This is a genomic window from Porcincola intestinalis, assembly GCF_009696445.1.
GTDB lineage: Bacteria > Bacillota > Clostridia > Lachnospirales > Lachnospiraceae > Porcincola > Porcincola intestinalis.
In genome coordinates, this window is the sequence record NZ_VULZ01000017.1 from 1 (window position 1) to 57,671 (window position 57,671).

The window sequence follows — 57,671 nt, forward strand, 5'->3', positions numbered from 1 at the left end:
AGTACAGTAATGTATGGAGCTGACTGTTACTAATCGGTCGCAGGCTTATCCAAAAGGCACAATGGTAAGTGAGTTTGGAAACGGATAGAAAAGGGAATGTCAGGATAAAGATTTTGTGTGCGGTTTTCAAGGTACGGTGTGATTCACAATTACAAAACTGATTGACATAGTCTCAATGATTTGGTAAGATGTAATTCGTGAGTTGCAAAATTCATATCTGCAGAAGTGGCGGAATTGGCAGACGCGCAGGCTTCAGGTGCCTGTGATCGTTTAGGTCATGTGGGTTCAAGTCCCATCTTCTGCACTGTATAAGATTCCAGAAAGTGGTTTACTTTCTGGGATCCTTTTTGTTGTCAATTATAAATACAGCAAACAAGAACCATGATGCAAGCTTGCTTTCACATCATGGTTCCTGGAGAATAGGGATATTTCACCGGAATAGGGACATTTCACCATGGTTCCAGATTCCGGCTGGTCGGGCGGTACATTTTTCGAAACTCTGAAGGTGTGCATCCTTTCAAAATTTTGAACATCCGGATGAAGGAGGACATGCTGGAAAAGCCGCAGGACATAGCAACCGCTGCGACCGATTGTGTCGGATCGGCAAGATATTTTTCGGCCTTGGCAATTCGTTTCTGATTCATATAGTGAGAAAAGGTTGTGCCCGCAAACTGCCGAAACAGTCTTGTGAAGTGATACTTAGAGAAACCCGCATATGCCGCAGCCTCATCCAGTGTCAGATCCTCCGTACAGTGTTCGTCGATGAACCGGCAGACAGCCATAAACTTTTCGACGTACTGCCGCTGCCGGGTATCGTCATAGATCAAACGGTTGACCATCTCAGCCTGGGTCCTTCCGATCAGGACAAGAATGCGGGTCAGCATGGCATAGATGGAGGCTTCGAAAAAGGGGGCTCCACTGCTGTATTCCTTCATGATACCTGTAACAAGGTCTGCGATCTTTGGGTAGATGTCAGGAAACTGTTCCGGAGTAACCAGGAGAGCAGGGTAGAAAAGCGTCAGAATTGAGTCAACTTCCCGGAGATTTAATGCGGGGTTTATTTCAGCCTGAATGATGTAGCGTCTGCCCTCTGCCGGGAAGAGATGGTGCAGAACACCCGGGCAGAGGATCATGACATCCCCCTCGCGAAGAGAGAGCGTCTGGTCACAGTATTCAATCCTGTAGTTGTTCTGAACAGGCATGATGATTTCAATCGGGGAATGCCAGTGAGTCGGATAATCCTCGAACTGCGTATTGTCATAGATTCTAAGATTTGTATTTTCTCTGTAATTGACGGTTTCATGCGTACCGTTGAGTGTCTCGATCATAGCAGCATCTCTCCTGACATCCCACCAAAAGAATTCCGAAATAATAGTCCGGCTATCAATCACATGTAAGTATGTGTGATGGCTAACTTTTGATACGGTAATCATACAAACGGCTCAATCAATGCATTTCAAAAATTCTCTAACATGGAAGGTATAAGAATAGGATAGAAAAATTGCGCACACCTGTCAAGAAAGATGAATGTTAATGAAGATTAAGAAATGAAAATATTAAAATATATAGATGTAATGCCAAACTAGAACTACAAATAGCCAAATAACATGTGATTGTATCGTATATAATCAACAAAACCACAAAATTAAGAAATATGAATGCGCAATAATTAGAAAGTCTTTGTCAACAATTCGGATGATTTTCCTATGCTTGTTTGATACAGTTGAGACAACAGCAATATACAGAAGCGCGGCTTCGGAAGGCCGCGCTGACAGCCAGAAGATTCATTGATCAAAAGGAGGAAAGTATGAAGAAAAGAGCTATGTCGGTATTGTTGTCAGCTACGATGACATTCGGAATGCTTGCAGCGGTTCCGATGACTGCGTCAGCCGACGATGTACAGAATATTTCCTGGATGTTCTGGGATGATCTGGATGCATCCGAGGATCCGATCACGAAGGGCTTCAAGAATGTGATTGACCGTTTCAACAAAGACTATGAAGGAAAGTACCATGTCGATCCGATCACCACAACGCTCGAGGAATATTATACGCAGCTGAATGCACTGGTCGATGCGGATCAGACACCGGACGTATTCATCGTCAGCCCGGGTCCGAATCTGACAGACTATGTAAAGCCGGGAGTTGCTGCTCCACTCGACGATTATCTGGCTGCGGATGGATGGAAGGATACGTTTTCGAGCGACGCGGTCTTTACCCAGCAGACCTATGATGGAAAGATTTATGCGGTACCGCTGAATATCGCGGCTGCGTGCTGCTATTACAACAAGGATATATTCAAGGAGGCAGGGGTTGAGGTTCCGACAACCTACGATGAGCTTCTGGATGCCTGCAAGAAGATCAAGGATGCTGGCTATACGCCGATTACGATCAGCGCCGGCACCGCATGGTGTCTCTCCATGCTGGCCGGATATCTCTGCGACAGAGAAGGCGTTGATCTGGACGCTGTGAATACCGGCAAGGAAAGCTGGGTGCAGGACAAGACGATTGATGCAGGCAAGAAGCTTCTTGAGCTTTCCCAGTATTTCCAGGAGACAGCAGCCGGAGATTCGAACGATGATGCGACGATGGCATTTGCCATGGGCGAAGCTGCGATCCTGATCCAGGGTTCCTGGGCAATCGGACAGATGAATGCGTACAATCCGGACATTGAAAAATCATGCGGTGTCTTCCAGTTCCCGGCAATTGAGGGCGGAAATGATCCGGCCAGAGTGATTGCAAAGTCCGATTCGCTTGCGATGAATGCAAAGACGAAGTCTCCGGAAGCATGTGTCGCGCTGATGAAGTATTTTACCGACGATGAGGCACAGCGCTGGACGGCAGAGCAGGGCGGAAAGATTCCGGTCACGAATGTCAAGTATGACGCGGACAAGGCACCGGCTCAGATGGCAGATGTGATGAAGATCTTCACAGGTGCATCCAGCACCTTCGGGTTCTACAATGAGTCCCTGGTTTCTTCTGATGCAGGTTCCTACTTTGATAACCAGATGGTTTCCATCTACAAGCAGGAAAAGACACCAGAGGAAGCATTCCAGGCTGTGGAAGACTGGTATGCGGAGAACGGATACAGAAAGTAAGGGATGTAGCAAGCCCGCAGCTTGATATCGGCAGATCAAAGGCGGAGCTGTTCTCGGGCAGCTCCGCTTGTTTTTTAAAGGTTTGCCGGTCGCGTTATGGAATTGTATCTGAATGGAGATGAGTATCCGTGGATAAACTGCTGAGAAATAAAAAGGCGATTTTTATCTTTGTCGCTCCTGCCTTGATCCTGTTTACACTGGTTTTGTTCATACCGATCGGGACATCATTCTACTATGCCCTGTGCAACTACGATAAGGCCACAAGAAGCTACCATTTTATCGGTCTCGGAAACTTCACCAAGCTGGCCAAGGATCCGACAATGCGGATCGCGCTCAAGAATTCGCTGTTTTTCCTGTTCTTCTCGTGCATTTCCCAGCTTGTCATGGGACTTCTGCTCGCAGCGCTTCTGACCAATATCACAAAAGGCAGGAACCTGTTTAAGAACGTTATCTATCTGCCCTGCGTCCTGTCCTCTGCGGCACTCGGTCTTCTGTGGGCCTTTCTGTTTCATGCAAAGGTCGGGATCAACAACCTGCTTCTTCAGATCGGAATCAAGGGACCCGGGTGGTTGTTTGAGACCAAAGGTTTCATCACGCTTCCGATGTGGGTGATTGCATTTGTCGCTCTGTGGCAGTATGTCGGCCAGTCGATGATGCTCTATATGGCGCAGATCTCGGGGATCAGCAAGTCTCTTTATGAAGCCTCCTATATTGATGGGGCGAGCAAGATGAAGGCATTCCGCTACATTACACTTCCGCTTGTGAAGCCAATGATCGGAACGGCGATGAGTCTGAACGCGATCGGCTCGCTGAAATTCTTTGATCTGATCTATGCAATGCTCGGGGACAAGACAGAGAATCTGAAAATGGATGTGCTTGCGACATACCTGTACCGGACGGGATTCTCCAGCAAGGGCGGCAACCATTACGGAAAGGCCAGCGCGATCGGCGTCGTGCTAGTGGTTCTGTGCTTGCTTGCAACCTGGATCATCAACAAACTGTTCAAGACTGAAAACTATGAGATGTGAGGACACAGGAGGATGCATGCAATGAATAAAAAGAAAAAAATCAAGGCTCCCACCATTGTGATCTATGTGTTCCTCAGCCTGATGCTGGTCCTTTACCTGGCCCCGCTGGTCTGGATCGGGCTGACATCCTTCAAGTCGAGACCGGAGATCTACAAAGCCCCGTTCGGATGGCCGAAAGCGTTCCATTTTGAAAATTACGCCATGGCGTGGAAAGCAGGGAGACTTGGCATCGCCATGATGAATTCGCTGTTTGTGTGCGTCATCACGCTCATCCTGACCATGGTCATCGGCTCCATGGCGGCATTTGCGATCGCAAGAATGCGCTGGAAGCTGGCAGGCGCCGCGATGGTCTATATCCTGATCGGCATGATGATTCCGGTGCACTGCGTTCTGATTCCGCTCTTTGTCCGTTTCGCGAAAATCGGCCTGAGCAACAACCTGTGGGGACTGATTCTTCCGTATCTGACCTTTTCCCTTCCAACCTGTGTCTTTATCATGGCCGGGTTTTTCAGGAGCATACCGAATGAGCTGCTGGAATCTGCCTGCATGGACGGCTGTTCGATCTTTCAGATGTTCTTTAAAATCTGTTTCCCGCTGGCACGCACAGGTCTGTTTGTCACGGGACTGATGACATTCATTGGAAACTGGAATGAGCTGCTGCTGGCGCTGGTTTTTGTCTCAGATGATACCAAGAAGACCCTTCCGGTCGCACTGACAAAGTTTGTTACACCTTATCAGACGAACTATGACAAGATGTTCCCGGCTATCATGATCGCGATCATTCCGACCATTGTGGTATACTGCATGTTCAGCAACCAGATCGTGGACGGACTGACAACAGGTGCCGTAAAGGGATGACAGACAGTATGTGCTACCGTGAAGAGTCGGACACTTGCAGGATCGGGCAGTCAAACAGGAATGAGTGACCTGTGCATCCGTGAATGGCGGACAGAAGGCCTGAGGGGTGTATGACGACAGGAGGATGGAATGGACAGAAGTGAGGCAAAGTGGCGGGCACAGCAGCTTGTAGCCCGGATGACGGTCTCCGAGAAGATGACGCAGCTTAGATATGATTCTCCGGCGATTGAGCGGCTCGGGGTTCCGGCCTATAACTGGTGGAACGAGGCACTTCACGGGGTTGCGAGGGCAGGAACAGCGACAAGCTTTCCGCAGGCAATCGGCATGGGCGCGACATTTGATGAGGCGCTGATGAAGCGGGTTGGAGATGTCATCGCCACAGAGGGCAGAGCCAAGTATAATGCCTATGCTGCGATGGGGGACAGGGACATCTACAAGGGCCTGACTTTCTGGTCCCCGAATGTGAATATCTTCCGGGATCCAAGGTGGGGAAGAGGACAGGAGACCTACGGGGAAGATCCGTATCTGACAGGGACGCTTGGCTGTGCGTTTGTCAGAGGCCTTCAGGGAGACGGCGAATACATGAAGGCAGCTGCCTGCGCCAAGCATTTCGCGGTGCACTCGGGGCCTGAGGCGATCCGTCACAGCTTCGATGCCAGGGCGACAAAGAAGGACATGGCGGAGACCTACCTTCCGGCATTCAGAAGGCTTGTGGAGGAGGCTGGTGTGGAGGCGGTCATGGGCAGCTACAACCGCGTCAACGGGGAGCCTGCCTGCGGGAGCCGGACCCTTCTTGAAGATATTCTTCGGGGAACCTGGAAGTTTCAGGGACATGTCGTGTCAGACTGCTGGGCGATCCGCGATTTCCATGAGCATCATCATGTCACCGACGATGCAGAGCACAGTGCAGCCATGGCGATCAACAATGGCTGCGATCTGAACTGCGGAGATACCTACCAGTACCTTCCCAGGGCATATGCGGATGGGCTGATTTCAGAGGAGCGGATCACAGAGGCGGCTGTCAGACTGTTCACGACCCGTTTTCTGCTGGGACTGTTCGATGATACGGAGTTTGACGATATTCCGTACACTGCAGTCGAATGTCCGGAGCATCTTGCGCTCGCCCTGAGGGCAGCGGAGGAGTCGACCGTGCTTCTGAAAAACGATGGTGTGCTTCCACTGGATCTTCGAAGGATCCAAACGCTGGGGGTTGTCGGCCCCAATGCAGACTCCCGCGCAGCGCTGATCGGGAACTACCACGGAACCAGCTCAGAGTACATCACTGTGCTGGAAGGACTCCGGAGGCTGGCGCCCGAGGGCTTACGCATTCTGTACTCGGAAGGCTGCGCCATCAATGCGGACCGGGTGGAGCATCTGGCAGCTGAGAATGATCGTCTCAGCGAGGCCATGATCGTGACAAGTGAGAGCGATGTGACGGTCGTGGTGGTCGGCCTGAACGAGTCGCTGGAAGGGGAAGAGGGAGACACAGGCAACAGCGCGGCATCCGGAGACAAGGCGGATCTATCTCTTCCAGGGTCACAGGAGGCGCTGCTTCACGCGGTTGCCGAGACGGCGAAGGAAGAGGGAAAGAAGACCATTCTCTGCCTGATGGCCGGAAGTGACATGGACCTCTCATTTGCACAGGAACACTTCGATGCGGTTCTGATGCTCTGGTATCCGGGGGCGAGAGGGGGGCTGGCGGCAGCCAGAATCCTGACAGGGCAGGTCTCGCCCTCCGGCAAGCTGAATGTCACCTTTTATGATCCGGACAGACCGCTTCCACCATTTACAGACTATTCCATGGAAGACCGCACGTACCGTTATCTTGGCGGCAGGCCCCAGTATCCGTTCGGATACGGGCTGACCTACGGGGACGTTCAGATAGCGGGCGCAGAATTCTGCCCTCCGGCAGAGGGGAAATCCGCATCTGTACGCGTGACATATGAAAACAGAGGAAAGGCTGATACGAAGGATGTGGTGGAGGTCTACATAGATCCGGTGGATTCTCCGTACCGCACGCCGAATCCAAGACTGTGCGGGTTCCTGAAGATAGATGCGCCGGCAGGCATGCGAAAGACGTGTGAAGTACGGCTGGACGCTGATACATTCTTCGTTGTCAATGACGATGGGGAAAGAGTCGGGGGCGGCATGTCCTATCATCTGTTTGTCGGGACCTCGATGCCGGACGAGAGGAGCAGGGTGCTGACGGGGAAAGCGCCGGTGATGCTGGACATCCAGCTGAGCTGAGGCTGCGCGACCTTGGTAGAATTCTGAAGGAATCTGAAGGCTTATTTCAGCTTGACATTTTCACACTGGTGGAGTATGGTTTTAAGGCTAATGTCTGAAAACAAAGCAGTCCTGCCGATGAACTCGAGGGACAGCCATCAATCTGATTCAGGAGCGTTCAGATGTCGAGAAATGAGAATGGAAACCCGCTGATGACAGAGCCAAAGGGCCCCAGATGGGGCAGGATTCTGGGAATTGTCCTGGTCGTCCTGCTTGCGATGGTTGTTCTTGGAGGGGTAGGAATTTATTTTTACGGCCACAGCCTGATCGGCCGGGCAAACTTCGTGTCCGATGATCAGGTCAAACAGCTTGAGACGCTTCCGGCTGAAGCGTATGAAGAGAAAACGACGGAGCAGGATGGGCTGAAGGGCGCTTCTCTGAATCAGTCTGAGCTGGGGAATATCCAGAAGAAGATGAACCAGGAGAATTCCAAGGTGGACACGATCATGGATTCGGATGTCTACAACGTCCTGCTCTGCGGGGTTGACCGCAGGGATAAGACCTGGAACGGGAATTCCGACAGCATGATGCTGGTCTCACTCAACAATGAGAAAAAGAGAGTCAGCGTGATTTCTCTGATGCGGGATACCTATGTTGCAATTCCGGGACATGACTATGATAAGCTGAATGCCGCGTATGCCTACGGCGGCGGTCCGCTGCTGCTTGAGACGGTCAGAAACAACTACAAGATCGACGTCAACCGGTATGCGGCTGTTGATTTTATGGACATGGTCGATGTTATTGACGACATGGGCGGTGTGGAGCTGACCTGGACCGACCAGGAGGTAGAAGTCGCAAACGGATATATGATCGATATGTGCCAGAACGTGCTGAATATCCCGTATGAGGAGCATCTTCTTCCGGGGGGAGGCACGTACAACTGTGATGGTGTTCAGGCGGTCGCGTATTCGAGAAACCGTTTTGTCGGCAATTCGGATTACACCAGAACGCAGAGACAGCGTTATGTTGTCTCTCAGATGGTCGAGAAACTCAAGAGCATGTCAGCGACTGATATGATGGCATTCGTTACGAAGGTTCTTCCGCTGATCACGCACAACATTCCGGAGACGGAAATCTGGAATCTTGTCAGCGATGCGCCGCAGCTTCTGAAGTATGATTATGTTCAGGATCGTGTTCCATATGACGGACTTTACGATACGATTGATGTAGACGGACAGGGCATGCTTGTTCCGGACTGGGACGATACCATCTCGCAGATGCAGCGTACGATTTACGGTGATGGTTCTATCAGCAAAAATGAGGACAACCAGAAGTCGAATGTCGGAAGTGACAAGAGTGGAGAGACAGAATTTACAGATGAATACCTGCAGCTGACGGGCGGAACTGGGACACTGTTCAAGGATGGTTATCCGACGAAGGAGACGGAAGGAGCAGTGTCTGATTCCTGAGCCTTGCTTATGATATGCTGCACCGGGACAATGTCTCGGCCTGAAATTGCAGATATAGCAAAAAGGACTGCCGGTGTGGCAGTCCTTTTTTAACAGGAAGTTTCATCAAAGAAGCGGAATACCGGCGCGCTGGCAGGCGCTGCGGGTCGCTTCATCCCAGACGGAGACCTGAACCTCGCCGATATGAGCGGAGCCCAGGATCAGCATGCACAGGCGGCTCTGCCCGATTCCGCCGCCGATTGTGTAGGGAAGCTCTCCGGCAAGAAGTGCCTTGTGGAAGGGGAGGGAGCGGCGGTCATCGCAGCCGGCTTCCGTCAGCTGCCGGGACAGGCTTTCCGGGCTGACGCGGATGCCCATAGAGGAAAGTTCGTAGCTGATGCCGAGGGTACTGTTCCAGAACAGGATGTCGCCGTTCAGATCCCAGTCGTCATAGTCGGGGGCTCTTCCATCGTGCGGCTTCCCGGAGCGGAGCTTCTTGCCGATCTGCATCAGGAAGGTTGTTCCATTCTCCTGTACAAAAGCGTTCTCACGCTGCTTCGGCGTCAGGTCCGGATAGAGGTCTTCCAGCTCCTGAGATGTGATGAAGGTCACATCCGGGGTGTGAAGCGGGAGCTCGTAGAGCTCCGGAAACTGTGCATGCAGATTCATTTCCGTGGCGCAGACTGCAGAGACAATCGCACGGACCGTCTGCTTCAGATAGTCTGTATTCCGGTCTTCCTTGCGGATGACCTTTTCCCAGTCCCACTGGTCGACGTAGATGGAATGGAGATTGTCGAGTTCCTCGTCTCTGCGGATGGCGTTCATGTCGGTGTAAAGCCCTTTTCCGACGCGGAATCCATAGTCCCGGAGCGCCATGCGCTTCCACTTGGCGAGGGACTGGACGACCTGCGCCTCCGTTCCTGTGTCCTTGATGTCGAAGGTGACCTTGCGCTCATAGCCGTTCAGGTCGTCATTCAAGCCGGTGGACGCCTCCAGAAACAGCGGCGCGGAAACACGGTGAAGCTGAAGGGTGGCGGCCAGCGTGTCAGCGAACTGGCGCTTGATGACGCCGATTGCCTTCTGGGTATCATATTGCGAAAGAAGCGGATGATATCCGTCCGGAATAATGATATGACTCATAGGGAGAACCTCTTTCTGTAAGAATCAGTCCATGGTAAAATGTTCATAAACATGTTCATCATACAAGACGTTCATACGAAAGTAAAGAAGGAAACGCCGGGCAAAGAGGCTGGTATAGCCGGCAGATCGTGTGCATTGATTGGAGACTAACGGATGGCTGGAAAACAAGTGAAACAGAAGAATGAGGGGATGGCCCGGCTTCAGTCTGAGCTGAAGGAGGGAACCTTTCACAGCGTGTACCTGTTTTTCGGCGAGGAGCGCTACCTGGTTCTGAAGATGCGTGACAATCTAGTCAGGGCGGCCGTGTCACCGGATGACACAATGAACCTGAATATTCACAAAACAGCCTGGCCGGATGTATCGAAGATCATGGATGAGTGCCTGGCGATGCCCTTTTTTGCGGACAGACGTGTCGTGCTGGTGCAGGACAGCGGTTATTTCACCGCGGGAAAGGGAAAGGATGAGGCGGAGAAGCTGACCGGACTTCTGGGGGAGCTCCCGGAAACGACCATCCTTCTGTTTGTTGAGACAGACGTGGACAAGCGGAGCCGGCTTTACAAGGCCGTCTCGAAGGCGGGCCTTTCGGTTGAATTTGAACACCCGGATGAAATGGAGCTAGCCAGATGGGTTGTCTCACAGCTTTCAGAATACAGGATCCGGATTACAAAGGGTGCCCTGCAGATGCTGCTGGAGAGGACTGACGCCGATATGACGATGCTCAGGGCTCAGCTTGACAAGCTGGCAGCCTGCGCCGGTGAAGGCGGAACGCTGTCAGAGACGGAGGTAGGAGGACTGGTCGCGGAGCGGCTGGAAACGAAGGTCTTTGACCTTGTGGACGCGGTCGGACACCGGGACCGGAGAGGAGCGATCAGCCGGTATGATGAGCTGCTCCGGATGCAGGAGGAACCGAACCGGATTCTCTATTTCCTCGGCAGGCAGTTCAACCTGCTCTACCTGATGAAGGTCCTTTCCCAGAAGGGGAAGGGGACGGTGGAGATGATGAAGGTGATGGATCTGAGGTACTCATTTCAGATTCGCAAGCTGTCGGACCAGGCGCGTTTCTTTACGACAGAACAGCTTCGGCGTGCAGTTGCGGACTGTACAGCCATGGAACAGCGCTTCAAAACGGGAAAAATCGATGTCCGGCTGGGCGTGGAGCTTCTGCTTGTGAAGTACAGCAGGCCGGGTGCATCTGCCCGGTGAGAAACAGTGGTTTTTCAGGATGCCGGAGCCCGGAGCAATCATAACAGATATGTTGCCGGCTGCCACACGGAACTGTCGGACACTGCAGTGCCTGGTGCAGTCAGAAAAGGCGTTGCTGTTTGCCGTACGCGGACCTGCCTGGCCTGCGAAGGCAGGCGCAGCGAAGAGGGCAGAAGCGGACTTTCAGTCGAGCAGAAATTCGGCCAGGACCACGTTCGAGATCGAGATGCCCCGGTCCGTCAGCCGTACGGCACTCCCATCGTCTGAAAGCAGGTGGAGTTCTGTCAGGTTGGACAGAACACGGCCGTATACCTCATCCATCGATACACCGAACTGCTCCTGAAAGTGCTGCCTTGTGACGCCTTTCATCTCCCGGAGACCGAGAAACATGGTTTCCTCCATTTCATTGCTGCGGGACAGGTGCGTGCTCTCCTTCCTTGCAAAGCTGCAGGACAGATATTCGTTCAGATCGGAGGTGTTTTTCCACCGCATGTGATCCGCCTGACTGGAGGCACCCAGTCCGAAGCCAAGATAAGGTCTTCTTTCCCAGTATCCCTTGTTGTGCACACTTTCAAAACCGTTCAGCGTCCAGTTGGATATTTCATAGCGGTGAAAGCTTGTCCCGGAGAGGATGGACTTCAGATCGCTCAGCATGCCGGCTTCCTCATCCTCAGAAGGAAGAAACAGCGGGCAGTCACCAAGTGCCTTGCGCTCGGCATCCTCGTGGTAGCGTTCCCAGAAGGGAGTGCCGGGCTCGATGATCAGACTGTATGCGGAAAGGTGCTGAGGAGGATCCGGAAGGGAGAGAACCTGCCTGAGCGTATCGCGAAACTGCACGCGGCTCTGACCGGGAAGGTCATACATCAGATCAACGCTGATATTCTGAAAGCCGGCATCCCGGGCAGCAGTGTATTCCCTCCTGAAGGTTTCAAAATCGTGGATGCGGCCGAGCGATTTCAGAAGTTTGTTGTCTGCAGACTGCAGACCGATTGAGAGGCGGTTGATACCGGCCTTGCGGTACATATGAAGCTTTTCGTCATTCAGCGTGCCGGGATTGCATTCCAGGGTGATTTCCGCATCCGGGGCAAGCTCAAAGCAGGAACGGATGGTATCCAGGATATCTGCAATCAGCATGGCATCGGGAAGGGAAGGCGTTCCGCCGCCGAAAAAAACGGAGAGGATGCGGTATTTTTTCCCAAAGCCAAGAGAGGCGGCATGAAGTATTTCTCTTCGGAGGACGGAAAAATAACGGCTCTGCATCTCTGAGCCAAGTGTAGTCGAGAGAAAGTCGCAGTACAGACATCTGGAGACGCAGAATGGGATGTGAAGATAGAGACCGGCGGATATGCGCGATGGCTGAGTCATGAAAATCTCCATTCCGCCGCCTTCGGCCGGCGGCACAAATATTCCTTCTGGGACTAAGCTGAAGGCAGTAAAAAAGGAGCATCGGCGATGACGTTCCGATGCTCCTTGACCTTCCTGTTACCAGATCAGAAACCTGCAGCATCCGGTTCCCGGGATCTGCGGATTGCTGAACGAATTACTGGACGGTGTTGACCAGCTTTGCAAGGCGGGAAACCTTGTTGGAAGCAGTGTTCTTGTGGAAGACACCCTTCTTCTCAGCTTTGTCGATCAGAGAGGTTGCATTCAGAAGTTCCTTCTGTGCATTCTCCTTGTCGCCAGCTGCAACAGCAGCCTCAACCTTCTTGACTGCGGTCTTGACACCGGACTTGATGGCCTTGTTTCTTGCGTTTCTGACCTCAGCAATCAGAACGCGTTTTTTTGCGGACTTGATGTTTGCCAAAACGTACACCTCCAGACAAATGTCTACATTGTAATTGTAATAGATATAAGAAATGAAACCACGTGTGCGCGAGAGAACGGACACGGACGTATCGGCACACATTCGAAGTTATTCTAATCCGCAGGGATTGCCTTGTCAACAGATAGGCTGGCTTTTGATTGCATTTTCATGCCCTTTAGGCTACTATTAACCGGATAAGAAATAAAGAACTGTGTCCGGCAACTGGTTTGCATCTCCATGCAGAGCCATTCTGAAGAAGAGCCGGGCAGATTACGATCTTGCAGATGGTTAACCGGGGGGATCAATTTGGCTGAAATCAATATGAATCAGATTCGTAATTTCTGTATCATCGCGCACATCGATCACGGAAAAAGCACGCTCGCAGACCGGATCATTGAAAAGACGGGGGTACTGACGAAGCGTGAGATGCAGGATCAGGTTCTGGACAATATGGACATTGAGCGGGAGCGGGGCATCACGATCAAGTCCCAGACCGTTCGTGCGGTCTACCATGCGAAGGACGGGAAGGAATATGTCTTTAATCTGATCGATACACCGGGTCATGTGGATTTCAACTACGAGGTCTCCAGGGCGCTTGCTGCATGTGACGGAGCGGTACTTGTGGTGGACAGTACGCAGGGAATCGAAGCGCAGACGCTCGGCAATGTCTATCTAGCCCTTGACCATGATCTCGAGATCCTCCCGGTGATCAACAAGATTGACCTGCCAAGTGCGGACCCGGAGGGGACTGCGAAGGAAATCGAGGATGTCATCGGGCTTGACTGTTCCGACTGCCCGCGGATATCGGCTAAAACAGGCCTGAACGTGGAGGAGGTCCTAGAGCAGATCGTTCAGAAGCTCCCTGCGCCGACGGGCGACAGGGAGGCAGCGCTCAAGGCGCTGATCTTCGACTCCCTGTACGATGCCTACAGAGGCGTCATTGTCTTCTGCCGGATTCGGGACGGAAGGCTGAAAAAGGGCATGAGGGTCCGGATGATGGGGACAAAGACGGAGGCGGAGGTGGTCGAGGTCGGCTATTTCGGTCCGGGGCAGTTTATCCCATGCGATGAGCTGCAGGCCGGGATGGTCGGTTACTTCACGGCATTTCTGAAGAATGTTGGCGATACGCGGGTTGGCGACACGGTGACGGATGCAGAGCACCCGACCGCCGAAGCGTATCCGGGCTATCGCAGGCCGCTCCCGATGGTTTACTGCGGCGTCTATCCGGCGGACAGTGCGAGGTATGGCGACCTCAGGGACGCGCTTGAAAAGCTTCAGCTGAATGATGCGTCTCTCGAGTTTGAGCCGGAGACCAGTGCTGCTCTCGGCTTCGGCTTCCGCTGCGGGTTCCTCGGACTTCTGCATCTGGAGGTCGTTACCGAGCGGCTGGAGAGGGAATACAACCTTGACCTGGTGACGACGGCTCCTGGCGTCGTCTACAAGGTTCACAAGACGGACGGTGAGGTCTTTGACCTGACCAATCCGGCAAATCTCCCGGATCCTTCCGCGATTGAATACATGGAAGAGCCGATTGTCTCGGCGGAGATCATCGTGACGACCGAGTTCATCGGTCCGATCATGCAGCTTTGCCAGGAGAGAAGAGGGGTTTACAAGGAGACAGAGTATCTGGAGGCAAACCGTGCCGTGCTCCGCTACGATATGCCCCTCAACGAAATCATCTACGACTTCTTCGATGCCCTGAAGTCCAGGTCAAGAGGCTACGCTTCATTTGACTATGAGATGAAGGGGTATGTACAGTCAAAATTGTGCAGGCTGGACATTCTGGTCAACAAGGAGCCGGTCGATGCGCTTTCCTTCATTGTGTTTGAGGAAAACGCGTATGACAGAGGGCGCCGGATGTGCGAGAAGCTGAAGAATGAAATCCCGAGGCAGCTGTTTGATATTCCGATCCAGGCCGCGGTGAATGGCCGCGTGATCGCCAGGGAGACTGTCAGGGCGCTTCGGAAGGATGTCCTGGCGAAGTGTTATGGAGGCGATATCTCCAGAAAGAAGAAACTGCTCGAAAAGCAGAAGGAAGGAAAGAAAAAAATGCGCCAGATCGGATCGGTCGAGATTCCGCAGAAGGCGTTTCTGAATGTACTGAAACTGGATGACCAGAGCTGAAATAAAAGAGAAGGCCGGGTGCAGGGGCACTCAGCCTTCTTTTTTGTGAAGGCGACGATCCGGAAGTTATGATGCTGGCTTGCCTGCAGGGCATGGCTCCCGGAGACGCCGCCTCCTGCCTTCCATACCGGCTTCAGAGCCATATACGGATCATGAGCCGAACAGCTCGTCGACAACGAACCGATGGATTCGAAGATAGGTCTGACCCGTAAAGTGCAGGCCGTCGACCGTCCGGAAGCCTTCGAGCTTCAGAATGGTGGAGGAGTCCAGGTAATGGCCCGGGAAGGCCTGTTGGACCGCCAGGTTCAGCTTTGTGATGTTCGTGTTTGTCACAAGATCGAGTGCATCCTCGCTTGCTCCATATTCAATCATCCTGGCGCGCTGCACGGGATTGACGGATAAAAACCAGAAGGTTGTATCAGGATATTCTGCCACCATATCCCTGTAGGCGGCGAGATACTCATCAATCTGGTCCGGATCATTGACGCCGAAGTTCAGGACAACCGGGGCATCCGGATTCTGACTGATTGCGTCCGCCATCAGGCTCTTTCCCTCTGACAGAAACCAGCTGCAGCCTTCCCCGACCTTCCCGACGAACACGCAGTCGTCATCCGGCAGGTATTTCTTCAGCGCGTTCTGCATGCCAATGGTTCTGGAATCTCCCACGAATATGATTTTATGGACTGGCAGAGATCTTTCCTGTTCGGGCATCTCTGTTTCCGTTTCTGCTTCAGACACTTCCGGGAGGACAGACTTGTCAGATTCTTTCTGAAGGCTGATGCCGGCTTCCTGTGCAGTGCTTAAACCGGATTTTTCACCGGATGAACTGGAGGATGCAGACGGGTACGGGCTTTCGGAGGAAGCGGAGTCCGTATTTTGCCGGATGATCCCTGAGGCATCTGACTCAAGCGGGTTGCTGAGATGGGGATGGCGGCTGTCAAACTCGTCGGTCGCCTTTCTCATATAGAAAGCCAGAAGAACAAGTGCTGCAAGGGCGGCTGCCGCGCTCAGCAGCAGGATCAGAAGTCGTCTCTTCATATTCAAAGCTCCTTCTATGGTTCAGATTCAATCGCGCTGCGGTCATGCATGTTCGGCCTGTGAATTGCGAACGAACCCTGTGCGTTCGCAGTCGGGAATGGCTGTGCCCAGGCACATTTGAGCTGTGCAGGAAGCCGGCAGGCGCGCAGTAAAGCCATTTTATCACAGTTCAAAAAGTTTTTTGAAAGGTATTGACAAAGGTATCCGGCAGAACTATTATAGTGCCATGGATGTTAGCACTCCACAACAACGAGTGCTAACAAGAAAAGGAAAGGAGGATTCAGATGCAGCTTGATGACAGAAAGTGGACCATTCTGAAAGCGATCATCAAGACCTATCTGGAGACAGGCGAGCCGGTTGGATCGAGAACCATCTCAAAGTTTCCGGATCTGAATCTCAGTTCCGCCACGATCCGCAACGAGATGTCCGATCTGGAAGATATGGGGCTGATCATTCAACCTCATACATCGTCCGGACGTATTCCTTCGGACGCTGGATACCGGCTTTATGTAGACCGGCTGATGGATGAGAAGGAGGCGGAGGTCTCTCAGATGAAGAACATGATGATCCAGAGGCAGGATAAGCTTGAGATGCTTCTGAAACAACTTGTTCGTTATCTGGCGGTGAATACCAATTACGCCACGATGATCACCAGCCCGCAGTACCACAGAACCAGGCTGAAGTTCATTCAGCTTTCGATCATAGATGAAGGACAGATCCTGGCAACGGTGGTGACAGAGGGCAACGTGGTAAAGAACCGTGTGATCCATATTCAGCATGGTCTCACTCATGATGAAGTGCTGCAGCTTAATATTCAGCTGAACAGCAGGCTGAACGGGCTGACGATCGAGCAGATTAATCTGGATACGATCCAGAAGCTCAAACAGGAGGCTGGCATTCATTCAAACCTGATCTCGGAAGTACTCGATGCGGTTGCGGACGCCATCTCAAAGGAGGAGGATCTGGAGGTTTACACCTCAGGGGCTACGAATATTTTCAAGTATCCGGAGCTTTCCTCCGATACGGACAAGGCGAGCGGTCTGATCGAGGCGTTTGAGGAAAAAAAGCCGCTTCTGTCCCTGCTCAGCCAGAATGGCTGTGATGAGCAGGAGCATGGCATCCAGATCTCGATCGGACGGGAGCTGAAGAACGAGAATATGGAGGACTGCAGCGTGGTCACGGCCAGCTACGATCTGGGGGACGGTGTCTTCGGAAAGATCGGGATTGTAGGCCCCAAGCGGATGGATTACGACAAGGTGGTCGGGATCCTGAAGAGCGTGACAGCTCAGCTGGATGAGACATATGGCAGGAAGGAAAGCCCCGCAGATGAGAATGGGCTTTCTTCCGGGTCAAAAACCAATGACAGAGGCCCGGAGCAGGATGAGTAGCAGAGCGATGCGGAGGCGATAGGATGACAGACAGAGATAAACAGGAAAACAGCCCCGGAGGAGAAGACAGGGGCGTCCGGATTGAGATACATGGCGAAGAGCCGGACGTAACGGAGAAAAAGGGCGAAGACAGCAGAAGACCGGAGCAGAACCCGGGGAAAGAACAGGCGGCGGAAGGTTCCGATGGACAGGAAGACGCCGCTAAGACAGATCAGAACCGGGAGCCGGACGAGGAGCCGGATAAGGCGGATGCATCTGACGCCGGAGAGGATACTCCCTCAGGCAGCGGCACTGGTACCGGAAAAGGGTTCTTCGGTTTCAAAGGAAGGAAAGAGAAGGATCAGAGAGATCAGAAGATCGAGGAGCTGACCGATCAGGTCAGGCGCCAGATGGCGGAATTCGACAATTTCCGTAAGCGGACAGACCGCGAGAAGGCGACGATGTTCGATATGGGGAAGAGAGATGTGATTGAGCAGATTCTTCCGGTTGTGGACAGCTTCGAGCGAGGTCTCGGAGACATGAAGGAAGAGAGCGAGGATCCGTTCCGCCAGGGCATGCAGAAGATCTACAGGCAGCTGACAAAGGCGCTTGAGGAACTGGGTGTCAAGCCAATTGAAGCGGTCGGAAAGCCATTTGATCCGAACTTTCACAATGCGGTCATGCATTGCGAGGATGAGTCAGCCGGTGAGGACATCATCGTGCAGGAGTTCCAGAAGGGCTACATGCTGAACGATGTGGTCATCCGGCACAGCATGGTGAAGGTTGCCAACTGATCCTTATTACAAAAACCGGGACGGAAGCGTTATTCTTCCCCAATCCCGTTGACAATATCGGAACATATAGACATATGCCGCGGTTCCTCTGAGAAGAAGCGGCAGGAGAACAACAAGACCGAACAGCAGAACACCAGGAGGTTTCATTATGGGAAAGATTATAGGAATTGACCTTGGTACAACAAACAGCTGCGTGGCAGTCATGGAAGGCGGCAAGCCGACTGTCATCGCAAACAGTGAAGGAGAGCGCACAACACCGTCCATCGTTGCGTTTACAAAGAACGGCGACCGTCTGGTCGGCGAGCCGGCAAAGCGCCAGGCTGTGACGAACTCAGACAGAACCATTTCCTCGATTAAAAGACACATGGGTTCTGACTACAGAGTCACAATCGACGATAAGAAGTATTCTCCGCAGGAGATTTCCGCGATGATCCTTCAGAAGCTGAAGGCAGATGCGGAGGGATACCTGGGAGAGAAGGTGACAGAGGCTGTCATTACCTGCCCGGCATACTTCAATGACGCACAGAGACAGGCAACAAAGGATGCCGGAAAGATCGCCGGCCTTGATGTCAAGCGTATTATCAACGAGCCGACTGCAGCCGCACTGGCATATGGCCTTGATAACGAGAAAGAGCAGAAGATCATGGTGTATGACCTCGGCGGCGGCACGTTTGATGTGTCTGTCATCGAGATCGGTGACGGTGTCATCGAGGTTCTTGCGACGAACGGCAACAACCATCTTGGCGGCGATGACTTCGACAAGAGAATCGTCGACTACATGCTGAAGGACTTCAAGGCAAAGGAAGGTATTGATCTCTCTGGCGACAAGATGGCCATGCAGAGACTGAAGGAGGCTGCCGAGAAGGCAAAGAAGGAGCTGTCCTCCTCCACGACAACCAATATCAACCTGCCATTCATTACGGCCAATGAGACCGGACCGAAGCACTTCGAGATGGATCTCACAAAGGCTAAGTTTGACGAGCTGACCGCAGATCTGGTTGATGCGACAGCAGAGCCTGTCAGAAAGGCTCTTGCGGATGCAGGTATTACGGCAGCAGATCTTGGAAAGGTGCTGCTGGTCGGCGGTTCAACCCGTATCCCGGCTGTGCAGGACAAGGTCAAGGAGCTGACCGGCAAGGAGCCGAGCAAGAATTTGAACCCGGATGAGTGCGTGGCAATCGGTGCAGCCATTCAGGGCGGCAAGCTGGCAGGAGATGCCGGCGCAGGCGATATCCTTCTGCTGGATGTCACGCCGCTGTCCCTTGCAATCGAGACGCTGGGCGGCGTATCCACCGTTCTGATTCCGAGAAACACGACCATTCCGACCAGAAAGAGCCAGGTCTTCTCAACTGCTGAGGACAATCAGACCGCTGTCGATATCCATGTTGTACAGGGCGAGCGCCAGTTTGCCCGCGACAACAAGACACTCGGACAGTTCCGTCTCGATGGAATCCCGCCGGCAAGAAGAGGTGTACCGCAGATTGAGGTCACGTTTGATATCGATGCGAATGGTATCGTGAACGTTTCCGCAAAGGATCTGGGCACAGGGAAAGAGCAGCACATCACGATTACTTCCGGCTCCAACATGTCCGACGACGAGATCAACAAGGCTGTCAAAGAGGCGGCTGAGTATGAGGCTCAGGACAAGAAGAAGAAGGAAGCAATCGACACGAAGAACGACGCAGATGCCATGGTCTTCCAGACGGAGAAGGCAATGCAGGAGGTCGGCGACAAGATTGATGCAGCAGACAAGGCTGCAGTTGAGGCGGACCTCAAGTCTCTGAAGGACACCATCGCAAAGTGCGGGGATGATATCACGGATGAGCAGGTCAATGAGCTGAAGGCCGGAAGAGAGAAGCTGATGAACAGTGCGCAGAAGCTTTTCGAGAAGGTATATCAGCAGACGCAGACGCAGGCAGGACCTGGTGCAGGCGCAGGTCCGCAGGCGGGCCCGCAGAATGCAGGCGGCAGCCAGGGCGGCAAGGATGACGATGTCGTCGATGGCGACTACCGTGAGGTCTGACCGGGATAACAGATATCTGAAACAGGAAGCTGCCGTCACGAAGTGTGTGACGGCGGCTTAAACCATGTCCGGATACGGCGGAACAGGAAAGAGTGTTCTGCAGGCAGCCGGATCAATCGGGAGAATATATGGCAGAGAAGAGAGATTACTACGAAGTGCTGGGCGTCAGCAGGAGTGCCAGTGAAGAGGAGATCAAGAAGGCATACCGTCAGCTGGCGAAGAAATATCATCCGGATATGAATCCCGGCAATGCCGAAGCAGCGGACAAGTTCAAGGAAGCCTCGGAGGCGTATGCAGTTCTCGGCAATGAAGAGAAGAGAAGACAGTATGACCAGTTCGGCATGTCAGCATTCGACGGCTCCGCCGGCGGAGGTGGGTTTGATTTTAACTCTGCTGATTTCCAGGATATCTTCAGTGACCTGGGGCTTGGAGGAATCTTCGGCGATTTGTTCGGGGGCGGAAGACGGAGTGCAAATCCGAACCGCCCGATGCAGGGCGCAAATGTCCGGACGCACGTCAGCATCACGTTCATGGAGTCCATCGAAGGCTGTTCCAAGACGATTGATGTGATGATCAAGGATGAGTGCCCGAATTGTCACGGGACGGGTGCAAAGCCCGGGACAGCTCCGAAGATCTGCCCGAAGTGCAAGGGCAGAGGGCAGGTTGTGTATACGCAGCAGACCATGTTCGGGATGATGCAGAATGTTCAGCCCTGTCCGGACTGCCGCGGAACCGGCAAGGTGATCGAGGATAAGTGCCCGAACTGCCACGGAACCGGCTATGTCATGAACAAAAAAACCATCGAGGTTCGGATACCGGCGGGAATTGACGACGGGCAGGCAATCCGTATCCGGGAGAAGGGGGAGCCGGGTGTCAACGGCGGACCGAGAGGAGACCTTCTGGTGGAGGTATCCGTTGCGCGTGATCCGCAGTTTGTACGCCAGGATCTCGATCTGTTCTCGAATAAGGATATCACGTTCGCGCAGGCGGCGCTGGGGGCGGATATTGTGATCCGTACGGTGGACGGAGATATTTCATACAGTGTCAAGCCGGGAACGCAGTCCGGCACGAGGGTCCGCCTGAAAGGGAAGGGGGTCCCGGATGTGCGCGGGAGAGCCGGCCGTGGGGACCAGTATGTGACGCTGATTGTCCGTACACCGGTGAAGCTCAGCAGTGAGGCAAAGGAGCTGCTGGAGCAGTTTGATGCAGCATCGGACAGAAGCCTTTCCGCCGGAGAGTATACGGCGAAGGGAGCTTCGCCTGAGACCGGGAAGAAGAAAAAGAAAAAAAGCTTTGTTGATCGGATGAAGGATGCGCTGGATGGCTGAGCCATCCGGAAGCAGAGACAGACCCCTCCCTGTGGCGGAGCGGGTCTGTTTTTTTGCCCGGAAACAACAGAGCAAAAACAGGAATATTTCACAAAAACGGGTGCGGCACCCGTCTGTTCATGCTATAATGACGGCAACTGCGGGAACGATGGGATGAGGTGCCTGCGAGGCACATCATCAGGCTGATAGCTGGAAAGGAAAAGAACATGTACTGTTACAGAAAAGTGATGGACGACCTGTACTGGGTAGGAGCGAACGACAGGCGCCTGGCAATGTTCGAGGGAGTGTACTCTGTTCCGGATGGCGTTTCTTATAATTCTTATCTGCTCCTGGATGAGAAGACGGTTCTGTGTGACACGGTTGATGCCGCTGTCGGAACCGTGTTCTTTGAGAATGTGGAGAAGGTGCTGGACGGAAGGCATCTTGATTATGTGATTGTCCACCATATGGAACCGGATCACTCTGCAACGCTTGAAGAGCTGATCAGAAGATACCCGGATGTCCGGATCCTCTGCAACAGCAAGACGAAGACGCTGATGAAGCAGTTTTTCACGTTTGATGTAGAGAGCAGAGTTCAGCTTGTAAAGGAGGGGGATGTCTTCTCCGCCGGCAGGCATGAGCTTACGTTTGTCAATGCTCCGATGGTTCACTGGCCGGAGGTCATGATGACCTACGACAAGACGAGCGGGGCACTGTTCTCAGCGGATGCATTCGGAACCTTCGGCGCGCTGAACGGCGCTCTGTTTGCGGATGAAGTGGACTTCATGCGGGATTATCTGGATGAAGCCAGAAGATACTACAGCAACATTGTCGGGAAATACGGAACACAGGTGACGGCCGCGCTGAAGAAGGCGTCTGGTCTTGACATCAAGTACCTGTGTCCGCTGCACGGCTTCGTATGGCGGAAGAACATCGGAGACTATATTGACAAGTATCAGCACTGGGCAGCCTACAAGCCGGAGGAGACAGGTGTCGTCATCGCCTATGCCTCCGTCTATCATCACACCGAGAATGCTGCAGAGTGCCTGGCAATCCGCCTGCGTGAGAAGGGGATCAAGACGGTGATGTTTGACACCTCCGTGACGCCGCCGTCGGAGATTATTTCTGCCGTCTTCAAGTACAGCCACCTTGTGCTGGCTTCGACAACGTATAATGCGGGCATCTTTGTTCAGATGGAAGCCTTTCTTTATGATCTTGTTGAGCATAACATTCAGAACCGCACGGTTGCTGTCATCGAGAATGGTTCCTGGGCACCGACCAGTGGCAAGCTGATGCGGGAACTTCTTGAAAAGTGCAAGAATCTCAACGTGCTCAACGAGACGCTGACGATCAAGTCCTCCCTGAAGGAAGATCAGCTGTCGCAGCTGGATGTGATCGCAGATGCCATCGACGCAACCGTCCCGAAGAAGACAGATGTCACGAAAACAGACGGAAAGGGTGGAGATACAGACACCGGCGCGCCGGTGCTGGATCTCAAGGCGATGTTCAAGCTCAGCTACGGTCTTTTTGTCCTGACAGCGAAGGATGGGGAGAAGGATAACGGCTGCATCGTCAATACGGTAATCCAGGTTACAGAGAAGCCGAACCGGATCCAGGTGGCGGTCAACCGGAACGGCCACACGCATGACATGATCAAGAAGACCGGGGTGTTCAATGTCTCGATTCTGGCACAGGATGCAACCTTCGATCTGTTCAAACAATTCGGATTCCAGAGCGGGAAGTCCGCGGATAAGTTTGCTGACTTTGCGGATTACAGCCGTTCGGCGAATGGACTGACTTATGTGACAAGGGGAACGAATGCGCTGATTTCCGCGAAGGTTGTTCAGGAAGTCGAATTTGAGACGCATACCGTCTTCATCGCGGAGGTCACGGAGTGCAGGGTTCTGTCGGATGTCCCGTCTGTGACGTATGAGTATTACTTTGCTCACATCAAGCCGAAGCCACAGCCGGTAGAAGAGAAGAAGGTGGGCTGGGTCTGCAGAATCTGCGGATATGTCTATGAGGGGGAGGTCCTTCCGCCAGATTTTATCTGCCCGATCTGCAAGCATCCGGCGAGCGATTTTGAAAAACTGCAGTGACGCTCCGGAATTGTTTTACTTGACAAATGTTGCACTTTAGGCAACTATACCATTATCTGGAAACAAACATGATCCAGCGTCATTCATGATCTGGAAACCAAAGATGGAACAGGAGGATCACAACATGAAAAAGGTTTGCGATGTCTGCGGCTGGGAGTATGACGAGGCAGAAGGATATCCGGAGGGCGGAATCGCTCCTGGAACAAAGTGGGAGGACATCCCGGATGATTTTGTCTGCCCGATCTGCGGCGCAGGCAAGGATGAGTTCAGCGACGCTGACTGAGCGGCGCACAAGATGCAAGAGATGAAGGACCGCCGGAATTCATTTCCGGCGGCCTTTCTTGGAATTGGAGGAGAAACAGAAAAATATGGATATACCCACCCGATTGCAGACGCTAGACTGGGAACGTTATACAAAGTGTGCGCGGCAGGCTGCGGCAGACGGCATCGTTCTGCTTCGCAATGAAAAGGCAGTCCTTCCGCTTCCGGAAGGGGAGACGGTGGCGCTGTTCGGTGCCAGCCAGCTGTGCTATTACAAGAGCGGGACAGGCTCAGGCGGAATGGTGAATGTCTCCCATGTGGTATCCATTCGTGAGGCACTTGAGGATGAGCCTTCGATCAGGCTGAATCGTTCTGTTCTGCATCTGTATGACCGATACGTGGATGAACATCCATTTGCGGCAGGGGAAGGATGGGGAAAGGACCCGTGGTCTCAGGCAGAGATGCCGCTTGACAAGGAGACTGCAAAACAGGCTGGCAGGGACAGCCGCACGGCGATCGTCGTGATTGGAAGAACAGCGGGGGAGGACAGAGACAACAAGGCAGAGCCCGGTTCATTTCTGCTCACAGAGACGGAGCTGGACATGCTGAGAACGGTCCGTGGAGCATTTTCAAGGATGGTCGTTCTGCTGAATACCGGAAATGTTATCGATATGCGGTTTGCGGATGAAATCAAGCCGGATGCGGTTCTTTATGTCTGGCAGGGCGGCATGGTCGGCGGCCTTGGCGTCGTGGATGTTCTGACTGGCCGCGTCAATCCTTCCGGTCACCTGACCGATACGATTGCGGAACGGATTGAGGACTATCCGTCCTCCGGCAATTTCGGGACAGGTGTGAGAGATGTCTATCAGGAAGATATCTACGTGGGATATCGCTTTTTTGAAACGGTCGCAAGGGACAAGGTGCTGTATCCGTTCGGATACGGGCTTTCCTATACAACGTTCAGGATCAGCGCCCGGAAGAAGCAGAGTGAGCCGCTCGCAAGACTGTCTGTCGATCTGGAAGCAGAGGTGACGAATACAGGCCATGCCGCGGGGCGGGAAGTCGTGCAGGTGTATGCGCAGGCACCCCAGGGAGTGCTTGGAAAACCGGCAAGAGTGCTGGTCGGGTTTGAAAAGACACGGCTGCTGATGCCGGGGGAGAGCCAGACGCTTCAGATCCAGATCCCGGTCAGAAGCTTCGCCTCCTTTGATGAAAGCGGAAAAACTGCCGAGATCTCAGCCTGGGTGCTGGAGGAAGGGCGTTACGATCTGTATGTGGGCGAGAATGTCCGGGATGCGGTGATCCTGGATTCCGAGGATGGCGCCTTTACGCTGTCAGAAGACTGGATGGTTCTTCAGGAGGAGGAAGCGCTGGCGCCTGCCTGCAGGTTTGACCGTATGGCGATGAGCGAAGAGAACGGGGAAGTCCACCTCGTGTATGAGGAGACGCCGCTTCGAACCATCGATGTGGAGAAGCGGATCTACGAAAATCTTCCGGGAGAGGCTGCCCAGACGGGAGACCGGGGGCTGAAGCTGTCGGATGTAGAGAAAGGCTCCTGCAGGCTTGAAGACTTCGTTGCACAGCTCTCGGATGAGGACTTGTGTGCCATCATCCGCGGGGAAGGAATGGGGAGTCCCCTTGTGACGCCGGGAACGGCGGCAGCCTTCGGCGGGGTCACAAAGCGCCTTCGTGATTTCGGGATTCCCGCTGTGTGCTGCGATGATGGCCCGAGCGGGATGCGCTTTGACTGTGGGGATCATGCGTTCTCTCTTCCGAATGGAACGATGCTGGCCTGCACATTCGACCGGGAACTGAATGAACAGCTGTTCTCCTTCCTGGGTCTGGAAATGGTCAAAAACCGGGTGGATTGTATTCTGGGGCCAGGAGTCAATATTCATCGAAATCCGCTGAACGGAAGAAACTTTGAATATTTTTCAGAGGATCCGTATCTGGCTGGAGAGATGGCGGCTGCCCAGCTGCGCGGGCTGCATCAGAGCGGGGTGACCGGTGTTCTGAAGCATTTCTGCGCTAACAACCGCGAGACCAGGCGGCATGAGCTTGACAGTGTCGTATCCGGAAGAGCGCTCCGGGAAATATACCTGAGGCCTTTTGAGATTGCGGTCAGGGAAGGCGGAGCAGATGCGCTGATGACGACCTACGGGAAGGTAAACGGCATTCACACAGCCTCCCTCTATGATCTGACCACGACCATTCTGCGCAATGAGTGGGGATTTGACGGGATCGTCATGACGGACTGGTGGGCAGCGATGAGCGAAGATCCGTCAGAACTGGCACCTTCTGAGGCGTCGGAACCCGGAACAGGAGAAGCAGAGGGAGAAGACGTACGGCGGCTGAAGCGGAGCATCGAGGGAAAGACGTATGACTTCAGTCCGATGGTCCGTGCCCAGAATGATCTGTACATGGTTGTCCCGGATGGGGAGAAGACTGCACCGTCTGAGGACGGAGAAGCCGGTGAGCCAACCACGCTTTCAGCGCTGCAGGGAGGAAGACTGACCCGGGCGGAACTTCAGCGCAGCGCTATGAATATATGCCGGTTCGCGATGAAGACAGAGGCGATGAAACGCCTTTTGGGACATCCGACTGAAGTCACAGTGGAAAACGTTCCGGAGGGGGAGGATCTGTCTGCGGTTGAGAGTGTGACGTTCCAACCGGTTCCGCAGGAAGGACTTGAACTTGATCTGTCTTCGGTCCATCCACAGCGCGGAGAAGACTATCTGTTCGGTCTGCAGGTCACGCCAAACACCCACTACCGGATTGAGCTGAAGGCAGAGTCTGTGTCCGGCGTGCTTGCCCAGATCCCGGTGAGCCTGTTCTTCACGACCATTCCGGTTGCAGAGTGGATGTTCGGAGGCGGAGAAGGAAGTGAGGCTGTAAAGGAAACGACATTCTTTTCCACAACCAGAAACAGCGTCATGAGGCTTCATTTTGGTCAGAGCGGACTTGTACTGAAGAGTCTCCGGGTTCAAAGCATCGGAACCTGAGAAAAAAGGCAGCAGGGAGGATATTTTGAAAGAAGGAATCATTCTTGATGTAGATGGAACTCTTTGGAATGCCGTGGGGGCAATCAGAGATTCCTGGAATCTGTACAGAGAGGAACAGATCCCCGAGATGCCGGGATGTTACACGGACGCGGATATAGAGGGAGTTCTTGGGCTGACGATGACTCAGATCGGGGACCGCCTTCTTGCACCGCTCCCGGAGAAAAGGCGGCATCAGGCGCTTGAGGGCATGATGGATGCGGAAGTGACCTATATGTGGGAACATGGCGGCAGGGTCTATCCGTCTGTTGAGCAGACGCTGATGCGTTTAAAGAAAGCAGGGTTTCACCTGTACATTGTCAGCAACTGCCAGAAGGGGTATATCGAGGATTTTCTGCATACGTCGGGGACAGTCAGTCTGATTGAGGACCACGTGTGCTTTGGCGATACCGGAAAGCCGAAGGACTTCAGCATCCGACTGTGTATGGAGAGAAATGAACTTCAGCGCGCGCTTTATGTGGGCGATACAGCCGGTGATCTGGATGCTGCAAGAAGGGCGGGAATTCCGTTCATCTATGCAGCCTATGGATTCGGACAGGTCGACGCGGAGAAGGAGAAGGTTCCTTCGATCGAAGCCTTTTCGCAGCTTCCGGGGGCGGTAACAGCATTGTGGGAGAAAGCAGGGAACAGAAGATGATAACGGCATCAAACTGGACAGATTATGAGATCCTCGATACCTCCTGCGGGGAGAAGCTGGAGCGCTGGGGATCCTATCTCCTCATCAGACCGGATCCGCAGGTGGTCTGGCAGACGGACAAAAAGGATCCGGGATGGAGACGGTGTAATGCTCACTATCACAGGTCCAGCAGGGGCGGCGGGGAATGGGAATTCTTTGATTTGCCGCAGCAGTGGACGATCGGCTACCAGGGCGGCGGACTGGATCTGACGTTTCATCTGAAGCCCTTTTCGTTCAAGCATACCGGACTCTTTCCGGAGCAGGCGGCAAACTGGGACTGGTTTTCAGAGAAAATCCGCAATCGGATCCGTCAGGGAGTGGAAGTGAAGGTCCTGAACCTGTTTGCCTACACCGGTGGGGCAACTGTTGCGGCGGCTCAGGCAGGGGCAGTCGTGACGCATGTGGACGCTTCAAAAGGTATGGTCGGCTGGGCAAAGGAGAATGCCGAAGCGTCCGGAATCGGCCACTCGTCTGTCCGCTGGCTGGTGGATGACTGCAGAAAGTTTGTAGAGCGCGAGATCCGCCGCGGCAACCATTATGATGCAATCATCATGGATCCTCCCTCTTACGGGAGAGGCCCAAAAGGTGAGATCTGGAAGATGGAGGACTGCATCCACGAGCTTTTAAAGCTGACAACACAGCTTCTCTCGAAAAGGCCGCTGTTCTTCCTGCTGAATTCCTATACGACGGGCCTGTCCCCGGCAGTGCTGACGTATCTTTTGAGCGTGACGCTCGTTCCCATCTTCGGGGGGACTGTTTCAGCGGAGGAGATCGGACTTCCGGTCAGAGACAGCGGCCTGATTCTGCCCTGCGGAGCAGCCGGGCGCTGGGAACTGTAACAGGACTGTACCTGAATCGAAGGGGATACCTCAAGTCGGATGAGGCATTGACCGTATCCGAAAGTGAATGATATCGAGGCTGCTGCCGGGATGGCGCTGACTCAGGAGAGCACCTTGCTTCTGAACCAGTAGGTATAAAAGTCCTGAAATCCGAGCGACCGGTAGAGCTTTTTGGCAGCGGTATTTCCCTTTACGACCTGCAGGTAGGCATAGCGGGCGCCCTGAAGACGTGCTTCCTTCAGGATTGTGGAGCAGATTGCGCGGGCGTATCCGCGTCTCCAGCAGCTGGGGGATACATAGATGGCGTAGATTCCGATATAGTCGCGGTCCCGGATCCCGAGACCGGTTGCCACGATCCGGCCGTCGATTTCTATGCTGGCCGCGATCGTTTCTTTCGGAATGGCCGCATACATGGAAGGGACAATCCGGCGCAGGTTCGGTTCAGAGGTCCCGTTCAGATGGAAGAGTCCGCGGATCCACTCGTCTGTGACGACAGCGTTCAGCTCGACGGTCATCCCGCCTGCGTAGTGAACGAGGGTCGGCAGGTTCAGACGGTTTTCAAAGATGTATTCCCGCTGTTCTTCCTTCAGCAGGCTGACGTCGTTGAGATCCGCTGTCATCACCTCTGTAATGTGCCGGACATCATAGCCGCGCTGGGAGAGACGATGATCAAATGAGGGATCCAGGAGAGGCTGGATCTTGAAGGAGCAGGGGCTGTTGAAGTGGTCGTAGACAGCCTCGCAGTAGGCGATTTTCTCCTCAACGGGAATGGTCGAAATGCCGACCTGCTCCACGGAGTTTGTCCGGTAGGAGTAGTTGTACGAAAAACGGATCAGCCAGCCGTCATACAGCTCGATCATGTAGGATGGCCAGGCATTCAGCGAGACCTCCTCCAGATATTGAATATCCATCTCTCTTTTATCCCGCTCAGACCGGCTCATCGGTTCCATATTCCGTCTGTTCCCCCTGTCATTTATTCTCAAAATTAATCTCTATTGTACGAGTTCCCTGTGAAATAATCCAGTGCCCTTAAAGATTGTCAGCTTGCAAAGCTGCCGCGTGTATGGTAGCATTCTTTAGATTTTGAATAGCTAAAGAAAGAGAGGCATCTCATGGGCAGTGCAGCGTATCTGATACTGGAGGACGGAACTCTACTGAAGGGAGAAAGCGTCGGTTCGAGGAGAGAGGTGATCTCGGAGATCGTGTTCAATACGTCGATGACGGGATACCTGGAGGTCCTGACAGATCCCTCCTATGCAGGCCAGGCTGTCGTCATGACCTATCCTCTCATTGGAAACTACGGCGTCAGCTTTGAGGATATGGAGTCTTCAAGACCCTGGCTGTCCGCTTTCATCGTCCGGGAATTCTCCCGGATTCCTTCTAACTTCCGCTCGGAAGACACCATCCAGAATTTTCTTACAAGATATGATATTCCCGGGATTTCTGGCATTGATACCAGAGCGCTGACAAAGACGCTTCGAAACCGCGGTACCATGAACGGTATGATCACGACCAGGGATTACGCGCCGGAAGAGATCCGTGCGCTGCTGCCCCGGATCAAGGCATACCGGACAGGGGATGTCGTCTCGCGCGTCAGCTGCCGGGAGAAGTATGAGTTTACAGATGGCGGGATGAATGTGCCGTGGCCGAACCTGGTTGGCTCCAGAGTGGAGCTGGAAGAGGAGGCAGGGAACGGACGGCGGACAGAGAAGAATCCGGCAGGCATAGCGGAAGGAATCATTTCTGCGGATGATCCGGCACTTGCGGGAACGCCGATTGCCCAGAAGGCAGCGGACGAACGCGAGCAGGCTTATGTACGGCTTTCCGAGAAGGCTGCCCGCCAGCATCTTCGTGTCGCGGTGATGGACTTTGGCATGAAGCGCAACATTGGAAGGAGTCTTGTTCACCGGGGGTGCCGTGTCACGGTTTACCCGGCATGGACAACCGCAGATGAGATTCTGGCAGATCAGCCGGACGGTATCATGCTGTCCAACGGCCCAGGCGATCCGAAGGACTGCGGAGAGATCATCCGCCAGGTACGCAGACTGTATGAGAGTGATGTGCCGGTCTTTGCGATCTGTCTTGGCCATCAGCTGATGGCTCTGGCAGCAGGAGGGGATACCTACAAGCTGAAATACGGACACAGAGGCGGCAATCATCCGGTCAAGGACCTGAAGACAGGGCGGGTATACATTTCCTCGCAGAACCATGGTTATGCGGTAGATGAGAAAAGCCTGGGCGCAGACGTCGCGCGTCCTGCCTTCCGGAACGTGAATGATGGGACGAACGAGGGGATGACTTACCTTGGAAAAAACATCTTTACGGTACAGTTCCATCCGGAGGCCTGCCCGGGACCGCAGGATTCCGGCTACTTGTTTGACCGTTTTGTGAGGATGATGGAGCGTGTGAAGAGTGAGAAGGAGGGAGACTGAACATGCCGAAGGATAACAGCATCAGGAAAGTGCTCGTCATTGGTTCCGGCCCGATTATCATCGGACAGGCGGCCGAGTTTGACTATGCAGGAACGCAGGCATGCAGAAGTCTGAAGGAGGAGGGCATCGAGGTTGTCCTGCTTAACAGCAACCCGGCAACCATCATGACCGACAAGGATATTGCGGACCATGTCTACATCGAACCGCTGACGACGGAGGTGGTGGAGGCGATTATCCGGAAGGAGAAGCCGGACAGCATTCTGCCGACGCTCGGGGGACAGGCCGGGCTGAACCTGGCGATGGAGCTGGAGGAGAAGGGAATCCTGAAGAACCTGGATGTCCGTCTGATCGGAACAACTTCCCGGACAATCAGGAGAGCCGAGGACCGTCTCGAATTCAAGGAGGCCATGGAGAAGATCGGGGAGCCCGTGGCGCCTTCGCAGGTCGTCCGCAATATCGAGGACGGAGAGAAGTTTGCGCGCCGGATCGGATATCCGGTTGTGCTGCGGCCGGCTTACACCCTCGGCGGTTCCGGCGGCGGCATCGCAAACAACCAAGAAGAGCTTGACGAGATTCTGGAGAACGGTCTCCGCCTTTCGCGAGTGGGAGAGGTGCTGGTCGAGAGAAGCATCGCCGGCTGGAAGGAAATTGAATATGAGGTCATGCGGGATTGCGCCGGCAATGTCATTACCGTCTGCAACATGGAGAATATTGACCCGGTTGGTGTCCACACAGGGGATTCCATCGTTGTAGCACCGAGCCAGACGCTGGGTGACAAGGAATACCAGATGCTCCGCACATCTGCGCTCAATATTATCACAGAGCTGGGAATTACCGGCGGCTGCAACGTACAGTATGCCCTGAAGCCGGATTCCTTTGAGTACTGTGTCATCGAGGTCAACCCGCGTGTGTCAAGATCATCGGCGCTTGCATCTAAGGCGACAGGATATCCGATCGCGAAGGTTGCCGCCAAGATCGCTCTCGGGTACACGCTTGACGAGATTCGGAATGCGATTACCGGAAAAACCTATGCCAGCTTTGAACCGATGCTGGACTACTGCGTTGTGAAGATGCCGAGGCTTCCGTTTGACAAATTCATCACGGCAAGGCGGAGCCTGTCCACACAGATGAAGGCGACCGGTGAAGTGATGAGCATCTGCACCAACTTCGAGGGCGCGCTGATGAAGGCGATCCGCTCCCTTGAGCAGCATGTCGACAGCCTCATGAGCTATGACTTCTCAAGACTTGATGACGAACAGCTTCATAAAAAGCTTCAGGATGTCGATGACCAGCGGATCTGGGTCATCGCGGAGGCACTTCGGCGTGGATTTACCAGGGAAGGCATCTACAAGGCGACGAAGATTGACCCCTGGTTTCTGGACAAGATCGCGCATCTGACGGAGATGGAGAAGGCGCTGAAAGAGCAGCCGCTGACGGAAGAGCTCCTGCGGGAAGCCAAGCGCATGGAATTTCCGGATAATGTGATCGCATCCCTGACCGGAAAGACGCAGGAGGAGATTCATCAGCTTCGGGAAAAGGCCGGTATCCATGCTTCATTCCGGATGGTGGACACCTGTGCGGCCGAGTTCGAGGCGCAGACTCCGTACTATTACTCTGTGTATGACGGAGGCGAGGATGAGGCTGCGGAGGCAGCCGGAAAACATGATAAGAAGAAGGTTCTGGTGCTGGGCTCCGGGCCGATCCGGATCGGACAGGGAATCGAGTTTGATTTCTGTTCCGTCCACTGTACCTGGGCTTTCCAGAAGGCCGGATTCGAGACGATCATCATCAACAACAATCCGGAGACAGTATCGACGGACTTCGATATTGCAGACAAGCTCTATTTTGAGCCGCTGACGCCGGAGGATGTTGAGAACGTTGTCCGGCTGGAGAAGCCGGACGGTGCGGTCGTCCAGTTCGGCGGACAGACGGCAATCAAGCTGACGAGCGCGCTCATGAAGATGGGTGTCAGGATTCTCGGCACGGATGCGGATGATGTCGATGCTGCGGAGGACAGGGAACGCTTTGACGAGGTGCTGGAGCGGTGCGGCATCACCCGGCCGAAGGGGGAGACCGTCTTTACGGCAGACGAAGCCAAGGCTGTGGCAGACCGTCTGGGATATCCGGTCCTTGTCCGCCCGTCCTATGTGCTGGGCGGCGCCGGGATGCGGATTGCAATTTCTGATGAGGACATTGATTCCTATATCGGGAATATCAACCGCTATGCGCAGGATCATCCGATTCTGGTTGACAAGTACATGATGGGGCGTGAGATTGAGGTCGATGCGGTCTGTGACGGAACGGACATCCTGATCCCCGGAATCATGGAGCACATCGAGCGGGCGGGCATCCATTCCGGTGACTCCATCTCGGTCTATCCGGCAAAAGATCTGTCAAAGGAAGTCAAGACGGTTATTGAGTCCTACACAAGGAGCCTGGCGCAGAACCTGCATGTCATCGGGATGATGAATGTCCAGTTCATCGTCCGGGATGATGGTGTGTACATCATCGAGGTGAACCCGAGATCCTCGCGGACGGTACCCTACATCAGCAAGGTGACCGGAATTCCGATTGTTCCGCTTGCGACTAGGGTCATTCTGGGCGAAAAGATCAGAGACATGGGCTACACGCCCGGGCTTCAGCCGGAGGCCGACTATTTCGCGGTCAAGATGCCGGTCTTCTCCTTTGAGAAGATACGGGATGCGGACGTTACACTCGGCCCGGAGATGAAATCGACCGGTGAATGCCTTGGCATCGCGAAGACGTTCGATGAGGCGCTGTACAAGGCATTTCTCGGGGCCGGTGTCCGGCTGCCGAAGTACAGCAACATGATCATCACGGTCTGTGACGAGGAGAAGCCGGAGATGATCGACATTGCCAGACGGTTTTCAAAAATCGGGTATACGATCTATTCAACACACGGAACATGGAAGGCACTCCGCGCGGAAGGGATCCCGGCCCGTCAGGTCAATAAACTGGAGAAAGATTCCCCGAACATGATGGATCTGATCCTCGGTCATCGAATCGATCTGGTCATCGATATCCCGAACAGGGGCATCGAGCATCAGCAGGACGGATTTCTGATCCGTCGCGCGGCTATTGAGACCGGGGTCAATGTCATAACGGCTGTCGATACGGCCCGGGCGCTGATTACCTCGCTCGAGGACAATTCAGTGACAAAGCTCAGTCTGGTCGACATCGCAGACATCGACAGGAGATAACGCTTGCAAAAAGACCGCTTTTCTGTACAATAGGAAAAGCGGTCTTTTTTCACGGCAGGGACGAGAATTGCCGGAGGAATGCCGGAAGGACCCCGGGTTTTTCTGTGGGGCGACAAGGATTTCAGGAGGATTCAGATACATGATAGCTGCAAATGATGTCACGCTGCGTCTCGGAAAGAGAGCATTGTTCGAAGATGTCAACATCAAATTCACCGAAGGCAACTGCTATGGCGTCATTGGCGCGAATGGGGCAGGCAAGTCCACATTTCTGAAGATACTGGCCGGAAAGCTGGAGACGACGTCCGGAAGTGTCACCATCACACCGGGACAGAGACTGTCTTTCCTCGAGCAGGATCATTTTAAGTATGATGATCAGGCTGTGCTTGACACGGTCATCCAGGGCAACAGACAGCTGTATGAGATCGGCAAAGAGAAGGATGCCCTCTACGCGAAGCCGGATTTTTCGGATGAAGACGGCGTGCGGGCATCTGAGCTCGAGGCGGAATTTGCCGAGATGAACGGCTGGGAGGCGGAGTCCGACGCGGAGTCCCTCCTGAACGGGCTGGGAATTCCGACAGAACTTCACCAGGTACTGATGAAGGAGCTGACCGGCTCCCAGAAGGTCAAGGTCCTTCTGGCAAGAGCCCTGTTCGGCAATCCGGACATCCTGCTTCTGGATGAGCCGACAAACCATCTGGATCTGGACGCGATCGGCTGGCTTGAGGAGTTTCTGATCAACTTTGAGAATACGGTCATCGTGGTCAGCCACGACCGGTATTTTCTGAACAAGGTCTGCACGTATATTGCGGATATTGACTATGGAAAGATTCAGCTCTATGCGGGCAACTATGACTTCTGGTACAAGTCTTCCCAGCTGCGCATCCGTCAGATGAAGGAGGCCAACAAGAAGAAGGAAGAGCAGATCAAGGAGCTGCAGGAATTCATCCAACGTTTCTCTGCGAATGCGTCCAAGTCCAAGCAGGCCACCTCGAGGAAGAGGGCACTGGAGAAGATTCAGCTTGACGATATCAGGCCAAGCTCGAGGAAGTATCCGTACATCGACTTCAGGCCGGAGCGGGAGATCGGGAATGAGATTCTGCAGGTTGAGAATCTGTCGAAGACGGTAAATGGCGTGAAGCTGCTTGACGATCTGACCTTCACGCTCCGCCATGACGACAAGGTTGCTTTTGTAGGCGGAAATGAGCAGGCCAAGACGATGTTCTTCCGGATTCTGATGGGTCTTGAGGAGCCGGATGAGGGCTCGTTCAAATGGGGTGTCACGACAAAGAGAGCTTATTTTCCGAAGGATTACACCGATGAGTTTGACAACGATCTGACCGTTGCCCAGTGGCTGACCCAGTATTCGGAGATCAAGGATCAGACCTATGTGAGAGGCTTTCTTGGAAGGATGCTCTTTGCAGGGGAGGATGGAGACAAGTATGTGAAGGTTCTTTCCGGCGGCGAGAAGGTACGCTGCCTGTTCTCAAAGATGATGATTTCCGCTGCGAATGTGCTGATCTTCGACGAGCCGACCAACCATCTGGACATGGAATCGATCACAGCCCTCAACGACGGCATGATCAAGTTTCCGGGCGTGATGCTGTTCTCATCGAGAGACCATGAGATCGTGGAGACGACGGCGAACCGCATCATGGAAATCCTGCCGAACGGCAAACTGATCGACAAGGTCACGACCTACGATGAGTACCTGGCGTCCGATGAAATGGCGAGAAAGCGCACGGTCTACACCAGTGAGACGGATGATGAGGATTGAGAGAAAGCCTGCGATACAACATGTTAGAATAATGCAACTGATGATATAATACTAAAACATTAGTTTGTATAAATAGAACAGATTGTCCGGTGAAAAGAACATAAAATAGTGTAATTTCACGGTGCTTCATGGACAATGCCTCCGCTGTATGCTATGATAGGTGCGAAATTCTGAGCATACAGCGGAGGCATTTTTCTTTGCCGGATTCCGCTCCGCCGTGCACCGGAAACTCTGGTGGCGGCCGGCAGAGGACGGCGGCAGAGAAGGCTGCATATCCAACCTGCGCGCTTATAGAACGAACTTCAAGAAGGAGGAACTAAAATGGCAAGACAAATGAAGACCATGGATGGTAATCAGGCTGCCGCATATGCATCCTATGCATTTACCGATGTCGCAGCGATGTACCCGATTACCCCGTCGTCTGTTATGCCGGAGCATACAGATGAGTGGGCAACACAGGGTATGAAGAACATCTTTGGCCAGACCGTCAAGATCACTGAGATGCAGTCCGAGGCAGGCGCTTCCGGCGCTGTCCACGGCTCTCTTGCAGCAGGCGCCCTCACGACGACCTACACTGCTTCCCAGGGTCTGCTTCTGATGATCCCGAACCTTTACAAGATCGCGGGTGAAAGGCTTCCGGGCGTGTTCGACGTATCCGCGCGTGCAGTTGCTTCCCATGCACTTTCTATTTTCGGAGACCATTCCGATGTGTACGCCTGCCGTCAGACGGGCGCCTGCATGCTGTGTGAGTCTTCTGTGCAGGAGGTTATGGACCTGACACCGGTTGCACATCTTGCAGCCATCGAGGGACGTCTTCCGTTCATCAACTTCTTCGACGGCTTCCGCACCTCCCACGAGATCCAGAAGATTGAGCAGTGGGATTTCGAAGACCTGAAGGAGATGTTCAACTTCAAGGCACTTCAGGAATGGAGAGACCAGTGTCTGAATCCGGACCACCCGGTAGAGAGAGGCTCCGCACAGAACCCGGATATCTTCTTCCAGGTCCGCGAGGCAATCAACCCGTACTATGATGCGATGCCGGCCATTGTCCAGAAGTACATGGACAAGGTCAATGCAAAGCTCGGAACGGATTACAAGCTGTTCAATTACTATGGCGCACCGGATGCAGAGCACATCATCATCGCCATGGGCTCCGTTAACGATACGATCGAGGAGACCGTGGACTACCTGAACCAGGCTGGCGGCAAGGTCGGTGTTGTGAAGGTCCGTCTTTACAGACCGTTCAGCGCAGAGGCACTGATCGAGGCCATTCCGGACAGCGTGAAGTATATCTCCGTGCTTGACCGCACGAAGGAGCCGGGTTCTCTTGGCGAGCCGCTGTATCTGGATGTTGTCGCAGCTCTGAGAGGATCAAAGTTCCAGAATGTTCCGATTTTCACAGGCCGTTACGGACTGGGAAGCAAGGATACGACACCGGCACAGATTATCGCTGTTTACAAGAACACTACAAAGGAAAAGTTCACCATCGGCATCGTCGATGATGTCACAGGCTTGTCTCTCGAGGAAGGCCCGGCGATTGTCACGACACCGGAGGGAACCATCAACTGCAAGTTCTGGGGCCTTGGCGCGGACGGAACGGTCGGTGCAAACAAGAACTCCATCAAGATCATCGGCGACAACACCGACATGTATGCGCAGGCATACTTTGATTATGATTCCAAGAAGTCCGGCGGCGTGACGATGTCCCACCTCCGTTTCGGCAAGAAGCCGATCAAGTCCACCTACCTGATTCACCAGGCAAACTTTGTTGCATGCCATAATCCGGCATACATCCGCAAGTTCAACATGGTTCAGGAGCTGGTTGACGGCGGAACCTTCCTGCTGAACTGCCCGTGGTCCGATGAGGAGCTGGAGCAGCATATTCCGGGACAGGTGAAGGCATATATCGCAAAGCATCACATCAAGTTCTACACGATCGATGGTGTCAAGATCGGCATCGAAGTCGGTATGGGACCGACCCGTATCAACACCATCCTTCAGTCCGCATTCTTCAAGCTGGCTGCCATCATCCCGGAGGAGAGGGCAATCGAGCTGATGAAGGCTGCTGCAAAGGCAACCTATGGGCGCAAGGGCGATGATGTCGTCAAGAAGAACTGGGCAGCCATCGACGAGGGCGCTAAGCAGGTTCACGAGGTCACTGTACCGGCACCCTGGGCTGACGCTTCCGATGAGGGGCTTGATTTCCACAAGGTATCTGAGGGTGAGAAGGAGGTTGTCGATTTCGTCAACAACATCCAGCTGGCTGTCAGTTCCCAGGAGGGCAACAAGCTGCCTGTCTCCGCATTCAAGGATTACGTTGACGGCACGACACCGTCCGGAACGGCTGCATATGAGAAGCGCGGCGTTGCGGTTATGGTGCCTGTCTGGAATCCGGACAACTGCATCCAGTGTACACGCTGCTCGTATGTATGCCCGCATGCCGTTATCCGTCCGTTCGCGCTGAATACCGATGAGGCGGCAGCACTTCCGGAGAGCCAGAAAACGCTTCCGATGCTTGGTATGAAGGACTACAAGTATGCGATCGCTGTCTCTGCGTATGACTGCACAGGCTGCGGAAGCTGCGCGAATGTCTGCCCGGGCAAGAAGGGCGAGAAGGCGCTGACCATGATGCCGTTCGCAGAGCATACGGACGAGCAGGAAGGGTTCGATTACTGCGTCAAGCTGGATCCGAAGCAGGATGTTGTCGACAAGTTCAAGGAAAACACGGTCAAGGGTTCCCAGTTCAAGCAGCCGCTGCTTGAATTCTCCGGTGCCTGCGGCGGATGCGGCGAGACACCGTATGCAAAGCTTGTCACACAGCTCTTCGGCGACAGAATGTACATCGCGAACGCAACCGGATGCTCCTCCATCTGGGGCAACTCCTCACCGTCCACACCGTACACGGTCAACAAGAAGGGACATGGCCCGGCTTGGTCGAACTCCCTGTTCGAGGATGCGGCTGAGTTCGGTTTCGGTATGTTCCTGGCAGCTGATGCACTCAGACAGAGCCTGAAGAGCAAGGTTGAGGCAATGATGGCCGAGGGCAAGGTTACAGCCGAGGGTCAGGCATGGCTTGATACCTATCTGGATGGAAAGACCAACGGAGCGGCGACCGATGAGCTTGTGAAGGCTCTTGAGGCCGACGGAAGTGCTGAGGCTCAGGATATCCTGAAGGACAAGGATTATCTGGCAAAGAAGTCCAACTGGATCTTCGGCGGCGATGGCTGGTCCTATGATATCGGATTCGGCGGTGTTGACCATGTACTGGCATCCGGCAAGGATATCAATATCTGCGTCTTTGATACTGAGGTGTACTCCAACACAGGCGGACAGTCCTCCAAGGCTACCCCGACCGGTGCAGTCGCTCAGTTTGCGGCAGCCGGCAAGGAGACCAAGAAGAAGGATCTGGCTTCCATGATGATGAGCTACGGCTATGTCTACGTCGCACAGGTTGCGATGGGCGCTGACTTCAATCAGTGCGTCAAGGCATTCGCAGAGGCTGAGGCATATCACGGACCGTCCATCGTTCTGTGCTACGCACCTTGCATCAACCACGGTATCAAGAAGGGTATGGCGAAGGCTCAGACTGAGGAAGAGCTGGCTGTCAAGTCCGGATACTGGCATCTGTTCCGCTACAACCCGGATCTGAAGAAGGAAGGAAAGCCGGCATTCACGCTGGATTCCAAGGCTCCGACAGATGATTACAAGGAGTTCCTGAACGGTGAGGTTCGTTACAACTCCCTGAAGAGATCGAATCCGGAACGCGCTGCAAAGCTCTGGGATAAGTCCGAGAGTGAGGCAAAGGAGCGTTACGATTATCTGAACAGACTCGTGAAGCTGTACAGCCCGGAAGAAGAGTGATGTTCTGAGTCAGGCGAACCGTCTGGCTGAAGAGAGAGGCCGCTGCCCGAAAGGGCAGTGGCCTCTTTTTATGTGAAGGCAGTCGCTCATCATCGAGTGCGGAGCACAAGAAGAAGGCGGAGCCGCCGAATCGGGAAGGGCAGAGGGAAGATGCCCTTCCCGATTGTCCGGTGCCCCTGGGGAAGACATGAGAAAGCGGGAAGGATGACAGAAGACGATCAGAAAAATGTAAGGTGAATGTGAGAAGAGACTAGTCGGGGGATCAGCATCTTGAGCGGTATTCGCTGGGAGAGACACAGAAGTAATTCCGGAAGGCCTTCGAGAAATAGGTATTGTCAGGATATCCGACTCTGGAGGCAATTTCTGTGATCCGGATTGCAGGATCCTTCAGCAGACTTGCAGCCCGCTCCATCCGAACGGATGTGAGATATTCGGAAATTCCCAGATGGTAGGTGGATTTGAACAGCCTTGAAAGGTATTCATGCGAAAAAAAGTATCGATCCGCAAATTCTGAAAGCCTGATATTGTGCGTGTAGTCCCGATCAATTGTGTCATGCAGAAGGGTGACAACCTGCTGGGCAGTGAGACTTGAAACAGAGTCTTCTCCAGAAAAGTCTTCGTCCGGAAACAGCGTTTTCATGGCATGCTCGATGGCCTTGTTCAGCTCATCGGCAACAACCGGCTTGAGCAGGTAGTCTGACACATGAAAATGAATGGCCTGCTGCGCATAGCGGAAGTCATCGTAGCCACTGATCACGATAAAGGAACATCTGCCGCATTCCTGTGTGGCATGCTTCAGAAATTCAACACCGTCCATAACAGGCATCGACATGTCAACAAAGACAATCGAAGGCGACAGTTCCCGCATCAGTGTGAGCGCCTGCTTTCCATTTTCTGCACAGGCTGGGACATCCAGGTGAAAACGGCTCCAGGTACCTAGTTTGCTGATCGCGATACGGACCGGCTTTTCATCGTCAATGATCAATGCTTTGTACATTCTTTCTGCTCCTTTGAAGGTTCATGACCAGTGATACCCTGGTTCCGGTTCCCTCTACACTGTCTATCTGGAGAAATGAGGCCTCAGGGGCCATCAGCTTCAGGCGGGTGCTGAGGTTCACGAGGCCGATGCTTCCTGCATTGTCCTGGGAAAGCGGTGCTTTCAACGAGTGGCGGATTTTCTGCAGCTTGTCTGCCGGAATGCCGGCACCATCATCTGACACGGTCAGATTGAAATAGGAAGGTCCGTCCGGACCGCTGTTTGGCATGGTTTTTCTGGCTTCGATCTGAATATGGATGGAGCTTCTGTCACCGGTGATCCCGTGAAGAATAGCGTTTTCAACCAGCAGCTGAACACAACATTTTGGGACGGTTACATCCAGGAGATCTTCTCTGATATCGATCTTGACATCAAGTCTGTCATTCATCCGAAGCTTCTGCAGGTCAATGTAATTTTGTGTGAAGACCATTTCCTCACGGAGCGGGACCTGGTTTCCTGCTTTCAGCGCGTATCGAAAGATCTGCGCAAGCTTGGTCACCATATCATAGATTTCAATCTGATCACACATCAGCGCCTCCGAACCGATTGCCTGAAGCGTATTGTTCAGAAAATGCGGGTTCAGCTGAGCTTCGAGGGCGGTCAGCTTGGCGGTTTTCTCGTTCAGGCTTGCGATCAGATTTTCGCGGATCAGCTTTTCAATCTGTGCGGACATCTGGTTGAAGCTGTCACTGAGCCTTGCCACTTCCAGGGAACGTCCCAGACGGATCTGGAGAAACTGTCCTTTTCCAAGCTTCTTCTGGCTGACAGAGAGCTGCGCGAGCGGTGCTGTCAGAAAGTGGAAGGAGAAGTAGGTCAGAAACAGAGAAACCATCAGAAACAGAAAGCCCTCCAGCAGGGAGAAGGTCCTGGCACGGCGAAAGCTTTCCTCAATTGAAGAAATAGGCTGGAGCGAGACGAGCCGGAACCCATAGGTTTCGTCCTGTGCGGCGCTGCAGAGGTACTGTTCGTCCCCGATCCGGACCAGACCATCCTTCGGGAGAGGTCCGCGGGCCAGAACGGAATCAGGAGCGTCCGGGCTTTTCAGCACCGATCCGAGATCTCCCTTCGCGGAAGTATAAAGAAGGGTTCCGCCGCTGTACAGCGTGATGTTCGTCCCCTCCATACCGGAAAGCAGGGCGGACGGTGTAACCTCGATGACGGCAGCCGCCAGAGGGGTTCTGTCTGAGATCCGGATGATGGTATGACTGAAAACAAACAGAGAGCCGTCGGAGGCAGGGGAGATGGAGGCGCCGCTCTTCGCCTTCAGGCACATCTCCAATTGCCGGTTTCCGCCCATGTTCGGAGCGGATTGCAATTTCATCCGCTGATCACCGCTGCTGCGTCCGATCACAAGATCCTGATTCAGCAGGTAAAGATGATAAGCATTCAGATCGGTTCTGGTGTAATAATAGGTCTGAATCTTCTGCAGGATATCCTGCTGCGCAGCCTGGGAAAGCGGAACGGTCTGATGGAGCTGCTGGTAGAAGGCATTGTCAGTGACCGGCAGGACACAGAACTCGGACAGACTGTCCAGATAGGACTTCAGATTCTGCGTTTTCAGATTCAGCAGACGCTCAGACTGCGTGTTATATTCTTTGATCGAACCGGAACGGCTGTAGTTGTAATTGAATAACGACAGCAGCAGGGTACTGGCCAGCAGCAACAGGCTGGTCATCAGCATAAATGAGACCCAGAGGGGTGTTCTGGCGAGACGTGCCGACAGTTTTGCCCTAAGCCGGGCAGCGATCTTTTTCATGTTCATTCCTTTTCATCCGAATCTCTTCGGCTTTTCCTTTCTCTTTCCCCTGTATCATACAACAACAAAAAAGGATATCAAAGAGACAGGCAGGTTCAGGGAAAATGGATGTCAAAATAGTACAGATTACATATCAATTATTTCCATATCTTTGGCAGAATCACGAAGGTATAATCTTGTCAGAACAAGTCAATCAGGCGTTTAGCCTGACTGGTAAGGAGTGTGTCATGAAGCGAAGCAGCATGAAAAAGAAGAAAGGGCTCGAAAACGTCCTGTTCACGATTCCTGCCGTCATCCTGGTATGTATGGTCATGTATATCCCCTTCGTGATGAGCGGGTACTATTCGCTGACCAGATGGAACGGAATCGCGAAGCAGCCTGTCTTCATCGGCCTGGAAAACTTCAAAACAATCCTGAGTGGAAGCGACAGCTTCCTTTCGGCGATGTGGTTCACGATCCGCTACACGTTTTTCTTTGTCATCGTTTCGAATGTCGCAGCACTGGCACTTGCCGTTGCTCTGACGAAACGATTCAGGCTGGCGAATCTTTACAGAGGTCTGTTTTTTATTCCGTATATCATGTCGATGAACATCGTGGGCTTCATCTGGAAGTTCATCTTCACATCCGGGTTCAAGAAGTTCTTTGAGCTCACAGGCTGGGGATTCTGGAATTTGTCCTGGCTTGGAAACCCGAGCATGGCGTTCTGGTCCGTCACAATCGTCGGGATCTGGCAGTCTCTGGGCTTCTACATTGTCCTCTATATCGCAGGGCTGCAGGCGGTTCCGAAGGATATTATCGAAGCGGCCTATGTGGACGGTGCATCGAGGAGACAGACCTTCTTCAAAGTGACGGTTCCGCTGCTCGGGCCATCGATGACGACCTGCGTGTTTATGTCCCTCACGAACGGACTGAAGGTTTTTGACATCATTCTGGCACTGACAAAGGGAGGACCTGGACAGTCGACGTACTCTGCAACATTGTCCATCTATAATGAGGCGTTCACGCGGAACAATTATGGTCTGGGATCTGCGCAGGCGATCCTGTATTTTGTCTTTGTCCTCGTGATCACGCAGCTGACCTTGAAGATGATGTCCAGAAAGGAGGTCGCACTCTGATGAGACGGAAAACCAGACAGAGACTGTCACATGTCATCCTTGTGGTGATTCTGACGGTGATCGCACTGCTTTATATCTATCCGGTTGCGCTGATGTTCATGAATTCAGTCAAGCCGTTCGGGGAGGTTATCGCGACGCCGGTCTCGCTTCCGAAGAAGCCGACATTCGGAAATTATCTGTATGTCGGAGAGAAGATCCAGTATTTCAGGCTCCTGTGGAACAATGTGATGATCACAGTCATTGGTATCGTGGGGATCGTGTTTTTTTCCTCTCTCTCGGCATACATCTGTGACAGAAGGAGGACGAGATACACAAAGTTCATCTATACGCTCCTGATCACACCGATGCTGATTCCTTTCCAGACCATCATGATTACGCTGCTCAAGGCGATGAACATCATCCACCTGAACAATTCGAGAGTCGGCCTGGGCATTCAGTACTGGGGGTTCGGCATTCCGATGGCGACCTTTATCTTTTATAATTTTATGGCGACCATTCCGAGAGACCTTGATGAAGCGGCGACCGTCGATGGCGCGACAACCTGGCAGACATACAGGATGGTCATTTTTCCGCTCCTGAAGTCGGTGACGGTGACGGTCATCGTGCTGGATGTCATGTGGATTTGGAACGATTTCCTGCTTCCGCTGCTGATGGTCAACTCAAATAACAAGACGAAGACACTGGTGCTGGCGGCATATACCTTCGTCGGACAGATGAACACGCAGTGGCAGTACGCGATGGCCGGCATGGTCATGGCCGTCTTCCCGTCCATCCTCGTCTTCATATTTCTCCAGAAATATATCGTCGAGGGCGTTGTGGCAGGTGCAGTGAAGGGCTGAGATGCCGAAGAGCTGAAGAGCATGGTGACGCCATCGGGTCCGGGAGGAAGCCGGCCTCATATGGGAACATGGCCGTGCGGGTTCAGTGGCACAGGAATAAAGCCGGTACGGTAGAGGGAAAACAGGCAGAGAGATCTGCCTTGATCAATCACATATAAACCGGGTTCGAGGACCCAAAGCAGAAAGGAGTGTCTTCTATGAAAAAGAAACTTGTATCTCTGGTCATGGCAGCAGCCATGGCGGCGTCTGTCGCAGCGCTTCCTGCATTTGCAGGGGAGACAGAAGCGGCAGTGGATCCGTCACAGGATTCCGGAGAGATTTATATGTTCATCGCTTCGCCGGAGTATGCGGATGCCATCAATACGCTGATCGACGATTACAAGAAGGTGGCGCCGAATGTCACGATCAACTATGAGACAACCCAGAATGATTACCCAACCCTTCTGAAGGCGAAGATCAATTCCGGAGATGTTCCGGACATCTTCTCCTCCACATCCGGAAAGGAGATCGATACCTATCTGGAGTATTCACTTGATCTGTCCGATCAGCCGCTGATGAAGACGATTGATCCTGGTGTCGCGTCCGCGATGGCTTCCGCGAAGGAAGGCGGCGGAATGTACGGAATCGCCATCAAGGGCAACTATTTTGGTATGATCTATAATGAGGATGTACTCAAGGATGCTGGTGTTGACAAGGTTCCGGAGACAACGGAGGAACTGAAGGCTGCTTGCGACAAGATCAAGAGTGCAGGATACACACCGTTCACAACTGGATTCATGGAATGGTGGGTTTATAAGCATGTTGCACAGCACTTTGTCGATGCTGCGGCAAAGGCTGCCGGAATCAGCGCGGCTGACCTGGTCGCTTCGATCCAGAAGGGAGAGAAGTCCATCAAGGATTATCCGATCGCCTGTGACAACTTCTTTGACTTCATCGATTATGTCGTCAAGAACGGGGATGACAAGCCGCTTGAGACAGATCTTGCCGGTGAAGAGCAGGCATTTGCTTCCGGAAAGGTTGCCTTTATGCTTGGACAGGGCGCATGGGTCGAAGCGGACCTGAAAAAGATCAACCCGGATCTGAAGATCGGATTTGCAGGATATCCGGTAGACGACAAGGCGGAAGATGCACAGGTGATTTCCGGGTCTGACCAGGCACTGAGAATCAACAAGGATTCCAAGAATCTCCAGGCTGTTCTGAATTTCATCAACTGGTGGTATACTTCTGATGAAGGCCAGGCATGGTTCACAGATGTGGCAGGGGTTGTCCCGCCTGTCAAGTCAGACAAGGCATCCGATTTTGTGATCATCGAGCAGGGCAAGAAGCTTGCTGATGAGAAGGGTTCCGGTGAACTGGCGATTGTCGATTCCACGGATTCCTTCCACCAGGTCTTCGGTGAGGCGATGCAGTCCTACATTGCAGGAACGACATCGAAGGAAGACACCATCAAGACGATCGACGAGCAGTGCGCGGCGATCGACGGACCAAACGCACAGTAAATATACAGAAAAGTATTTCAATTGCCGCAGATGCCGCAGACAGGACCTATGCCTGTCTGCGGCATAACAGACTCATATGTGAGAATGTGAGACTGCCGGACAGCCGATGACAAGGCTGCAGCATGCATCAGCAGGAGCGGACATGGGAAGAGAAATGCCGCGTGTGGATGACCGGGCAGAGCCATTCAGCAGACAGAGACAGAGGAGAAGACATCATGAAGTTTACCGAAGGGTACTGGCTCCGCAAGGAGAGTGTACAGGCAAGCTATGCATCGCAGGCATATGCCATCGAACGGATTCCGCATGGAATCCGGATTGCGGCGCCGGAGCGGCCGATCAGAAGCCGGGCGGACGCACTGGATATCACCGTGCTGTATGTCGATATCGTCAGCAGTTCTCACAACGACATTGAGGTGAGGGCTTTTCATTTCATGGCGTATGACGAGAAGGAACCCCGCTTTGAACTGCATACAGAACCGGACGACGTTGAGGTAGAGGAGCTGGAGGACGAGACGGTTCTCACGGCAGGGAACATGAAGGTACGCGTGAGCCGGAAGGATTGGAATATCCGGTTTGAGGCAGATGGAAGACTGCTGACCTCCTGTGGTTTCCGCAATCTCGCCTACTTCAGGGTGAATAAACAGCCGGCTAAGCTGAACATGGTTCCGGATTATTTCGCTCAGGACTATGCGCCCTATATGGAAGCAGAATTGTCGGTCAAGCCTGGAGAGACCGTCTACGGTCTCGGGGAGCGCTTCACACCATTTGTCAAGAACGGGCAGGTGGTGGATATGTGGAATGAGGACGGCGGGACCTCCAGCTCTGTCAGCTATAAGAATATCCCATTCTACATGACCTCGGAGCATTATGGGGTGTTTGTAGACCATACAGGACAGGTCTCCTACGAGATCAATTCTGAAAAAGTGGAGTATGTCGGCTTCTCTGTTCCGGGAGAACAGCTTCGTTTTCACGTCATCTACGGCAGGACGCCTGAGGACATCATTGACGTCTATACAAAACTGACGGGACGTCCGGCCCTTCCGCCTGAGTGGAGCTTCGGGCTGTGGCTCTCGACCTCCTTCAAGCCGAGCTATGACGAGAAGACCACTGACGCCCTGGTGGAAGGCATGCAGCAGCGGGATATCCCATTCTCGGTGTTCCACTTTGACTGCTACTGGCTCAGAGGGCTCCACTGGTGCGATTTTGTCTGGGATCCGGTTGCGTTTCCGGATCCGAAGCGGATCATCGACAAATATCACAAAAAGGGACTGAAGGTTTGCTGCTGGACAAATCCATATGTCGCTCAGAACACAGATATGTTCTGTGAAGGCGTGGAAAAGGGGTATTTCCTGATGCGCGCTGACGGGAAGGGGGTCAAGCAGGTGGACAACTGGCAGCCGGGGATGGCGCTTGTCGACTTTACAAACCCGGATGCTGCGGCGTGGTTCGCCGGAAAGATCAGGGAACTTCTTCAGACGGGTGTCGATGCAATCAAGACGGACTTCGGTGAGCGGATTCCGGTGGACGTCATCTATCATGACGGAAGCAACCCGGTCGATATGCACAACTACTATACTTTCCTCTACAACCGCACGGTGTTCCGCGCGATCGAGGAGGAGAGAGGGAAGAATCAGGCTGTGCTGTTTGCCCGTTCGGCAACGGCCGGAAGCCAGCAATTCCCGGTCCACTGGGGCGGCGACTGCTTTGCCTCGTATGCCTCGATGGCGGAAACGCTTCATGCCGGATTATCGTTCGCGATGTCCGGGTTCGCGTTCTGGAGCCATGATATCTCCGGATTTGAATCGACGGCGACGCCTGATCTGTATAAGCGCTGGGTGCAGTTTGGTATTTTCTCCACTCATTCACGTCTTCACGGCTCTGACACCTACCGCGTTCCGTGGATTTTTGACGAGGAGTCGGTCGATGTTGTGCGCACATTCAGTAAGCTGAAGTGCAGACTGATGCCGTATATCTACCGGATGGCGGCAATCGCGCATGAGAAGGGAACGCCGGTCTGCAGGCCGATGCCGTTTGCATATCCGGATGACCGTGCCTGCCAGTATCTGGACCTTCAGTATATGTTTGGCGAGAGCATCCTTGTCGCGCCGATCTTCAATGACCAGAGCATTGGAGAATGCTACCTCCCTGACGGGAAATGGATCTCTCTGCTCGATTCTGAGGTGCTCGAGGGCGGGAAGTGGCACCGGAAAAAGTACAGCTATCTGGATTTCCCGGTCTTCGTGCGGGGGAACAGCCTTCTTGCAATCGGCAGCCATGACGAGCGCCCGGACTATGACTATACAGACAATGTGACATTCCGCTATTATCTGCCGGAGGATGGAGTGTATGCTTCCTGCGAGGTGCCGGATGAGAGCGGAAAGACCGTTCTGAGCGCAAAGGCCATTCTGGAGAATGGCGAGGTGCGGCTCGCACTCGACAGGGAAGCTGAAGGTGCAGCTTTTGAGGTTGTCCTTCCGGATGGCAGCAAAAGGCACGCAAAGATAGAGGGAAAGACAGCCTGCATCCGTCTGTAATGGACATGCATCGAAAGCGGATCTGAAAGGAAACCAGTAAAAAGTACAGAAGGAAGCTGAAGAAAATTCTGACAGGAAACAGCAGGAAGGACTTCGGGAAACCGGAGCCTTTCTTGCTGTTTTCACGCTGTTCTCCATCTGTTTGCTGCTGACTCCGTGGAGAGAGGATGGATTCCGGGGATGCTGTTTCCGTCGTTGCCGTGCGGGAGGTGTTTTGCTATAATAAATCTATTTCAGTAGAGAAGGCGGGGCTGGTTTGTGAAGGCGAAAGAGGAACGTTTTTTTACAATCAGGGACGTGCAGCGGATTTTAGTGTGTATTGCTGCGGGAACTGTGATGGCCGTGAATCTGCGGACGTTTGTACATACAGGCGGCCTTCTGCCAGGCGGGATTGCAGGCCTGACGGTGCTGGTACAGGGAATTTTTCAGCGGTTTTTCGGGATGGATGTTCCCTATGGCCGTCTGTACCTTGCCCTGAATGCATTTCCGATCCTGCTGGCTGTCCGGAAGATCGGGAAGAAGTTTACAGCCTATTCCTGCATCACCATCAGCGTTGTCACAATCTTGACGGAAATCCTTCCGACGACAACGATTACCTATGACACCCTTCTGATCTCCATCTTCGGCGGGATTATCAACGGGGCAGCAATCTCGATGGCCCTCCTGGCGGGAGCGACGACGGGCGGAACGGATTTCGTCGCCATCTACCTGTCTGAAAGGTATGCGATGGACGGGTTCAATTATGTCCTGGGGTTTAACGCGGTAATTCTCTGCTGTGCCGGCCTGCTGTTCGGCTGGGACAAGGCGCTGTATTCGATTATCTTCCAGTTCGCTTCAACCCAGGTCATCCATGTGCTGAATAACCGGTATAAAAAGAACACGCTCTTCATTGTGACAGATAAGCCGGACGAAGTGGTCCGGTGTCTGAATTCAGACGTCCGGCATGGCGTGACGGAGATGCATGTCTTCGGTACCTACCGGAGGCAGGAGCGCACCATGATCTACTCGGTCATCTCGACACCTGAGCTGAAGATGGTTCTGAAGGATCTGAAGGAAGTCGATCCGGCTGCCTTCATCAATGTCATCAAGACTGACCAGGTATCCGGCAGATTCTATATCAAGCCGAACGATTGATCAGGGAAGAGAAGGATATGAGACAAGAACACAAAGCGACATTTCTGAAGGGACTCTTCTGGACACTGGTTCTGACATTGTTCCTGATCAGCTTCTCGGTTGTCTTTACCCTCTACATGGAGCCGCTTTACTGGGCGGATATCCGGCTGATGGGGCTGGAGAAGGCTTCCGGAAAAAGTGCGGAGGTCATCCGGAAGAATTACCATGCAATGGTTTCCTATATGTACCTGTGGAATCGTACACCGGTTCTCTCGCTGCCGGACTTTGCGATGTCACAGGGCGGAAAGATTCATTTTTCGGACTGCAAGCGCATCTTTGACGCGGTGCAGGTGATCTGTGCTGTGAGTGGTTTCCTGACAATCCTCTCCGCGGTCGTACACAGGCACAGCCTGAGATACCGGTATCTCAGGGCTGCCGGAACCCTGACCATCCTCATACCGGCTCTCCTCGGAGGACTGGCCTACATGAACTGGAACAAGGTCTTCCTCACCTTTCACAAGATCTTTTTCAGAAACAATTACTGGATCTTTGATCCGGCCAGTGATCCGGTGATTCTGATTCTTCCAGACAAATTCTTCCTTCAGTGCGTGATTGTAATCACTGTTGTGCTTGTGACCGGTGCAGGAATTCTGTTTGGAAAAGCGCACAGGCGAAGCAGAAGACTGAGAGACAGGATCGCCAGGTCCAGGGCAAGGGGCAGGAGACGATAAGCAGGGGGAAGATTCCGGATTTCGGCAGAATAAACCATCAGAAGCGGCACAAATGACACATTAGAAAGGACTTAAAAGATCAGATGAGGTTCCAGATTCCAGATACATATCGATTGATCAGAAAGGAGACGCTCTCCGATATCGGGTCGGAGGGGTATATCCTTGAGCATATAAAAAGCGGTGCACGGATCATGCTCATCGCAAACAGCGATGACAACAAGGTCTTTAACATCGTCTTCCGCACAACTCCGAAGGATTCCTGCGGAGAGGCACACATCATTGAGCATACGGTCCTGTGCGGAAGCCGGAAATATCCCTCAAAGGATCCGTTTGTCGAGCTTGTGAAGGGATCCATGAATACCTTTCTGAATGCGATGACCTATCCGGACAAGACGATGTTTCCGGTGGCCAGCACCAATGACACCGACTTCAAGAATCTGATGGATGTCTACCTGGACGCTGTATTCTATCCGAATATTTATAAAAACGAGAACATCTTCCGGCAGGAGGGCTGGAGCTTTCAGATTGAAAAGCCGGAGGATCCGATTGTCTACAACGGGGTTGTCTACAATGAGATGAAGGGCGCCTACTCGTCGTCGGATGATGTCTGCGACCGGCTTGTCATGAACTCCCTCTTCCCGGATACGACCTACGGAGTGGATTCGGGCGGTATGCCGGAACACATTCCGGAGCTCACATACGAGCAGTTCCTGAATTTCCACAGGACGTATTATCACCCGTCCAACTCGTATATCTACTTGTACGGCGATATGGACTTTGAGGAAAGACTGAAATATCTGGACGAGGCCTATCTTTCTCACTTTGAGCGGATCAGTGTATCGTCGGAGGTGATGCTTCAGAAGCCGTTCTCCGCGCCGGTTCATCTTTCAGAGGTATACCCGGTCGGGGCGGAGGAGCCGCTGGAAAGGCACACCTATCTGACGCGCAATACGGTGATCGGTCAGAGCACCGACTCAATGCTCTGCGTCTCGATGGACGTCCTGGAGGATGTTCTTCTGGAGGCGCCGGGCGCTCCGCTGAAAATGGCGCTCCTGGATGCAGGGATCGGAACGGATGTCTACGGCTCCTTCGATTCCTCAATCCGGCAACCTGTCTTTTCCGTCACGGCAAAGAATGCCGATGAGGCTGACAGCATACGCCTTGAGGAGATCATAGCCAGCACGCTGGCGGCCATTTCGGAGAAAGGCCTGAACCCGAAGGAGATCGAGGCATCGATCAATTCCATGGAGTTTCGTTACCGCGAGGCAGACTATGGCGGATTCCCGAAGGGACTCATCTACTCGATCAATGTCTTCGACAGCTGGCTGTATGATGAGGAGAAGCCGTTTGAGTACCTCAGACAGCGGGCGGTCTTCAAAGCACTGCGTGAGCGGATCGGGACCGGTTATTTTGAAGAGCTGATCCGGAAGTATCTCATGGATAATCCGCATACCAGCTACGTCTCGATGAAGCCTGAGCGCGGACTGACGCAGAAGGTGGAGGAAGCGACTGAGAAAAAGCTCGCGGAGCTGAAGGCTTCATTGTCCGGGGATCAGATAGAGGATCTGATCCGGGGAACAAAGGAGCTCAGACGGTTCCAGGAGACACCCTCGACCCAGGAGGAGCTCGAGAAAATTCCAATTCTGAAGAGGTCGGATCTGGGCAGAAGCGCCCGGCCATTCTCCAACATCGATGAGAGCGAGGATGGCATCCGGCTCATCCGCCATGATTATCAGACGAACGGGATTGTGTATGTCACGGTCCTGTTTGATCTGGCCGGGATCGCGCAGGAGGATCTTCCATATCTCGGGATCCTTCGAAATGTGCTGGGTGAGGTTGACACAGAGCACTATTCCTACCGGGAGCTGGCAACGGAAATCGGGCGGAGAACAGGCGGTGTCACACCGGGTGTTTCGCTGTTCACAGATCCGGTTGATGCAGACCTGATCAAGGGGGCATTTGGCATGCAGATTGCCACCCTTCCGGATGAGATCGATTTTGCACTCGAAATAACAGGCGAGATTCTTCTGGCATCGAAGTTCAGCGACCGGAAACGGATGCGCGAAATCATTCAGAAGCTTCGGTCCCGTCTGTCTGTCCAGCTGACCTCGTCCGGACATGCGACGGCGGCACAGAGATGTCTCTCCTATTTCTCACCTGCAGGTGTTTTCAACGACGGGATAGGCGGGATCAGCCTCTACCATGTTGTCTGTGACCTGGAAGAGCACTTTGACGAGCGCTATGAGGAGCTTTGCAGGACACTTGAGCGGCTGCTGGGGAGCATCCTGAAGAATGACAGGCTGCTGACGAGCTATACCGGAAGCAGCACCTATACAGATCAGATTCTGGCGGGATTGCGGAAATTGTCCGGGCAGCTCGAGGATGAGAAATCCACCGGAGAGCCGGATGATCAAAACAGGCCGTTCCGCTATCTGGCAGGATTTGAGACGGTGAAGAAGAATGAAGGCTTCCGGACACCCGGGAAAATTCAGTACGTGGCCGAGGGCGGACGTTTCCCGGCAGACAAGGCAACCGGGGCGCTCAGTGTGCTGAAGGTGATCATGAACTACGACTATCTGTGGCAGAATCTGAGAGTTGTGGGCGGCGCTTATGGCTGCGGCGGTTCCTTCACCAGGAGCGGGACAGCGGTCTTCTATTCCTACAGGGATCCGCACCTGCGCAATACGCTGCGCATCTATGAGGGGATTCCGGGGTACCTTGAGACGTTCGATGCGACAGAGCGCGATATGACAAAGTTTGTGATCGGAACCATATCGGATTTTGACACACCGCTGACTCCGCGGATTGCCGGGACCCGTTCCATGAACGCGTTCATTTCCGGGCTGACGTATGAGCAGGTGCAGCAGGAGAGAAATGAGGTTCTGGCCGCACAGCCATCGGATATCCGGGCGCTGGCACCGCTGATGCGGGAGGCTCTCTTGGGGGGAGCACTGTGCGTGATCGGGTCCGAGAGCAAGATCGACGAAAGCAGGGAGCTTTTCAAAAGCACGGAGACGCTTTCGTGAAATGCCGGCGGCAGCTCTGACAGAGCCTGACCGGCGGCAGCCGGGGATATCTGCTGAGGCTGCAGGCCGGCGCAGGATAGCGGAGGAACATGAGCGGAATAGATCTTCAGGGGATGGTGCTCCTCGCGGCACCATCCGGGGAATATGACAGGCGGATCGTTCTGCTGACAAAAGAGCGTGGGAAAATCACTGCCTTTGCGCGATCTGCAAGAAAACCAAACAGCAGCCTGCTTGCGGCGACAGTCCCGTTTTCCTTCGGAACCTTTCACCTGTATGAGGGTAGGAGTGCGTACACCTGTGTCGGAGCAGACATCACGAACTACTTTGATGAACTGAAGACGGACTTTGAAGGGGCCTACTACGGATTCTACTTCATGGAGTTCGCTGCGTATTATGCGCAGGAGAACATGGACGGAACGCAGATGCTGAACCTTCTGTATGCGGCGCTCCTTGCGCTGGAGAATCCGGCGCTTGACAACCGGGCGGTGCGCTACGCCTATGAAGTCCGTCTGATGGTGCAGGGAGGAGAGTTTCCGCAGGATGTGGTGAAGGATGAGAGCCTTTCAAAGGGTGCCCGATATGCGTTCTGGTACATGATCTCAGCGCCTCTTCAGAGGCTCTTCGCATTCAAAGTCTCTGATGAGGTCCTGGGGGAGATTGAAAAAAAGCAGGATAAAATCAGGGGAAGGCTGATCGACAGGACGTTCCGTTCCCTCGAAATTCTCGATTCTGTGACAAACATTCATTAAGATGGAGGGGCTCATGGCAGAAAAAAAGTTCCGGTCAGGATTTGTGGCGATTGTCGGAAGACCGAATGTCGGAAAGTCTACACTGATGAACCATCTGGTCGGGCAGAAGATTGCGATCACATCCGGAAAGCCGCAGACAACCCGCAATCAGATTCGGACGATCTATACGTCCGAAGACGGTCAGATTGTCTTTCTAGATACGCCGGGTATTCACCGCGCAAAGAACCGGCTCGGCGAGTTCATGGATGACGTGGCCCTTCAGACGCTGACGGAGGCAGATGTCATCCTCTGGCTGGTGGAGGCAAGTGATTTTTCCGGGGAGGGGGAGCGGTACATCGCCGGGAAGCTGAAGGCAGTCCACAGGCCGGTGATTCTGGTCATGAACAAGATTGACACGGTTGAGAAAAAGGATCTTGCCGCCTTTATGGAGAAGTACAGGAAGCTCTATCCATTCGAGGAGATTATTCCTGTCTCCGCGATGAAGAGCCTGAACCTCGATTCCCTGCTGGAAGAGATATTCCGTCATCTTCCGGAGGGACCGAAGTACTTTGACGAGGATGAGGTCACGGATCAGACGATGCGGCAGATTGCCGCGGAAATGATCCGGGAGAAGGCACTGAGATGTCTGAGCGATGAGGTTCCGCACGGTATCGCCGTTCAGATTCTGTCCATGAAGGAGCGGACTCGCAGAAGTGCACCGAAGGATCCGGAGAAGGTCTATGAGAATCCGGACACGATCTGGGACATCGAGGCGGCTGTAATCACCGAGAAGGAATCTCACAAGGGGATGATTATCGGAAAAGGCGGCTCGATGCTGAAGCGGATCGGTACAGGCGCCAGGATTGCCATCGAGGACATGGTCGGGGCGCAGGTCAATTTGAAGCTGTTTGTGAAAGTGAGAAAGGACTGGAGGGACAATCCGCTGATTCTGAAGAATCTGGGATATGACAAGTCAAGCCTGAAATCCTGATGCTTTGTTGAAAATTTAACCGCCGCACTGTATAATGCAGAAGGCTATACGGGGAAGGAGTCTGTGAATGAAAGCAAAAAGCCTGATGGCAGGCGCTCTTGTGCTGGGTGTGACATTGGCCGTGACTGGATGTAGCGTGCTGGATCAGGTCGTGGGGCGGGATGACTGGAAGGACTGGACGCCGACGCAGACTTCTCTTCAGATATCGGCAGGCGGGAGCGTGACCGAGTCCATCTTCGACACGCTGGATCAGAATTATTACAATGCAGATGAGTTGCAAGATCTGGTTGCCCGGTCGGTCAAGTCCTACAACGCAGAACATGGAGGCCATGCGATCAGCGTACCGGCTTACTCGGCTGAGAACGGAAAGATCGCCCTGACGCTTGTATACCGGACACCGGAGGACTACGCATCCTACAACCAGGTTTCATTCGCGGATGGCCCGATGCTGGACGTTCAGATGAGCGGAATTACATTTCCGGATACGTTTCTGAAGGTGAGCGGTTCGAACCTGACAGATCAGGGTGTCTCATCGGATGAAGCGCTCTCTCATAAGGAATACAGCGCCGCGGTGACAGTGGCCGATCATGTTGTCCAGGTGCCCGGGCAGATCCGGTATCTGAGCGCGAATGCGGAGCTGATCAATTCTCATGTCGCGCAGCCGAAGCTGCAGGAGGAGACGAATGCGTCATCCGAGACCGGTCTTGTCCTGCCGTCAAACGCGGTCTACTATGGGACGGAGAGCGATACGGAGGAAGCGGAGCCGCCGGCAAAGACACAGCAGCTGATGTACATTATTTATGAGAAAGATGCCGAGCAGTCTACCTGAACGGCTTCTTTTCCGGATTTCCGGGATTGATAAAACCAACGATAAGGAGCACAAGACGATGGAAAAGACGATGGACAAAATCGTTGCACTGGCAAAAAACAGAGGCTTTGTTTATCCGGGCTCTGAGATTTACGGCGGACTTGCAAACACCTGGGATTACGGAAACCTTGGTGTTGAGCTGAAAAACAATGTCAAGAGAGCCTGGTGGAGAAAGTTCATCCAGGAGAGCGAGTACAACGTTGGTGTCGACTGCGCGATTCTGATGAATCCTCAGACCTGGGTGGCGTCCGGTCATCTTGGCGGTTTTTCCGACCCGCTGATGGACTGCAAGGAATGCCACGAGCGCTTCCGCGCGGATCAGCTGATCGAGGATTTCTGCAAAAAAGAAGGCATCACGCTTCAGAAGAGTGTGGATGCAATGAGCCAGGCGGAGATGAAGCAGTTCATCGATGATCACAATGTCCCGTGCCCGTCCTGCGGAAAGCACAACTTCACAGATATCCGTCAGTTCAACCTGATGTTCAAGACATTCCAGGGCGTGACGGAGGATGCGAAGAATACGGTCTATCTGCGTCCGGAAACAGCTCAGGGAATCTTCGTCAACTTCAAGAATGTACAGCGGACCTCCAGAAAGAAGATTCCGTTTGGAATCGGTCAGATCGGGAAGTCTTTCAGAAATGAAATCACGCCGGGCAACTTCACATTCCGCACACGCGAATTCGAGCAGATGGAGATGGAGTTCTTCTGCGAACCCGGGACGGATCTGGAGTGGTTTGAGTACTGGAGATCCTTCTGCAAGAACTGGCTGACTACACTCGGTATTCCGGAGGATGAGCTTCGGCTGCGCGATCATGACAAGGCAGAGCTGGCCTTTTATTCAAAGGGAACAACCGACATCGAGTTCCTGTTCCCGTTTGGTTGGGGCGAGCTGTGGGGGATTGCTGACAGAACCGATTATGACCTGGGCCGTCATCAGGAGGTTTCCGGTCAGGATATGACCTATTTTGATGAGAAGAACGGCAAGAAGTACCTGCCGTATGTCATCGAACCGTCGCTCGGAGCAGACCGCGTTGTTCTGGCATTCCTCTGCGCGGCGTACGATGAGGAAGTGCTCGATGCGGAGAAGAACGATGTGAGAACAGTTCTTCATTTCCACCCGGCGCTGGCTCCGGTCAAGATCGGTGTGCTCCCGCTTTCAAAGAAACTTTCCGAACCGGCGATGAAGCTTCGTGATCAGCTGGCAAGGAAGTACAACTGTGAGTTTGATGACCGCGGCGCAATCGGAAAGCGTTACAGAAGACAGGATGAGATCGGAACGCCGTTCTGCATCACATACGATTTCGATTCCGAGACGGATCAGTCCGTCACGATCCGTGACCGGGACAGCATGGAGCAGGTCCGGGTGCCGATCAGTGAGCTGGAATCCTGGTTTGACGGTAAATTTGACTTCTGACAGAGGGCGGAATTCCTGAATATCGAGATACGAAAAGAGCCGGAGACAGACCTCCGGCTCTTTTGTCAAATATGATGATATGAATAGACAAAAACAAACCGTAATTGTATAATATGCCTGATGAGCAGAAGCATTGAAGATCCAATTTGCGCATAGACACATCCGTTTTAAACCTGTATTCGGCAGAATGATTTTCAGCTGCATGGCCGTCTGAGTGTTCGGACTGCCTGAGCTCATCATTTGTCCCGGCCTCAAGGGAGCGCAGCGCGGACAGAATTGTGCGATTGCCGGCAGCTTTGGAAGGAGCGGCGGCAGCAGTCACGTCAGGAGGAAGGTTGGTTA

Annotated in this window: 40 protein-coding genes and 1 tRNA gene (1 of these 41 running past the window's edge); 33 read left to right on the forward strand and 8 right to left on the reverse strand. The window is 53.4% G+C overall.

The window, feature by feature from the left end:
* The first annotated feature begins 219 nt into the window (after positions 1–219).
* Positions 220–304, forward strand: a tRNA-Leu gene (locus FYJ35_RS12880).
* 145 nt (positions 305–449) lie between these two features.
* Here FYJ35_RS12880 and FYJ35_RS12885 read toward each other — a convergent pair.
* On the reverse strand, positions 450–1,328 hold the full coding sequence (locus FYJ35_RS12885; protein ID WP_205839840.1) for a helix-turn-helix domain-containing protein: 879 nt from the start codon (positions 1,326–1,328) through the stop codon (positions 450–452).
* Between the two features lie 479 nt (positions 1,329–1,807).
* Here FYJ35_RS12885 and FYJ35_RS12890 point away from each other — a divergent pair, with 479 nt between their 5' ends.
* The 5 genes from FYJ35_RS12890 to FYJ35_RS12910 all read left to right on the forward strand — a co-directional run bounded on the left by FYJ35_RS12890 (position 1,808) and on the right by FYJ35_RS12910 (position 8,678).
* Positions 1,808–3,097 carry an ABC transporter substrate-binding protein gene (locus FYJ35_RS12890; RefSeq protein ID WP_154527194.1) on the forward strand — a complete coding sequence of 430 codons (1,290 nt, stop codon included), beginning with the start codon at positions 1,808–1,810 and terminating at the stop codon, positions 3,095–3,097.
* A 128-nt stretch (positions 3,098–3,225) separates the two neighbouring features.
* Positions 3,226–4,125 carry a carbohydrate ABC transporter permease gene (locus FYJ35_RS12895; protein ID WP_320809097.1) on the forward strand — a complete coding sequence of 300 codons (900 nt, stop codon included), beginning with the start codon at positions 3,226–3,228 and terminating at the stop codon, positions 4,123–4,125.
* A gap of 21 nt (positions 4,126–4,146) precedes the next feature.
* Positions 4,147–4,983, forward strand: coding sequence for a carbohydrate ABC transporter permease (locus FYJ35_RS12900; protein WP_154527196.1), 837 nt, complete (start codon positions 4,147–4,149; stop codon positions 4,981–4,983).
* 129 nt (positions 4,984–5,112) lie between these two features.
* Entirely contained in the window at positions 5,113–7,230 is a 2,118-nt protein-coding gene (locus FYJ35_RS12905; protein WP_154527198.1) for a glycoside hydrolase family 3 N-terminal domain-containing protein, read from the forward strand.
* 161 nt (positions 7,231–7,391) lie between these two features.
* Positions 7,392–8,678, forward strand: coding sequence for an LCP family protein (locus FYJ35_RS12910; protein ID WP_154527200.1), 1,287 nt, complete (start codon positions 7,392–7,394; stop codon positions 8,676–8,678).
* A gap of 105 nt (positions 8,679–8,783) precedes the next feature.
* Here FYJ35_RS12910 and asnA read toward each other — a convergent pair whose 3' ends face one another.
* Positions 8,784–9,797 (reverse strand): aspartate--ammonia ligase, encoded by a 1,014-nt coding sequence (gene asnA, locus FYJ35_RS12915; protein WP_154527202.1) that lies wholly within the window; start codon positions 9,795–9,797, stop codon positions 8,784–8,786.
* Positions 9,798–9,950: 153 nt separating this feature from the next.
* Here asnA and holA point away from each other — a divergent pair, with 153 nt between their 5' ends.
* Positions 9,951–11,000 carry a DNA polymerase III subunit delta gene (gene holA, locus FYJ35_RS12920; RefSeq protein WP_154527204.1) on the forward strand — a complete coding sequence of 350 codons (1,050 nt, stop codon included), beginning with the start codon at positions 9,951–9,953 and terminating at the stop codon, positions 10,998–11,000.
* A gap of 183 nt (positions 11,001–11,183) precedes the next feature.
* Here holA and hemW read toward each other — a convergent pair whose 3' ends face one another.
* Both hemW and rpsT read right to left on the reverse strand, forming a co-directional pair.
* The gene (hemW, locus tag FYJ35_RS12925) at positions 11,184–12,365 is read right to left on the reverse strand and encodes a radical SAM family heme chaperone HemW (RefSeq protein ID WP_154527207.1); all 1,182 of its coding nucleotides are present in this window, start codon (positions 12,363–12,365) and stop codon (positions 11,184–11,186) included.
* A gap of 175 nt (positions 12,366–12,540) precedes the next feature.
* Positions 12,541–12,804 carry a 30S ribosomal protein S20 gene (rpsT, locus tag FYJ35_RS12930; RefSeq protein WP_154527210.1) on the reverse strand — a complete coding sequence of 88 codons (264 nt, stop codon included), beginning with the start codon at positions 12,802–12,804 and terminating at the stop codon, positions 12,541–12,543.
* A 321-nt stretch (positions 12,805–13,125) separates the two neighbouring features.
* Between rpsT and lepA the strand changes: the two genes are divergently transcribed.
* A complete protein-coding gene (lepA, locus tag FYJ35_RS12935; protein ID WP_205839841.1) occupies positions 13,126–14,928 on the forward strand; it encodes a translation elongation factor 4 in 1,803 nt (600 codons plus the stop codon).
* Positions 14,929–15,078: 150 nt separating this feature from the next.
* On the opposite strand, the gene FYJ35_RS12940 is transcribed toward lepA, so the two are convergent.
* Entirely contained in the window at positions 15,079–15,966 is an 888-nt protein-coding gene (locus FYJ35_RS12940) for an SGNH/GDSL hydrolase family protein (protein WP_154527214.1), read from the reverse strand.
* 284 nt (positions 15,967–16,250) lie between these two features.
* On the opposite strand from FYJ35_RS12940, the gene hrcA reads away from it, so the two are divergent.
* From hrcA to FYJ35_RS12985, 9 genes are all read left to right on the forward strand, one after another.
* Positions 16,251–17,354 carry a heat-inducible transcriptional repressor HrcA gene (hrcA, locus tag FYJ35_RS12945; protein WP_154527216.1) on the forward strand — a complete coding sequence of 368 codons (1,104 nt, stop codon included), beginning with the start codon at positions 16,251–16,253 and terminating at the stop codon, positions 17,352–17,354.
* Positions 17,355–17,377: 23 nt separating this feature from the next.
* On the forward strand, positions 17,378–18,127 hold the full coding sequence (gene grpE / locus FYJ35_RS12950) for a nucleotide exchange factor GrpE (RefSeq protein ID WP_154527218.1): 750 nt from the start codon (positions 17,378–17,380) through the stop codon (positions 18,125–18,127).
* Between the two features lie 148 nt (positions 18,128–18,275).
* Positions 18,276–20,150 carry a molecular chaperone DnaK gene (gene dnaK / locus FYJ35_RS12955; RefSeq protein WP_154527220.1) on the forward strand — a complete coding sequence of 625 codons (1,875 nt, stop codon included), beginning with the start codon at positions 18,276–18,278 and terminating at the stop codon, positions 20,148–20,150.
* A 128-nt stretch (positions 20,151–20,278) separates the two neighbouring features.
* Positions 20,279–21,478 carry a molecular chaperone DnaJ gene (gene dnaJ / locus FYJ35_RS12960; protein WP_154527222.1) on the forward strand — a complete coding sequence of 400 codons (1,200 nt, stop codon included), beginning with the start codon at positions 20,279–20,281 and terminating at the stop codon, positions 21,476–21,478.
* A 206-nt stretch (positions 21,479–21,684) separates the two neighbouring features.
* A complete protein-coding gene (locus FYJ35_RS12965) occupies positions 21,685–23,556 on the forward strand; it encodes a flavin reductase (protein WP_154527224.1) in 1,872 nt (623 codons plus the stop codon).
* A gap of 124 nt (positions 23,557–23,680) precedes the next feature.
* Complete coding sequence (locus FYJ35_RS12970; protein ID WP_154527226.1) at positions 23,681–23,839, forward strand: rubredoxin; 159 nt, start codon at positions 23,681–23,683, stop codon at positions 23,837–23,839.
* Between the two features lie 85 nt (positions 23,840–23,924).
* On the forward strand, positions 23,925–26,819 hold the full coding sequence (locus tag FYJ35_RS12975; protein ID WP_154527228.1) for a glycoside hydrolase family 3 protein: 2,895 nt from the start codon (positions 23,925–23,927) through the stop codon (positions 26,817–26,819).
* A 25-nt stretch (positions 26,820–26,844) separates the two neighbouring features.
* Positions 26,845–27,513 carry an HAD family hydrolase gene (locus tag FYJ35_RS12980; RefSeq protein WP_154527230.1) on the forward strand — a complete coding sequence of 223 codons (669 nt, stop codon included), beginning with the start codon at positions 26,845–26,847 and terminating at the stop codon, positions 27,511–27,513.
* On the forward strand, positions 27,510–28,391 hold the full coding sequence (locus tag FYJ35_RS12985) for a class I SAM-dependent methyltransferase (RefSeq protein WP_154527232.1): 882 nt from the start codon (positions 27,510–27,512) through the stop codon (positions 28,389–28,391). The genes FYJ35_RS12980 and FYJ35_RS12985 overlap by 4 nt, the downstream gene beginning before the upstream one ends.
* A 101-nt stretch (positions 28,392–28,492) precedes the next feature.
* On the opposite strand, the gene FYJ35_RS12990 is transcribed toward FYJ35_RS12985, so the two are convergent.
* Positions 28,493–29,341: a GNAT family N-acetyltransferase gene (locus tag FYJ35_RS12990; protein ID WP_235906575.1), complete on the reverse strand. Its 849-nt coding sequence runs from the start codon at positions 29,339–29,341 to the stop codon at positions 28,493–28,495.
* Between the two features lie 162 nt (positions 29,342–29,503).
* On the opposite strand from FYJ35_RS12990, the gene FYJ35_RS12995 reads away from it, so the two are divergent.
* The 4 genes from FYJ35_RS12995 (at position 29,504) to nifJ (ending at position 39,679) form a co-directional block, all read left to right on the forward strand.
* Complete coding sequence (locus FYJ35_RS12995) at positions 29,504–30,823, forward strand: carbamoyl phosphate synthase small subunit (protein WP_154527234.1); 1,320 nt, start codon at positions 29,504–29,506, stop codon at positions 30,821–30,823.
* A 2-nt stretch (positions 30,824–30,825) separates the two neighbouring features.
* Positions 30,826–34,044, forward strand: coding sequence for a carbamoyl-phosphate synthase large subunit (gene carB, locus FYJ35_RS13000; protein ID WP_154527236.1), 3,219 nt, complete (start codon positions 30,826–30,828; stop codon positions 34,042–34,044).
* A gap of 139 nt (positions 34,045–34,183) precedes the next feature.
* Positions 34,184–35,818 carry an ABC-F family ATP-binding cassette domain-containing protein gene (locus FYJ35_RS13005; protein WP_154527238.1) on the forward strand — a complete coding sequence of 545 codons (1,635 nt, stop codon included), beginning with the start codon at positions 34,184–34,186 and terminating at the stop codon, positions 35,816–35,818.
* Between the two features lie 321 nt (positions 35,819–36,139).
* Positions 36,140–39,679 carry a pyruvate:ferredoxin (flavodoxin) oxidoreductase gene (gene nifJ / locus FYJ35_RS13010; protein ID WP_154527240.1) on the forward strand — a complete coding sequence of 1,180 codons (3,540 nt, stop codon included), beginning with the start codon at positions 36,140–36,142 and terminating at the stop codon, positions 39,677–39,679.
* Between the two features lie 262 nt (positions 39,680–39,941).
* Here nifJ and FYJ35_RS13015 read toward each other — a convergent pair whose 3' ends face one another.
* On the reverse strand, positions 39,942–40,676 hold the full coding sequence (locus tag FYJ35_RS13015) for a response regulator transcription factor (protein WP_154527242.1): 735 nt from the start codon (positions 40,674–40,676) through the stop codon (positions 39,942–39,944).
* Positions 40,654–42,477: a sensor histidine kinase gene (locus tag FYJ35_RS13020; protein WP_154527244.1), complete on the reverse strand. Its 1,824-nt coding sequence runs from the start codon at positions 42,475–42,477 to the stop codon at positions 40,654–40,656. Before FYJ35_RS13020 ends, FYJ35_RS13015 begins: the two co-directional genes overlap by 23 nt.
* A 221-nt stretch (positions 42,478–42,698) precedes the next feature.
* Between FYJ35_RS13020 and FYJ35_RS13025 the strand changes: the two genes are divergently transcribed.
* The 12 genes from FYJ35_RS13025 to FYJ35_RS15275 form a co-directional block, all read left to right on the forward strand.
* A complete protein-coding gene (locus FYJ35_RS13025; protein WP_154527246.1) occupies positions 42,699–43,586 on the forward strand; it encodes a carbohydrate ABC transporter permease in 888 nt (295 codons plus the stop codon).
* Positions 43,586–44,425 carry a carbohydrate ABC transporter permease gene (locus FYJ35_RS13030; protein ID WP_154527248.1) on the forward strand — a complete coding sequence of 280 codons (840 nt, stop codon included), beginning with the start codon at positions 43,586–43,588 and terminating at the stop codon, positions 44,423–44,425. The genes FYJ35_RS13025 and FYJ35_RS13030 overlap by 1 nt, the downstream gene beginning before the upstream one ends.
* Positions 44,426–44,622: 197 nt before the next feature.
* Entirely contained in the window at positions 44,623–45,924 is a 1,302-nt protein-coding gene (locus tag FYJ35_RS13035) for an ABC transporter substrate-binding protein (RefSeq protein ID WP_154527250.1), read from the forward strand.
* 215 nt (positions 45,925–46,139) lie between these two features.
* Complete coding sequence (gene yicI, locus FYJ35_RS13040; RefSeq protein ID WP_154527252.1) at positions 46,140–48,458, forward strand: alpha-xylosidase; 2,319 nt, start codon at positions 46,140–46,142, stop codon at positions 48,456–48,458.
* A gap of 258 nt (positions 48,459–48,716) precedes the next feature.
* Positions 48,717–49,592: a YitT family protein gene (locus tag FYJ35_RS13045; protein ID WP_321058864.1), complete on the forward strand. Its 876-nt coding sequence runs from the start codon at positions 48,717–48,719 to the stop codon at positions 49,590–49,592.
* Between the two features lie 17 nt (positions 49,593–49,609).
* Entirely contained in the window at positions 49,610–50,302 is a 693-nt protein-coding gene (locus FYJ35_RS13050; RefSeq protein ID WP_154527254.1) for a TIGR01906 family membrane protein, read from the forward strand.
* A gap of 113 nt (positions 50,303–50,415) precedes the next feature.
* On the forward strand, positions 50,416–53,328 hold the full coding sequence (locus tag FYJ35_RS13055; protein WP_328597092.1) for an insulinase family protein: 2,913 nt from the start codon (positions 50,416–50,418) through the stop codon (positions 53,326–53,328).
* Positions 53,329–53,417: 89 nt separating this feature from the next.
* The gene (gene recO / locus FYJ35_RS13060) at positions 53,418–54,077 is read left to right on the forward strand and encodes a DNA repair protein RecO (protein WP_154527258.1); all 660 of its coding nucleotides are present in this window, start codon (positions 53,418–53,420) and stop codon (positions 54,075–54,077) included.
* 13 nt (positions 54,078–54,090) lie between these two features.
* Positions 54,091–55,047 carry a GTPase Era gene (gene era / locus FYJ35_RS13065; RefSeq protein ID WP_154527260.1) on the forward strand — a complete coding sequence of 319 codons (957 nt, stop codon included), beginning with the start codon at positions 54,091–54,093 and terminating at the stop codon, positions 55,045–55,047.
* A 67-nt stretch (positions 55,048–55,114) separates the two neighbouring features.
* Positions 55,115–55,876: a hypothetical protein gene (locus FYJ35_RS13070; RefSeq protein WP_154527262.1), complete on the forward strand. Its 762-nt coding sequence runs from the start codon at positions 55,115–55,117 to the stop codon at positions 55,874–55,876.
* Positions 55,877–55,934: 58 nt separating this feature from the next.
* Positions 55,935–57,329, forward strand: coding sequence for a glycine--tRNA ligase (locus tag FYJ35_RS13075; protein WP_154527264.1), 1,395 nt, complete (start codon positions 55,935–55,937; stop codon positions 57,327–57,329).
* A 341-nt stretch (positions 57,330–57,670) separates the two neighbouring features.
* Position 57,671, forward strand: part of the annotated coding region (locus tag FYJ35_RS15275) for a PEP/pyruvate-binding domain-containing protein (RefSeq protein WP_154527266.1) (this coding region is incomplete at its 3' end). The annotated region continues 131 nt past the right edge of the window; 1 of its 132 annotated nt is in view.

Bases quoted from the DNA above. Each gene is read 5' to 3' on its own strand.
- FYJ35_RS12965 (WP_154527224.1), top strand. From the start codon at position 21,685: ATGTACTGTTACAGAAAAGTGATGGACGACCTGTACTGGGTAGGAGCG.
- FYJ35_RS12990 (WP_235906575.1), bottom strand. From the start codon at position 29,341: ATGGAACCGATGAGCCGGTCTGAGCGGGATAAAAGAGAGATGGATATT.
- carB (WP_154527236.1), top strand. From the start codon at position 30,826: ATGCCGAAGGATAACAGCATCAGGAAAGTGCTCGTCATTGGTTCCGGC.
- FYJ35_RS13005 (WP_154527238.1), top strand. From the start codon at position 34,184: ATGATAGCTGCAAATGATGTCACGCTGCGTCTCGGAAAGAGAGCATTG.
- FYJ35_RS12910 (WP_154527200.1), top strand. From the start codon at position 7,392: ATGTCGAGAAATGAGAATGGAAACCCGCTGATGACAGAGCCAAAGGGC.
- FYJ35_RS12900 (WP_154527196.1), top strand. From the start codon at position 4,147: ATGAATAAAAAGAAAAAAATCAAGGCTCCCACCATTGTGATCTATGTG.
- lepA (WP_205839841.1), top strand. From the start codon at position 13,126: ATGAATCAGATTCGTAATTTCTGTATCATCGCGCACATCGATCACGGA.
- era (WP_154527260.1), top strand. From the start codon at position 54,091: ATGGCAGAAAAAAAGTTCCGGTCAGGATTTGTGGCGATTGTCGGAAGA.
- FYJ35_RS13035 (WP_154527250.1), top strand. From the start codon at position 44,623: ATGAAAAAGAAACTTGTATCTCTGGTCATGGCAGCAGCCATGGCGGCG.
- asnA (WP_154527202.1), bottom strand. From the start codon at position 9,797: ATGAGTCATATCATTATTCCGGACGGATATCATCCGCTTCTTTCGCAA.
- FYJ35_RS13020 (WP_154527244.1), bottom strand. From the start codon at position 42,477: ATGAACATGAAAAAGATCGCTGCCCGGCTTAGGGCAAAACTGTCGGCA.
- FYJ35_RS12940 (WP_154527214.1), bottom strand. From the start codon at position 15,966: ATGAAGAGACGACTTCTGATCCTGCTGCTGAGCGCGGCAGCCGCCCTT.
- grpE (WP_154527218.1), top strand. From the start codon at position 17,378: ATGACAGACAGAGATAAACAGGAAAACAGCCCCGGAGGAGAAGACAGG.
- FYJ35_RS13070 (WP_154527262.1), top strand. From the start codon at position 55,115: ATGAAAGCAAAAAGCCTGATGGCAGGCGCTCTTGTGCTGGGTGTGACA.
- recO (WP_154527258.1), top strand. From the start codon at position 53,418: ATGAGCGGAATAGATCTTCAGGGGATGGTGCTCCTCGCGGCACCATCC.
- FYJ35_RS13030 (WP_154527248.1), top strand. From the start codon at position 43,586: ATGAGACGGAAAACCAGACAGAGACTGTCACATGTCATCCTTGTGGTG.
- FYJ35_RS13050 (WP_154527254.1), top strand. From the start codon at position 49,610: ATGAGACAAGAACACAAAGCGACATTTCTGAAGGGACTCTTCTGGACA.
- hrcA (WP_154527216.1), top strand. From the start codon at position 16,251: ATGCAGCTTGATGACAGAAAGTGGACCATTCTGAAAGCGATCATCAAG.
- holA (WP_154527204.1), top strand. From the start codon at position 9,951: ATGGCTGGAAAACAAGTGAAACAGAAGAATGAGGGGATGGCCCGGCTT.
- FYJ35_RS12885 (WP_205839840.1), bottom strand. From the start codon at position 1,328: ATGATCGAGACACTCAACGGTACGCATGAAACCGTCAATTACAGAGAA.
- FYJ35_RS12970 (WP_154527226.1), top strand. From the start codon at position 23,681: ATGAAAAAGGTTTGCGATGTCTGCGGCTGGGAGTATGACGAGGCAGAA.
- yicI (WP_154527252.1), top strand. From the start codon at position 46,140: ATGAAGTTTACCGAAGGGTACTGGCTCCGCAAGGAGAGTGTACAGGCA.
- FYJ35_RS12905 (WP_154527198.1), top strand. From the start codon at position 5,113: ATGGACAGAAGTGAGGCAAAGTGGCGGGCACAGCAGCTTGTAGCCCGG.
- FYJ35_RS12975 (WP_154527228.1), top strand. From the start codon at position 23,925: ATGGATATACCCACCCGATTGCAGACGCTAGACTGGGAACGTTATACA.
- nifJ (WP_154527240.1), top strand. From the start codon at position 36,140: ATGGCAAGACAAATGAAGACCATGGATGGTAATCAGGCTGCCGCATAT.
- FYJ35_RS13025 (WP_154527246.1), top strand. From the start codon at position 42,699: ATGAAGCGAAGCAGCATGAAAAAGAAGAAAGGGCTCGAAAACGTCCTG.
- dnaJ (WP_154527222.1), top strand. From the start codon at position 20,279: ATGGCAGAGAAGAGAGATTACTACGAAGTGCTGGGCGTCAGCAGGAGT.
- FYJ35_RS12995 (WP_154527234.1), top strand. From the start codon at position 29,504: ATGGGCAGTGCAGCGTATCTGATACTGGAGGACGGAACTCTACTGAAG.
- FYJ35_RS12985 (WP_154527232.1), top strand. From the start codon at position 27,510: ATGATAACGGCATCAAACTGGACAGATTATGAGATCCTCGATACCTCC.
- FYJ35_RS13015 (WP_154527242.1), bottom strand. From the start codon at position 40,676: ATGTACAAAGCATTGATCATTGACGATGAAAAGCCGGTCCGTATCGCG.
- hemW (WP_154527207.1), bottom strand. From the start codon at position 12,365: ATGACTCAGCCATCGCGCATATCCGCCGGTCTCTATCTTCACATCCCA.
- dnaK (WP_154527220.1), top strand. From the start codon at position 18,276: ATGGGAAAGATTATAGGAATTGACCTTGGTACAACAAACAGCTGCGTG.
- FYJ35_RS12890 (WP_154527194.1), top strand. From the start codon at position 1,808: ATGAAGAAAAGAGCTATGTCGGTATTGTTGTCAGCTACGATGACATTC.
- FYJ35_RS13075 (WP_154527264.1), top strand. From the start codon at position 55,935: ATGGAAAAGACGATGGACAAAATCGTTGCACTGGCAAAAAACAGAGGC.